Annotated in this window: 38 protein-coding genes, 2 pseudogenes and 1 CRISPR repeat array (1 of these 41 running past the window's edge); of the genes and pseudogenes, 9 read left to right on the forward strand and 31 right to left on the reverse strand. The window is 48.4% G+C overall.

Features of this window, described 5'->3' with window-relative positions:
- Nucleotides 1-60: 60 nt before the first annotated feature.
- The 3 genes from CHH75_RS04675 to CHH75_RS04685 all read right to left on the reverse strand — a co-directional run bounded on the left by CHH75_RS04675 (nucleotide 61) and on the right by CHH75_RS04685 (nucleotide 5,519).
- Nucleotides 61-3,411, reverse strand: a complete 3,351-nt coding sequence (locus CHH75_RS04675) for a HEAT repeat domain-containing protein (protein ID WP_255222956.1) — start codon at nucleotides 3,409-3,411, stop codon at nucleotides 61-63.
- A 234-nt stretch (nucleotides 3,412-3,645) separates the two neighbouring features.
- Entirely contained in the window at nucleotides 3,646-4,806 is a 1,161-nt protein-coding gene (locus CHH75_RS04680; RefSeq protein WP_095397558.1) for a cobalamin-independent methionine synthase II family protein, read from the reverse strand.
- Nucleotides 4,807-4,949: 143 nt separating this feature from the next.
- On the reverse strand, nucleotides 4,950-5,519 hold the full coding sequence (locus CHH75_RS04685; RefSeq protein ID WP_095397559.1) for an SF0329 family protein: 570 nt from the start codon (nucleotides 5,517-5,519) through the stop codon (nucleotides 4,950-4,952).
- Between the two features lie 157 nt (nucleotides 5,520-5,676).
- Between CHH75_RS04685 and CHH75_RS25130 the strand changes: the two genes are divergently transcribed.
- Complete coding sequence (locus CHH75_RS25130) at nucleotides 5,677-5,790, forward strand: putative holin-like toxin (protein WP_244908173.1); 114 nt, start codon at nucleotides 5,677-5,679, stop codon at nucleotides 5,788-5,790.
- Between the two features lie 193 nt (nucleotides 5,791-5,983).
- Here CHH75_RS25130 and CHH75_RS04690 read toward each other — a convergent pair whose 3' ends face one another.
- Both CHH75_RS04690 and CHH75_RS04695 read right to left on the reverse strand, forming a co-directional pair.
- Nucleotides 5,984-7,153, reverse strand: a complete 1,170-nt coding sequence (locus CHH75_RS04690) for a DUF4317 domain-containing protein (protein ID WP_095397560.1) — start codon at nucleotides 7,151-7,153, stop codon at nucleotides 5,984-5,986.
- 363 nt (nucleotides 7,154-7,516) lie between these two features.
- A complete protein-coding gene (locus CHH75_RS04695; RefSeq protein ID WP_095265429.1) occupies nucleotides 7,517-8,095 on the reverse strand; it encodes an NAD(P)H oxidoreductase in 579 nt (192 codons plus the stop codon).
- Between the two features lie 279 nt (nucleotides 8,096-8,374).
- Here CHH75_RS04695 and CHH75_RS04700 point away from each other — a divergent pair, with 279 nt between their 5' ends.
- Nucleotides 8,375-8,755 (forward strand): winged helix-turn-helix transcriptional regulator, encoded by a 381-nt coding sequence (locus CHH75_RS04700; protein WP_095265430.1) that lies wholly within the window; start codon nucleotides 8,375-8,377, stop codon nucleotides 8,753-8,755.
- Nucleotides 8,756-8,789: 34 nt separating this feature from the next.
- Here the strand turns inward: CHH75_RS04700 and CHH75_RS04705 are convergent, their stop codons facing one another.
- Complete coding sequence (locus CHH75_RS04705) at nucleotides 8,790-10,235, reverse strand: serine hydrolase domain-containing protein (protein WP_095397561.1); 1,446 nt, start codon at nucleotides 10,233-10,235, stop codon at nucleotides 8,790-8,792.
- A 177-nt stretch (nucleotides 10,236-10,412) separates the two neighbouring features.
- Between CHH75_RS04705 and CHH75_RS04710 the strand changes: the two genes are divergently transcribed.
- Nucleotides 10,413-11,000 carry a GNAT family N-acetyltransferase gene (locus tag CHH75_RS04710; protein WP_483310917.1) on the forward strand — a complete coding sequence of 196 codons (588 nt, stop codon included), beginning with the start codon at nucleotides 10,413-10,415 and terminating at the stop codon, nucleotides 10,998-11,000.
- Nucleotides 11,001-11,068: 68 nt separating this feature from the next.
- Here CHH75_RS04710 and CHH75_RS04715 read toward each other — a convergent pair whose 3' ends face one another.
- From CHH75_RS04715 to CHH75_RS04755, 9 genes are all read right to left on the reverse strand, one after another.
- Nucleotides 11,069-11,575, reverse strand: coding sequence for a hypothetical protein (locus CHH75_RS04715; protein WP_095265433.1), 507 nt, complete (start codon nucleotides 11,573-11,575; stop codon nucleotides 11,069-11,071).
- A 225-nt stretch (nucleotides 11,576-11,800) separates the two neighbouring features.
- Entirely contained in the window at nucleotides 11,801-13,789 is a 1,989-nt protein-coding gene (locus CHH75_RS04720; RefSeq protein WP_095265434.1) for a flavocytochrome c, read from the reverse strand.
- A gap of 869 nt (nucleotides 13,790-14,658) precedes the next feature.
- Nucleotides 14,659-14,949: a CRISPR-associated endonuclease Cas2 gene (gene cas2, locus CHH75_RS04725; protein ID WP_095265435.1), complete on the reverse strand. Its 291-nt coding sequence runs from the start codon at nucleotides 14,947-14,949 to the stop codon at nucleotides 14,659-14,661.
- Nucleotides 14,950-14,959: 10 nt separating this feature from the next.
- The gene (gene cas1c / locus CHH75_RS04730) at nucleotides 14,960-15,991 is read right to left on the reverse strand and encodes a type I-C CRISPR-associated endonuclease Cas1c (protein WP_095397563.1); all 1,032 of its coding nucleotides are present in this window, start codon (nucleotides 15,989-15,991) and stop codon (nucleotides 14,960-14,962) included.
- Nucleotides 15,988-16,647, reverse strand: coding sequence for a CRISPR-associated protein Cas4 (cas4, locus tag CHH75_RS04735; protein ID WP_095265437.1), 660 nt, complete (start codon nucleotides 16,645-16,647; stop codon nucleotides 15,988-15,990). The genes cas1c and cas4 overlap by 4 nt, the downstream gene beginning before the upstream one ends.
- On the reverse strand, nucleotides 16,637-17,488 hold the full coding sequence (cas7c, locus tag CHH75_RS04740; RefSeq protein ID WP_095265438.1) for a type I-C CRISPR-associated protein Cas7/Csd2: 852 nt from the start codon (nucleotides 17,486-17,488) through the stop codon (nucleotides 16,637-16,639). The genes cas4 and cas7c overlap by 11 nt, the downstream gene beginning before the upstream one ends.
- Nucleotides 17,485-19,368, reverse strand: a complete 1,884-nt coding sequence (cas8c, locus tag CHH75_RS04745) for a type I-C CRISPR-associated protein Cas8c/Csd1 (RefSeq protein WP_095397564.1) — start codon at nucleotides 19,366-19,368, stop codon at nucleotides 17,485-17,487. Before cas8c ends, cas7c begins: the two co-directional genes overlap by 4 nt.
- 1 nt (nucleotide 19,369) lies before the next feature.
- A complete protein-coding gene (cas5c, locus tag CHH75_RS04750) occupies nucleotides 19,370-20,083 on the reverse strand; it encodes a type I-C CRISPR-associated protein Cas5c (RefSeq protein ID WP_095397565.1) in 714 nt (237 codons plus the stop codon).
- Nucleotides 20,084-20,324: 241 nt separating this feature from the next.
- Entirely contained in the window at nucleotides 20,325-22,742 is a 2,418-nt protein-coding gene (locus CHH75_RS04755) for a CRISPR-associated helicase/endonuclease Cas3 (protein WP_095397566.1), read from the reverse strand.
- 339 nt (nucleotides 22,743-23,081) lie between these two features.
- A CRISPR array of direct repeats spans nucleotides 23,082-24,789; the repeat unit is 32 nt; unit sequence ATTTCAATCCACGCACCCGTATAGAGTGCGAC.
- A gap of 251 nt (nucleotides 24,790-25,040) precedes the next feature.
- On the opposite strand from CHH75_RS04755, the gene CHH75_RS04760 reads away from it, so the two are divergent.
- The gene (locus CHH75_RS04760) at nucleotides 25,041-27,899 is read left to right on the forward strand and encodes a DEAD/DEAH box helicase family protein (RefSeq protein ID WP_176475463.1); all 2,859 of its coding nucleotides are present in this window, start codon (nucleotides 25,041-25,043) and stop codon (nucleotides 27,897-27,899) included.
- 131 nt (nucleotides 27,900-28,030) lie between these two features.
- Here the strand turns inward: CHH75_RS04760 and CHH75_RS04765 are convergent, their stop codons facing one another.
- Together CHH75_RS04765 and CHH75_RS04770 are read right to left on the reverse strand one after the other, a co-directional pair.
- Nucleotides 28,031-28,501, reverse strand: coding sequence for a DinB family protein (locus CHH75_RS04765; RefSeq protein WP_095265443.1), 471 nt, complete (start codon nucleotides 28,499-28,501; stop codon nucleotides 28,031-28,033).
- A gap of 110 nt (nucleotides 28,502-28,611) precedes the next feature.
- Complete coding sequence (locus tag CHH75_RS04770) at nucleotides 28,612-29,160, reverse strand: delta-aminolevulinic acid dehydratase (protein WP_095265444.1); 549 nt, start codon at nucleotides 29,158-29,160, stop codon at nucleotides 28,612-28,614.
- Nucleotides 29,161-29,368: 208 nt separating this feature from the next.
- On the opposite strand from CHH75_RS04770, the gene CHH75_RS04775 reads away from it, so the two are divergent.
- Nucleotides 29,369-30,148: a hypothetical protein gene (locus tag CHH75_RS04775; protein WP_095265445.1), complete on the forward strand. Its 780-nt coding sequence runs from the start codon at nucleotides 29,369-29,371 to the stop codon at nucleotides 30,146-30,148.
- Between the two features lie 57 nt (nucleotides 30,149-30,205).
- Here CHH75_RS04775 and CHH75_RS04780 read toward each other — a convergent pair whose 3' ends face one another.
- The 3 genes from CHH75_RS04780 to CHH75_RS04790 all read right to left on the reverse strand — a co-directional run bounded on the left by CHH75_RS04780 (nucleotide 30,206) and on the right by CHH75_RS04790 (nucleotide 33,591).
- Nucleotides 30,206-30,652, reverse strand: a complete 447-nt coding sequence (locus tag CHH75_RS04780) for a WapI family immunity protein (protein WP_095397568.1) — start codon at nucleotides 30,650-30,652, stop codon at nucleotides 30,206-30,208.
- Between the two features lie 373 nt (nucleotides 30,653-31,025).
- Nucleotides 31,026-32,822: a flagellin N-terminal helical domain-containing protein gene (locus tag CHH75_RS25465; protein ID WP_095397569.1), complete on the reverse strand. Its 1,797-nt coding sequence runs from the start codon at nucleotides 32,820-32,822 to the stop codon at nucleotides 31,026-31,028.
- A gap of 199 nt (nucleotides 32,823-33,021) precedes the next feature.
- Nucleotides 33,022-33,591, reverse strand: coding sequence for a GNAT family N-acetyltransferase (locus CHH75_RS04790; protein WP_176475464.1), 570 nt, complete (start codon nucleotides 33,589-33,591; stop codon nucleotides 33,022-33,024).
- 401 nt (nucleotides 33,592-33,992) lie between these two features.
- Between CHH75_RS04790 and CHH75_RS04795 the strand changes: the two genes are divergently transcribed.
- The gene (locus CHH75_RS04795) at nucleotides 33,993-34,742 is read left to right on the forward strand and encodes a class I SAM-dependent methyltransferase (protein ID WP_095265449.1); all 750 of its coding nucleotides are present in this window, start codon (nucleotides 33,993-33,995) and stop codon (nucleotides 34,740-34,742) included.
- A gap of 255 nt (nucleotides 34,743-34,997) precedes the next feature.
- On the opposite strand, the gene CHH75_RS04800 is transcribed toward CHH75_RS04795, so the two are convergent.
- From CHH75_RS04800 to CHH75_RS04855, 11 genes and pseudogenes are all read right to left on the reverse strand, one after another.
- A complete protein-coding gene (locus CHH75_RS04800; protein ID WP_095397570.1) occupies nucleotides 34,998-36,734 on the reverse strand; it encodes a recombinase family protein in 1,737 nt (578 codons plus the stop codon).
- 1,184 nt (nucleotides 36,735-37,918) lie between these two features.
- A pseudogene (locus CHH75_RS25150) lies at nucleotides 37,919-38,158 on the reverse strand (GTP cyclohydrolase); the annotation flags it as partial.
- Nucleotides 38,159-38,312: 154 nt separating this feature from the next.
- Nucleotides 38,313-38,714: a hypothetical protein gene (locus tag CHH75_RS04815; protein ID WP_155609839.1), complete on the reverse strand. Its 402-nt coding sequence runs from the start codon at nucleotides 38,712-38,714 to the stop codon at nucleotides 38,313-38,315.
- Between the two features lie 4 nt (nucleotides 38,715-38,718).
- Nucleotides 38,719-38,898, reverse strand: a pseudogene (locus CHH75_RS25155) (group II intron reverse transcriptase/maturase); the annotation flags it as partial.
- A 634-nt stretch (nucleotides 38,899-39,532) separates the two neighbouring features.
- Nucleotides 39,533-40,825 (reverse strand): group II intron reverse transcriptase/maturase, encoded by a 1,293-nt coding sequence (gene ltrA / locus CHH75_RS04825; RefSeq protein WP_095397572.1) that lies wholly within the window; start codon nucleotides 40,823-40,825, stop codon nucleotides 39,533-39,535.
- A 567-nt stretch (nucleotides 40,826-41,392) separates the two neighbouring features.
- Nucleotides 41,393-44,695 (reverse strand): S-layer homology domain-containing protein, encoded by a 3,303-nt coding sequence (locus tag CHH75_RS04830; RefSeq protein WP_095397573.1) that lies wholly within the window; start codon nucleotides 44,693-44,695, stop codon nucleotides 41,393-41,395.
- Between the two features lie 209 nt (nucleotides 44,696-44,904).
- A complete protein-coding gene (locus tag CHH75_RS04835) occupies nucleotides 44,905-48,435 on the reverse strand; it encodes an RCC1 domain-containing protein (RefSeq protein WP_176475465.1) in 3,531 nt (1,176 codons plus the stop codon).
- A 216-nt stretch (nucleotides 48,436-48,651) separates the two neighbouring features.
- On the reverse strand, nucleotides 48,652-51,213 hold the full coding sequence (locus tag CHH75_RS04840) for a winged helix-turn-helix domain-containing protein (RefSeq protein WP_095397575.1): 2,562 nt from the start codon (nucleotides 51,211-51,213) through the stop codon (nucleotides 48,652-48,654).
- A 171-nt stretch (nucleotides 51,214-51,384) separates the two neighbouring features.
- The gene (locus CHH75_RS04845) at nucleotides 51,385-52,554 is read right to left on the reverse strand and encodes a sensor histidine kinase (protein WP_095397576.1); all 1,170 of its coding nucleotides are present in this window, start codon (nucleotides 52,552-52,554) and stop codon (nucleotides 51,385-51,387) included.
- The gene (locus CHH75_RS04850) at nucleotides 52,551-53,240 is read right to left on the reverse strand and encodes a response regulator transcription factor (RefSeq protein ID WP_010274489.1); all 690 of its coding nucleotides are present in this window, start codon (nucleotides 53,238-53,240) and stop codon (nucleotides 52,551-52,553) included. The genes CHH75_RS04845 and CHH75_RS04850 overlap by 4 nt, the downstream gene beginning before the upstream one ends.
- Before the next feature lie 48 nt (nucleotides 53,241-53,288).
- On the reverse strand, nucleotides 53,289-53,900 hold the full coding sequence (locus CHH75_RS04855) for a hypothetical protein (RefSeq protein ID WP_095397577.1): 612 nt from the start codon (nucleotides 53,898-53,900) through the stop codon (nucleotides 53,289-53,291).
- 951 nt (nucleotides 53,901-54,851) lie between these two features.
- Between CHH75_RS04855 and CHH75_RS04860 the strand changes: the two genes are divergently transcribed.
- The 3 genes in view from CHH75_RS04860 to CHH75_RS04870 are tightly spaced (at most 15 nt apart) and all read left to right on the forward strand, a layout consistent with a single transcriptional unit that may run on beyond the window.
- Nucleotides 54,852-56,318 carry a spore germination protein gene (locus tag CHH75_RS04860; RefSeq protein ID WP_095397578.1) on the forward strand — a complete coding sequence of 489 codons (1,467 nt, stop codon included), beginning with the start codon at nucleotides 54,852-54,854 and terminating at the stop codon, nucleotides 56,316-56,318.
- Between the two features lie 15 nt (nucleotides 56,319-56,333).
- Entirely contained in the window at nucleotides 56,334-57,518 is a 1,185-nt protein-coding gene (locus tag CHH75_RS04865; RefSeq protein ID WP_095397579.1) for a Ger(x)C family spore germination protein, read from the forward strand.
- Nucleotides 57,515-57,671, forward strand: partial view of a GerAB/ArcD/ProY family transporter gene (locus tag CHH75_RS04870; protein ID WP_007130945.1) — the 5' portion only. It continues 935 nt past the right edge of the window; 157 of the gene's 1,092 nt are visible here — the first part of the coding sequence; the start codon lies at nucleotides 57,515-57,517; the stop codon falls past the right edge of the window. Before CHH75_RS04865 ends, CHH75_RS04870 begins: the two co-directional genes overlap by 4 nt.

Consider the following 57,671-nt stretch of genomic DNA (forward strand, 5'->3'; position numbering starts at 1 on the left):
CCCCTTCTGAAAACATAAATTTATGCACTGCACGCAAACCATCTTGGATGCATAGATGTTCTATTCAAGCACGGTCCAAATATCCAGTGCCGCCAGACGAATCGCCTCCAACTCATGATTCCGGTATGCTCTTAATCGGTCAGTGCAAGCCTTGTTCCACAATAGCGATGTTCCGGCAATCTTAAGCAAAGAAAGCCCGATATATTGGGCCGCAAACAGCTGCCCATTTCTTAAGTAGTCCACCAGGGCCAGCATGGCCTCCGGACTCCAATACGCCTGACTGGCACTGGCTGCCTGAGCGATCAGCCTATAAGCGTAGTCAAGCAGATACGGGTGTGAATCCACCAATTGAATCACAGGCTCCAAATGCAGGGCAGCCAGATCCGCCCGGTTCCATTCAACCATCGCCAAATATAGCTTAATCACGGCTGGTTTCAGGGTTTCTTGGGATTTAAGAGCATCAATCAAGCCCGTATATAGAGGAACAAGCACCCGCCTTGCATTGGGAGGCAATGAGGTCAGCTTGTCAATCAAAGCCACGAGACGCTGTCGCTCCGGAAGGTCTCTCTCCGGAGCAGCATCCCACTCGGTCTTCGTCTTCATGTCGGCCAGCTGTGTGCAGACGCTGATGACCTGATCATTCACCTTTCCGTCATAACATGCCGCAATGAGCGTATCCATCGCGGCCCTCCATCTGCCTTTGTCCTCCATATCCAGAATCGCTCTGCTTGCGGAGGCCGCCACCTTCTCCTCACTTCCATTCACCCATTGGCTCATGACTTGGAAGGCCTCTCTTGCCACAACAGCATCAGCATGTCCTGCGATCTCGATAATCAATTGTAAATACCTTGACCTGTCCTGCACGGGAAGTCCACCAGCATATTGGTTAAGCAGGCTTCTTGCGATATCACGCTGCGGAGAAGCAGCCATGTCACGCAACATGGTCCAGCTGCGTTCATCATCGAGCCATTGTCTGGCGGCATGACCTATGGCGATCGTCACGTCTTTGTGTACATTCGGTTTCTCGTATTCGCGAATGAGCAGCGTCATGTTCTCACTGCTTTTATAAGCTCCAAGCAAGCGAACGGCCTCTTTTCTCACCGTGATTTTCAATTTCTCACGATTCAGCAGATCCGACAGCATCGATGTCAGCGTCACCGGGCTTACCCTGCGCATGCATCTAGGGATCGAGTACATGGCAACCCGGGCACGGTCTCCATCGAGATGATCCAGCAATACAGGAAGTGCCTGCTCCGGCTCTTCCCATAACGAATAGGCGTAAAGCGCTGCCTCAACGACATGCACTTCTTGGTCCTGCAGCAGGACCTTCAGTTGATCGGAGCGATAATCCGGCATGACGGCCAAGCTGCGCATCGCCGACGCACGTTCATGGAAACTCCGCTTGTCATCCAGTGCCACCCGTTCCAAGAGAGAGGCGAATGCCTTTTGCTGACGCGGGAGCCACCGATGAAATCCATTAGAGGCGGGCACGACATAAATCGTTTTTCCTGATAAATGCTTGCCTTGGATGATGTTCCCCGAGATGAACGGGGTAAGCCACTCCTGACGCTTCAGATGCAGATGCATAAACACATCGTGAAATGAGATGAAGGATGGATCTCTGTCCAGCAGTTCTCTAACCCTCGCATCCCGAGTTCTATACGGCGCCAGCCAATAATGGACCGCCTGCGTCGGTACCACCTTGGCCTTCAGCAGCTCCTCCAGCAGAAGCTGCAGCTTCGGCAATCGATCCACGGCTTTTCCGAACAAATCAGCCATATGCAGGACCACACTTACGTTTTCACGCTTGTTCGCCTCTACCCCAAAGGCATAAATCTCATCAAACAACGCTTCCAGTGCAGAGCTTGGGATGCTATCCCAATTCATCCAGAAGAGCGCAAACTGACCGTCGCGCATCGTCAATCTTCCAAACGTTCTCAGAGCGAACTTAAACAGCACGCCCTTCGGCTCCGCGGCATGTTCACGCAGCAGGGCAAAAGCCAGCTTCTCCGTCGCCGATCTTGTCCCGTACGAAGTGTCCCTGGCTTCCACCACGCTATCCACCAGCACAGTCAGATCGTTCACATGCTCTTCTTTAAAGATGGGGGCCGGACAGTTTGAGAGCTCGACCATCACTTGCCAGCGCACGGGATCCTGGTCGTTCTTGATTCGGGTCAGGAAGCGCAGCGTCTCATCCATTCCGCTTCGGGATAGCGCCGTGCACCGAATGAGATGGACATAAGCCGCAGCACGCTCATCGCTATTATTCACCTGAACGGCTTGCTCCAGCTTCTCCCTGGCATGAACGATCAGAAGACGTGCCGTCGTTTCGAGCATGTTCTCACGGTCATCACGAATGTCGCGAAGCTCCAGCATGCGGGCAGCTTCCTTGTCACGCAGCCGGTGCGGCAGTACGTCCAGCAGCGGCATGGGGAACACGCGCGTCTTCCGTTCGTCTTCCTTATAAGCGGCATGAAATATCGCTTCGCGACAAGACGGGGCAAGGGTATCCAGCACCTTGGCTAGATGCGCCGGCTGATCTGCAAGTAGTGCCGCCAGTGTGGTCCACTGCGCTATGGTGAACATTTTTCGTTTTTTCAACACGCCTGCCGGAACGCCATGATTCAGAAGATATCCCCGCGCCTCCGCTCGTGTCAGCAGCTCGAATACATCCTCAGGGCTGGCCTGAATCAGAATGCCCAATTGCTGCTTGAGTACAGGATGAATTATTTCCTTCGGCCAAAGCTGCAAGGCACATTCCAGCACGATTGCTGGTCTTGAAGCACTCAGCACTTCAATCGCGGAAGAGAGTGTCCACCATACACCGGCCTTTTCCCGTTGTGTTGCGTTCTGTAAAGCATTCTTGAAATATGCTGCAACCAGATCGGGATGGTTCTTCGTTAGGAGCCGCCAATTGTGCAAAGCATACCCCAGCTGCGGTAGCCTGGAGTGAACCGTCTCTTCTTTGCACACGGCCAATAATAAGGACGCTTCTTGTGCCCCCCACCGGTCGAGCACGAGCGGCAGCAGCCGCTCTGCCCAATCCTGACGATATGTATTCACGATGCTCCGCAGCAATTGGCGTCGGCAATGATAGGACATCATAGCGATTTCAGCTTCAATCGAATCGTCCGGATCTGTCACCACTTCTGGCAGCAGTCTAGCCGCCCGCCCTCTGACCCCTGCCTTAGGGTGCTTCAGCGCCAACATAACCGCACGGGCATCGTTCACCACAGCCGCTCCCGTCAAGGCTAAATGCGCCTCATAGGCGGTGCCGCTTTCGAGCAAGGATACGAGCAGCGCCGAATAATCCGCATCTCCTGTATGCTGGCGTCCCAGAAGCGCCATCCGCTTCATCCTGTCCGAATAACCCAGGGAATCCAGCTCCGAGAGCAACAGCTCTTTGTTCATCAGATCATGGTTATCTATCATTATTTTCTCCCCTCATGTTCCTGTAACCGCTCCCTAATTTCTCCGCATGTGGTCGACTGACCGCCGTCGTGCAGCCCGATTAGTACAAGTTTGCCTGGAAGTATATAACTTCTTCATAAGGGAAGGCACAAAAAAAAGATGCCTCGCAAGGGCCATGATAGGCCCTCTGAGTCATCCCTTTATTAGCTCAATGATGCGGATGGTTATCCGAACTTACTCGTTCCAATATTGCTTGGCAATCTTTTGACCCTGATCGATCTTCGCCCATTGCTGGGCTTCGCTTAGCTCATTACCGCCATCGCAGGATGCAAAGCCGCATTGATGCGAGAGCAGCAGTCGATCCTTATCAAGGATTTTGGAGGCTTCGTTAAGCAGACGGATGACGCGTTCCTCATCATCCAGCGTGCTTGTTTTGGAGGACAGCAGGCCCAGAACAATTTCGGTTTCCGGTCTGTCCTTGAACACCTCCAGTGCCTCAATTGAACCTGCACGATCATCATCCCACTCCAGGAAGAAGCGGTCATATTTCAATTGCTTCAGGAACAGGTTGGCAATTTTCGCATAGGATCCACCGCCCATGTTGCGGGAATCGTAGTTCCCCCGGCAGTTGTGCGTCCACATTTTCAAGCCCAGGCTATGTCCGAAGTCAATCAAAGTATTATTAATATCAATGAACTCCGTGGCCAGCCCCTGTACTTCCTCTTGGTTAACATGCTCCCCGGTAAACGGAGAGTTCGGGTTGTCGTCTGCAAACAGCTCCCACAAGCAATCATCGAATTGCAGGATCTTGCCGCCTGCCGCAGCGAATTCTGACACAAATTCCTTATAGGCCTTCACCAGGCCCGCTTTGAGCTCCTGCTTGTTCTGATACACAGCATCGGTGCCGCCAATGTTATCCGACCAGGACAGCTCACCGTAGATATGCGAAGGGGACGGCACACAAAGTTTCGTTTGGTGATCGCCTGCGAAATCCTGCAGCTTCTTGAACAGCTTGATGAAATGATGGTTCTTGCCGCTCAGCGGGCCCGTAATGCGCAGCCCAATATCCTTGCGTGTCTCATATTTCGAGGTTCCGTCCACATCCCGGAAATAGTAGCCGTGGTCGGCGATATAACGCTCAACTCCAGCAAAGCCCCATACAAAATCCAGATGCCACATCGACTTGGAGAACTCGCCGTCCGTAACCACCGACAGGTTGTGCTCGATCTCTTTCTTAACGACCTGCTTGATCGCCTCTGTCTCACACTCGGCATACCCTTCAAAATCCTCATAAAACGGGTATCGTATATCGTCACGATGTTCAATCTGTGTTTTATATTTCAGCAGTTCTTCCGGACGCAGCAAACTTCCCACGATTTGAAACTTATCCGTCATGTAAATCCCCCCATGTATTGTATATCGAGAATCATATCATGAGGAGCGGCGTTAGAAGGCATACCAATAAATCATAACTAGCTATAGGTAAAAGCTATAACAAAAAGGATACGGAGTTCTCCGTATCCAGAGAAGTATATGGCTCACAGCATACTCCGCCGCAGCTCATAAAAGTACTGCACAGCGGGATGCTTTAGCTTTATTGTTTCCGCCATGTTCAGCATTCGCTTTTTGCCAACACGCCTGTCCATCAAGGCTAGAATATTCAACAGGATGTCACGGCTCTCCAGGCTTTCCTCTATCGAAGTCGCTAAATACGCCGTCGCTGCTACGGTAAAGTTGGATTTGCTTAATGCGGCCTGGGCGGACAGAAGCTCCTTGGCAAGTTCGGTTATTTTGCGGTTTCTTGCAATCACCTGTAGACGATCCTCGGGAACGGTTCCTTTCGTATCCTTTCGGACCGCTTCGATTTCATCGGGGGTGACAGGAACCTGGATATTCGGGTCATTCTTGATTTCCTGCTCGGTCTGATACCAACGTATAGGGCCTGCTGTATCACTCATATTGAGCACATTCTTCTTATCGACGGCCAGATAACAAATGCCGGGTTTATCCGGCAAATAACGATAACTGGTTGCCCGGTACTCGACCCTTCCATTTAACGAGGGAGAGAGAAAGCTCTCCAGCTGCTGCTTTAATTTGCTCCAGGCCATGGATCCTCCTATGTAACAATATTTCCTTTGCATAAAGTTCAACCAAATTGCGAACGCGGCATCATAGGCGCTGTTCTTCCGATATGGTATAATTAACCATACAACAGAATGGCTGTTATGGGCGGTCGGCTAGTCTCCCGGAAGGGAGGTGATGCCTGTGGAGGTTAAGGATGCTTTGACATTAATGATGCAATTCGGTTCGCTGCTTGTCACGCTTATCGGATTGGTCGTCACGATTGTCTTGGCATTGAACCAAAACAAAAAGAAATAGGCCGCCCTAGGCAAAGGTGACGACCTATTTCTGAACCTTGTACAGCCTACCGCCCTTAAAAGCGGCTGTTGTCAGGAGTGGGGATGTTAGCAGCATCCTCGCTCCACTTTATTATATACATATTGTACCATAAAATTACCCCGCATTGTAACTGCAGAAAAGTCCGAGATCCATTCCGGTGCGACGAACGCCCCTATAACAGCGTCTCCGTCGTCAGCGTAAAACCTTCAATGACGGCATCCTCATCGACCTCAATCAGAATGCAGCGTTTCCCCTGGTAGTTCACCTGCTTCACATACCTTAAATCCTGCGGGCTGAGCGAGATCGTGGCGACCTTCGTATTAATCTTAATCGACTTGGACGAAAATTTAGGAATCACACTGCTCGCCTTCAGTTCATAATTCCGGTCATCCACCACCGTCTCGAACGCTCGCTCCACCTTTTCCGGTGTCACGTCCTCCACACCGCTGACGGTCAGCACGCGCTCCACATCTTTATAATCCAGCCTCGGCGGCTCTTCCGCCTCTTGGTTGCTTTCAATGACAGCGTTGATTTCCTCATATACATGGGCGAGCGTAGCGGCGTCGAGCTGTTCGCCCGCCACTTCCTTCACGATCTCCTCGAAGACGCCCCGCTCCTCCATGGCGGTCATAGACCTTTCGGCATTCAATACCTGCTCGATGAAATGCGGGTTCGGATCATTCGATTTGCCCGTGCAGTACAGAATGCGATTCACATCGGAATAATTGTCCGTCACGCTGGGGTAGAAGAACCCCTGCTCCGGTGTACTCAATTTAATAATCGGATCCACGATGACATTGTACTTGAATTCCTTCTCTACATAATCGAACAGGAGCGTCTTCCGGTGCTTCTCGGTGGAATTGACGCTGCACAGGATGAATGGATGCCCGAACACCTCATCCTTGCCGGTCTCCTCGGCTTCCTCATTCCGGGCCTTGGTCGGACGGTAGTAAGTTCCGCGAACGAACGTGACAACCGTATCCCGTTCATACTTGGCATCCTCCATCATTTTGTCCACCAACATCAGCATCAGGTCCTGCCACTCTTCCGGATCTCCTGTCGACAGCCCTTGGTGGAGCATCACCCGCGTCGGTTCCCCCGTATCCGCCTGAAACTTCAATTCGAACAGCTTATGATCCAGTTCACCGGTCAGCAGCTTTTTGAAATTGCCCATGTACAGCTCCTGCTTCTCCCGGTCCAACAATTCGAACGGCTGCCGCTCCCAGTGATAGATTTCGTTCGTTTCCTTCATAATGTATACGTTCAGAATGTCGTCGATCTTCAGCAGATCGTTATCGAGCTTAAATTGCTTGCGTATATGTGCGACTTCCTTCTTGATCATAGTGTGTCAGACAACTCCTAGAAAGTTAAATTGGCTCTACCAGTATATACGATATACACCCCCTTCGCTAGCGAAGCTGAACGACTTGCCTGCCGATTCAACAAGCCCTCTCATTTGATTACTATATTTAACCGAAGCCTGCATAGCCCTCTTGTTGCAGCCAGTTCATAGAACTGTCATAGAGCGTATGCCAAAGAATTCATTTGTGAAAAAATGACACCATTTGAGGGTAGCACAAAATTCCACCGCCTGTGTATGGCCGTGGAATGATATGATGGGGGGACTGGATACCGGGTCATAGCTCCCCCTCTTCTTCTTTCCGCCAAAGCGAACCCCGACATCCTCGCTGACCCGCCGTGTTACTTAATGATCCTTACCATAATTAAGCCCTAGGCGGTAAGCCTGATTCAGCAGCATGTCATAGTGCTCAGGCTTGGAATCCAGGGTCTCGTATAGGAGTTCCACCTTGGAATTGGACACACCGCAATAATCGGCAATGCCCACATTCAGCAGATGGGTGATCATTTCATCATAGTTGCGCTTTTGCATCTGCTCCTTCGATACGCCTGCCAGACCGATCCACAACACATGCTCATGATGAAGGTGGTTGGCCCCATATGCAAACCCATTGTTCCAGACGCGGTCAATATATCCCTTTAGCATCGCCGGCAAATGCCACCACCAGACTGGAAAAACAAACGCCAGCGCATCATGCGCCTTCATCCGGTTGATTTCCTTCTCTACTTCAGGAGAGAAGATCTGTTCCGAAGCGGTCCAATCGGGCTCATCTGCGCCTTGCAGAACCGGATCAAAACCAATCCTGTGCAAATCCAGCACCTCCGCCTCATGACCCGCCTCAGCAAGACCTTGTACGAACCGATCAGCCACCTTGAAGGTCAAGGAATCCTGCCTCGGATGTGAAACGACAGTTAACACGTTCATGATGGTATCCCCACTACCTTTCGCAATCGCTCATTTCTAGCCATGATCTCTGGCTGATGCTATTATAAACAGTAAGAAACGGGGCTGGAAGAACGCACTTTGAAGTGCTATAGGGAGATGCAGGTGCCCTAGGAACATGGAGGTGCCCTGCGTAATTCCCCTTGCAGCGACAAAGGGACGACCTTGACCTAAGGGACCTGACCTAAGGAGCGTATGGATCCCATGGATTCGGCAGGTTGTTCCGAGCCCAACTCAGCCTTTTAACGGAGGTTTAAGCGAATGCGTGAACAGATGGATGATTCCGTTCAGAAGAAGTATCAAATCGGCGTGGAAGCCGCTTTAGAAGTCATGGGTGGAAAGTGGAAGCCGCTCATTATATATCATTTGATGACAGGACGGAAACGGACGTCCGAGCTGCGCCGGTTAATTCCCGGAATTACTCAGAAAATGCTGACCACGCAGCTCAGAGGTCTGGAGAAGGATGAGATCATTACACGCCAGGTGTATAATGAAGTCCCTCCGAAAGTGGAGTATGAGTTAACGCCCTACGGCTGGGGATTGAAGCCCGCGCTGGACCATTTATGCTATTGGGGTGAAGATCATCTGGATAAAATATATGGAGATAAATCCAAGGTGCTGGAGGAGTTCCATGACTCATGAGCCGCGCGCTCATCCGGATATCTCCTCCTGTAGCCTAATTCGCCAATCGTCCCCTCACCCTGTATCCCGCGATATTCATCGATACATTGATATGAAACTCCAGATCCATCCCGCCCCCATCCAGGAACGTCATCATATACGTCACCACATAAGGTGTCTCAATATAGAACAAGGTTAACTGAAGTGTGTTCTCATTCTGCCAGACGGCGTAGGTTACAACCTCCTGCCGATGCAAGGCCAAATCTTTATGAAAGACATCCTGTGTATGCATCGGCCCTGAATAATCAAAAGGCAGCACATGATCCGGCTCATCTGCATAAGTCATGACAAGCTCCAGCTGCTGCGCTTCCTTGAGATAGAAGGAAACGGTTCGCAATCCACGCGGGTTATCGTCCATTAGGTAGCGGCTGGCATGCACAAGGGGCAAGCGGACGGGGACCGGCTGAGGCGCAGGGACCCGGCTGCGGAGATGGGCCAGCCGATGCTGCAGCTCGGCATGCGTTTGCGGGTTATAGGATACGCCGCTGTCCAAGCGATCGATAATATACGCATAGATCAGATCCAGAAGGGTCTGGAGCGGCTGCATGCTCTTGAAGCTGGAGGTGGCGGCTATGACGATATTTTCCTTAGGCGCTACAAAACATAACTGACCAAACCCGCCATCCCCCCGGTAACACCCGCGCCGGCATATATGAAACTGGTAGCCATAGCCCTGGGCGGAATCGATGCGCACTGCCCCGGCACGATTGTCGCTTTGTTCGGTGGTAGCCAGCTCCAGAAACCGCTCGGAAACTACCCTTTTACCCTCGTAGACACCTCGGTTCGCAAGCATCAGACCAAATTTGGCGATATCTTCGGTTGTCATGCTAAGTCCCATGCCGCCGGCCGTGATGCCGAGAGGGCAAGTCTCCCAGACTGGATGCTGGATTCCGAGCGGTTCGAATAGTCTGGGCATCAGATAATCCATCATATCCTGGCCGGTCGCCTGCTTAATGATCGCCGACAGCATATAGGTTGAATGCGTACTGTAGCGGTAGTGAGTCCCCGGTTCATGCTCGACATCGAGAGCCAGGTAGGCGGTTACCCAGTCCTGCTCCTTCGCCACTTGATCATAGATGTTATCATGGTGCCCTGCGTTCATGGACAACAGGTGATGCACGGTCATCTTGGCGAGATTCGGTGAGATGACATCCGGACACTGGTCGGGGAAGAAAGAGATCACAGGATCGTCCAGGTTCAGGAATCCCTCATCGGATGCGATGCCTACGGCGATGGCGGTGAAGCTTTTGCTAAGGGAAAATAATAATTGCGGGGTATCCCGCCGATACGGCGGCCGCCAGAATTGAGCGGTAGCCTTGCCATCCTGCAGCAGCACAAAGCTGTTCACCTCCAATTGCAGCTGCTCCAAGCGGTTCACAAATTCGATGAGCGCTTGCGAGGACAGTCGATGATTCTCAGGGATATCTGTGATTAGTGCCAATATGGACGCCTCCTGCCTTTTACTTCTTTATGCCATTTCAATCCTCATAGAAGGATAGTACATGAATTGACCGAAACTCCCCGTCCGGAACAACCACCCGGCCGCGCTGAAAAATTTTCATTGAAAAGTGGATAAACGGCATGGTATAGTGATTGGAAATATTTTCATGGAGTTGAGATGATGCGTACTCTTCCGATCGATCCTTTATTGCTGGACTTCCCTGAAAGTTTTGAGAGCGAACGACTGTTGATTCGTGCCCCGCTATGGGGAGATGGTGCGGCGGTCAACGAGGCGGTCCGTGAAAGTGTCGAGGAATTACGACCATGGATGCCCTGGGCGCAGACCGTTCCGACCATCGAGGAATCCGAACTTAGCATTCGGCGAGCGAGGGTGCATTTTTTGGAGCGCAAGGACATGAGGCTGCATCTCGTGCATAAGTACACAGGACAGCTCATCGGCAGCAGCGGGCTTCACCGCATGAATTGGAAGTCGCGGAGCTTTGAGATCGGGTATTGGGTGCGCACTTCTTGTCAACAACAAGGCTATATCACCGAAGCCGTACATGCCATAACCCACTTTGCCATCCGCGAACTGCAAGCGAGCCGGATCGAGATCCGGTGCGATTCGCGCAATACGCGAAGCCGCCGTGTCGCGGAGCGGGCAGGCTTCACCTTAGACGGCATTCTCCGGCAAGATATGCTGGGCGTCCAAGGCGCGCTGAGAGATACGATGGTATTCTCCAAAGTACGCGGAGTTGAATTCTAGGAGAATATGCATACCGCGCTGGGATGAAGAGGGGAGCCCTCCCCTCTTTTGCAGCGCAGGGAGTATCTTTATTTCACCCGCTTGATCGATACCGATTGATCCGGGAAATGCAGCACCACATTCCCGCCGGATGAGAACAGCACCTCGAACGATAGCATCGACTCGTTAACCGGCATAATCTCCTCGTATAACCAGTCGTCGATTTCCGGATGCATCACACACTGATCGTTATCATAGTTGAGATGCTGGTACTGAATATAGGACACCTTATCGAAGCAGAGGCACCACAATTCCTCATTCTCTTCGTTATCAATATCACTGGAGAGCGTGAAATGCACGCTCATATCATGCAGGCTCCGATGTTCAATATCCATCTTGGTCAGACGGTAATCATGAAATCCCCACGAGTTAAAATGGGCATACACATCCACGGGCAGCCGGGAAGAAAGCGTCTTCAGAATAGCACTGTAGGCTTCGCGGTTGTGCTGCCACTGCCTGTCCACTTCTTGCCGTTCTTCCTCAGGAACGTTATCCGTATTCTGCGCTATAAATAAATCATATCGAAAATATTTCATTTGTACTCTCTCCTGTCTGAATCATCTTATCAAGGCGAGTCAGGTTATATAGGTGTATATTCATCCACTATAGCTGGGTTTGGGCCGCATTTCAAATTTGCGGTTCGGTGATACGCTCTGCCTAAGCCATTTTCAGATAAACAGGAACAAGCCCCTGCTTCTCTCCACAGTAAAGGTGGCAGAAGAAGCAGAGGCTTGTATGGTTGTTATCCGTGCGTACTCGAATTAATTGCCCGCTGCACTAGCTCCGGCAATTCGCCCGAAGGTGAAAATATCCGTAATCGCGTTGCCGCCAAGCCGGTTGCCTGCATGAACACCGCCAGCTACCTCACCAGCTGCGAACAGGCCTTCAATCGGGCTGCCTTCGGTATTCAATACCTGGGCCTTTTCGTTAATCTCAAGGCCTCCCATGGTATGGTGCACCGATGGAGTCCTTGGTGTTGCAAAGAACGGAGCGGTTTCCAGCTTATTCCCAAAATTCTTCTTACCGAATTCTGGATCGAATTGGTTGTCTACATAGGTGTTATACTTCTTCATCTCGGCCACAAAGGTATCCACCGGAACCCCCATCTGCTCGGCCAATTCCTCCAGGGTATCAGCGACGAATATATTCTTGTTCTTGATCAGGTCTTGATAGTTATCGCCCCAGCCTGTCTTCCCATTCAGATCGGGGTTACCCAGCGAAGTATTATCGCTGATGATGAAGAAGGTTTGATCCGTCTGCTCCAGAGCAGCGGCAGCTAGCACGTCTCTTTCCGCGTACTCGTTCACGTATCGCTTGCCTTCCTTGTTTACGAAAATCTGGGTTTCCGCACTCCCCCACACGCCGCCGGACAAGGCCCCTGTTCCCGGCTGACCGCTCGGCATCAGCTGGATAAAGCCCATGCCCCACAGGCTCGCTCCGACTTCCTTACCCATAACAATACCGTCGCCTGTAGCATTCGTCGTGTTGGTTGTCAGAATATTGGCATCCAGTTCAGGCCAGTAGTTATTGTATTCCAGAACCATTTCCGTGTTCGCACCAAAACCGCCAGTCGCCATAACGACGCCCTTCGAAGCCATTAGGGTGACCGGAGTGCCGTCCGATTGCTCGGCAGTCACGCCCGTAACTCTGCCATTTTCGACAATCAGTCGGGTCGCTTTCGTATTCAACATGATTTCCGCGCCGAGATCTGTCGCTCTTTTTTCCATATTGTTAATGTAGCCCATTCCGAGTGGTTCGACGTTATGGTGAGTTCTAGGCCACAGGGCACCCAAAACCGTACCGATGCCGTCCTGGAACTTCACGCCATGGCTCTCCAGCCACTCAATCGTGCTATAGCTGTTGGACGTGAGGGTATCGACCAGTTCGAATTTACCGGAGATTTCTTTGCCCTCCAGATCGGTTCGTTTGCCGCCGATATAGGTATGAATCGCATGCAGCTCTGGGGAATCGAATAACTTGCTCGTATCCCCGCTCTTAAAGTATTCCTCAATCTGTCCCTTGAGTGTTCTCAGCGTATCCGCATAATCGCCGAATTCTTGCTCGTCGAAGGCAAGAATTTCCTCGAGCTCATTGGTCAGCGCTTTGGTCATCTCAACATTAGGCTGTCTGACCGGATCATAGGAGTTGAATTCGCCTCCCGAACGAAGGGTGTTCCCGCCGAGCGAAGGTGATTTTTCGATCAGAATAACCTTGGCTCCGTTCTCCGCAGCCGAGACCGCAGCAGCCAGACCCGCTCCACCTCCGCCGATCACAACAACCTCGGTGTCCTTGGAAATCGCTTCCTTAGCAGCCGATTTAATCGGTTCCCTGTTCTTTAATTCATCGATATCGGCGCCGGCCTTCGCCAAAGCATCGGCAATCGCCTCGATCAGACCTTCGCTGGACACGGAGGCGCCGGACACCACCTCAACCTTCAAACTCTGTCCTTCTACTATTTTCTGCGGAATGATATCAAAGACCGCATCGCTGACTCCCTCCGTATCCTGCTGCTCCAGCACTTTGACCGATAGAATCTTGCTGGCATCAACCGTCACCTCTACCTTAATCGTACTATGTAGGCCTTGCGCTTCCCCCGTATAAGTCCCCGGCGTGTAAATCCCCTGGGGATCCGCCGTTTCAGCGACCTCTTCCTTGTCCGAGCCGCTGCACCCGATCATACTCATAATCAAAATAAATACGAGTGCTACTAAAAAACTTTTTCTTCCGTACTTGCCCCTAAGATGTCTCATGCTACCTACTCCTTCTCGTAGTTTGTTATTTTTTTCACAATATAAGTGAAAAAAATCACGAGTTTGCCGAAAGCAAATTCGCTTACCTGATGATTATACACGCTTTGTTTTGTAAGCCATGTGCTATTTTTCACTACCTTAGTGTTAACGGTAATGGCAATACGCTGTTAGCAGGTCCATGGGCGATATACACAAGACCACGTCTCGCATGGCGTGCAACCGCTCATCCATTTTCATCAAAATAAAGAGCTCAAATCAGAGATCAGTGCTTGATTTTCAGTGAAGTATGCCGCTACGGGGAATGAGGGGACTTCCGATCGCTGCCCACCCCCAGATTTCTTGATTACTACCGCCTCAGCGGTTGAAATCCGGGGACAAAGGCGAGCGCTTTGCTTCTCCAGTCTCCCTCTTCCCCTTTGCTTCAAGCCTGTTATGATTTCAAGCACTGGTAATTAGGTTGGAGCCAAATAATCCATGGGCTCACACGGAGAGCGACAATCTCTTGGACTTTGTGAGTATAATTGGCTTTCAAATTTCAATTCACGCTCTCACATGGAGAGCGACTGTGCATGCCTGGAACGAAGGGACGCTTGATGAATTATTTCAATTCACGCTCTCACATGGAGAGCGACAGGAGGAAGAGATGTGAGTGATTTGGGATCTAGATTATTTCAATTCACGCTCTCACATGGAGAGCGACAGCGGGCCTTGCGAAGCCTTGAGCCACAAGGCTTCGCATGCCTAAAAGTGCGAACCTACTTTGCGAGCACGAATTTTTTCATTAATTTCAGCCAAAATCTCTACAAACCCTTTAATGACGCGGGGTGCGAACCTCCCAGGGATTTGATGTGCGCTTGGGGTTCGCACCACTAGAAGATAAGCGGCTCTTCTAAATCTATCGCCGGCTTGGCCCCAATGTGCTCTACTTTGGTTTTGTAGTTATTGCCTAACCGATAGAAGCGCAAGCTATCTTTTTCTTCATCAATTAACTGGGTCAACTCCAATTTCAGAGCAGTGAACTGGGCTGCATCCACAATGCACTCAAACACGGAGTTCTGCACCCGCTGCCCGTAATTCTGGCACGCCTTGGACACTTTACGCAGCCTTGCAGCACCTCCTGCCCCTGACGTTTGAACATCATAAGTAATGAGTACAAGCATTAGGGCTCACCTACTTCCATAAGAATGGCGGATACTCATCTAAATCACCGCGCAAGAAACGAGCCAATAATAAGGCCTGAACGTAGGGAACCAGCCCCCAAGAGATTTTCTCACCCAGATAGGGATGTGTAATACTTTCTTGTTTCTTGGTTTGCCATGCTTTCAGAAACGATTTACGCGCCTCGTCCGTCATCAGTACAGCTCCGTTTTCTTTTGTAACAAAATCGCTGGCTGTCACTTCTTTTCGATTGATCAGCGATAGCACAAATCGGTCTGCATAAATCCCTCGCAGCTCTTCCATTAGATCCAAAGCCAGTGAAGCGCGGCCAGGACGGTCTTGGTGCATAAAGCCGACATAAGCGTCGAGGCCCACGGTCTCCAGTGCCGCAGCTGTATCTTTAGCCAAGAGCGTGTAAGCGAAAGACAACATGGCATTCACTTTATCCTTAGGCGGCCTCCTGGATCTCCCATGAAAGAAGAAGTCTTCTTTCTGCTGCAATATCATCTGATCAAACACACGGTTGTAGTAAACCGCCGCTTGACCTTCCCAGCCTCGCAGACTTTCCAGGTTATTACTGTTACGGACTTCCCGCATAATGTCCGAGAGCTGACCCGACACGGTTTTAAATTGTTCAACATCAATTCGCAGCGGATATTCCCGCGTCATACGCTCCAGGATCCACTTATGGTTATAAACTTTCCCTGTAATGAAGTTTCGTGCGATCTTCGTTGCTTGCTCTTCATGATCAGAAATTCGGTACTGCGTCTTTCGCAAAATGACGTTTCCCCGGCTCTCACCGATCACTCTTGCCAAGAATCTGCCACTTTGTGTCAAGAAAGTGATGGAAATATTCCGCTCAGCGCAATACCCCATTAGCGCAGGACTAGCCCCCGTGTATCCAAAGCTGACGATGGCCTCCAAGTTATGAAGCGGCAACCGGCCCAGCTTCTCATCACCTTTAAGCAATAACACATTGTCACCATCAAGTGCCAAGTAGGTGTCAGGCTGAGTGACATACAACGTATTAAGCAGCTTCCTCATTCCCTCAGCCTCCCCTCGATGTAGCTTTGGACGGAGCGTTTATGCATTAGATTAGGCACACAGATATGCTGTAAGGAGCAATTTTTGCAGAATGGACCTGTCTTTACCTTCGGCGTGTGACGTTTATCGTAGTAATGATGCATTTCCGTTGCCATTTGTCTTACTTGGTCCCGCAGCATGTCACTAATCGGAACTTCGATGCGATGCTTGATCTCGTTGTAGAATATGTACCCTGTGTCCACACGGCACAGCATCATCTCTTCCAGGCACATCGCTTGGGCTGCTAGCTGAATGACGTCTTCGTCTCCTTTTTTCGGCTTCCCCCGCTTATATTCAACCGGGTAGACCTTATAAGTACCCTTCACTCCCGCCAGCTCTACGCCATCCGGGTCCTGGATAAATTCAACCACGTCACAAATTCCACTAAGCTGCAGTTCCTTGGACTGAATCGGCATTGCGCGAACAATCAACTTGTCTCTACGCTTTTCTTTGATAAAAGGTTGATCCGCTCTATGATGCAAGTGCTGACCTTCAATCGTTCTAGCATTCTCTTCCCACTGCTGCTCGATATGAATCAGGGCCCACTGACGTTTGCAGAATTGGAAATGCTGGAGCCCTGACAACATCAAATAGCGGTCCTCGTCATTAACGACCATCAATAACCTCGACATTCAAACCATCGAGTTCCTCAAGTTCAATTGTATAATCATCAAAGCTTTTGGGGTCCACAGTTTCCGAACGAACCGTTAAGGAACGATGCACCTTGGCCGACGAATATTGTCCCAGCTTGGAAGAATGATTCCACCAGTAAACCTTATGGACTTCCATACTGCCTTCTGGGCGAGCAGAAGAACTGTCATTTTCAAAAAGCGTAATCAACGCCTGCTTGATTTTCTCGGCATCTTCTTCTGTAAAACCTGTCTTCTCCGCAAGTTGGGTGTTAATACTGCCCTTGAACACGTACACGCCAAAATCCACACGATGCTTCATGCCCATCGTATCGGAGCTGCGCTTGTCCCCCGTTACGGAGTTGACGCTTTTGGTGATCTGCGTGCTGACAATATCGATCGGGTGAACGCTAGTTGCAGTATGAATGGACACAGGACCACGGACGCCTACAGACAGCTCGGAACCTTTGAAAGCAAATACTTGTCCAAAGCTGCGCACATCAATCCATTCTTGACAAGCGAGTTTGGCAAATTCATCGGTTGATGCATTTTTCCCTTTCAGCATTTTCGCCAGCTCCGGATGAGCATCCGCACGTTCACGCAAACTTTTGAATTCATCCGCTTTTCTGTCATCGGACTGGACGAAAACCTTCTCTCCCATATCCAGCAAGCGGTTGCGGATTTTACGTTTGATAGCTACATCGGAGATCTCTCCGTGGCCATCATAATTTTGACGAGGACGATTGCCGTTCAAAGGGTCCCCATTCGGATTGGCTTTTGTAACTGATAAAATAACAGCAAAATCAATTTTATGATCAAGAATGCTCATTCGTTTGTATCCTCCTCTTTTTTCTTATAAAGTTCACGGCGTTGACTGTAGAATCCCAGCAAATATTGCTCTGTTAAAGGAGCATTATTAAAGTCGCCATCCTTAAATTGATCGGCGATCTCATCAATCATCTTGGATAAATAGGTGGCTTTCGTACCCAGTTTGGCCTGATAAGGCTGCAGACTGGCCTGAATTGTTTTCCAGGTTCTACTAGGATTCTGGGCAAAAGAGTTCATATAACGAATCGCGTTGGTGGACCTCGTCTCGTCTTTGCCAAGCGCCCCTCGCTCCAGCACATCCGCCACAGCCAGCAAGCGGCCAAACAGATAACTTCGATCCTTGGACTCGGTGTTTAGCGGCACATTCCATTCCTCCTTTTGTTCCAGCAGCATTTTCCGGATCAATGCGCATGCAATACTTAGCGTCTTCTCCCATTCCCACCGTTCCATCGAAACCGGATTCGAAGCCCGATGGAAGGCACTCCTAACAATGTCTCGGGGAACTGCGCGTCCATCAACGATGCAAGGAATAACCCGTTCCATCAACCCTTTGACGATCTTTTCACTCGCTCTTGAGCCATAAGCTGCAAAAGCAATATCCTTGGTTGCTGGGGCTCCATAGAATGAAATAAACTTCTCTTCATCCCTGCGGTACCGATGCTCCCAGGCACAAGACTTGTGCCACTCTTCCAAACGGTTTAAATACAGCTCTTTATTCATATGGCGATAGTAAAGCACCGCCATTCGGCCCGTCGTTGCCGAGTCCAGAACGAGAATATTCACTTCTGCTTGGTATGTAAGGTCATTCCTGAACCCGTCAATTGCTCGTTTTACTTGTTCGGCATACGGTTTGTCCGTATCTGGTTCCCGTTCGATTTCCCGGCCTGAATGCCGCATCATGTCTACAATATCTTCGTCCGTATTCGGAACAGGACCATTATCGTTGCCCCACACCAGGAAGACGCGTTCATCGATTGTTTTCCCTTGACGGTGAATCAGCCATTTCAAGGCGTTATGCGCTTTCTGCGATACTTCATAACTGATCGCTACGGCTTCCTTACTCGATTTGAAGCGTCCGCGAAAAGTGAAGCCAGAATTGTCATTCGCAGAAATTAACTTTGCTTTGTCAGCCGCATGACGAATTTTGTTCGCATGCCGCTCCGTACTCGGACGAGTTTTTCCGGTAACGAAACAAACATCCTGTTCCCCCAGCTTCTGATTGTAAAAGGCAATGAAGGAATCATACATCGTTTTATCTTTCCAAACTTCCTCCGGTGAATCAGGGGTGAACACATTAAATCTGATAAAAGCACTGGACGTATCTGCAGCCCCGCTTGAGAAAATAGGTGGCTTTTCCCCGAGCTTCTCTTCGTATTTTTTATCCCATTTCTCTATCAATCGACCGTTCTCGTCCAGCTTGATGATTTCTTCGGCCACCAAGTCCTCGATTAATCGGCCTTTGCGTAAATACGTATATATACATTTCATTTTCTCTGTGGCATATGGCGAATTGGCCCATTCTTCCAAATTGCGGATGTACTTATCAAAAGGCAGCTCATCCGGATTTTTAATCTGACCGCCATACTTCACGAAATCACCAGCGACATAACTCAACTTGTCATGTAACGGATACGGAGCAATTTTGGAGCCTGATCGACTCGCTGACTCCTCGGTGCATGGGATTAAAGTGCTCTCTTTATCAAGCACCCGAGCCTTCAGAAAATCACCGTCTTCATCGATCGTAACCTCTATATGTGCATTCTGGGTCGTATGTGACACAGGGAGCAGCGTGTATTCCCGGTCACTACGTTTTTTCACCGTTTTACCAACTTGATCTAAATTAGCTTCATAGGTTTCATACAGGTGGAGCAGCCAACTCATCTTATTCACCTCCTAAATCACGGAGCAGTTGTTCCGCTGACTCGATGTTATCTGAATTGAACGATTTGGGCTCCATCTCTCTAACGGGACGAACAATCGTGCACTCCTCCGGCTTTGGAAACTGGATATACCCTTTGTTCATCTCAACAGGCCATAGTCTTACCGAAAGTTCATTCCTTCCCGTTTCATCCGGATAATTGAACCCATGGACCATCGTTCCTAAATACTGCGTTCTTTCATCCGTATCGTAAAAACCCTCTCCACTACCAAATTCACAAGGCTGTACATATCCCTGGCATTCTCTAGTACCGAGGAAAATATCTCTGCGTCCACCCGCTTTCAACGAACGTTGAAGGATGCTGTAATGCTTCCCTTCATTGCGGTCAAAGGCGAGATCAGGCCGGTGTTCGTTAAAGACAAAGTGGGCCTTTACTTGATAACGGACATCCTTAAGATACGTATAATTAGCCAGCGTGTTCCCGCCCCCGTAATCAATCGGGCGCACACCTTTTGACTCCATCTGGATCGGATTCATTACACGCAACTCGTCGATGATATACATGATAGTGGGTTTCCAGTAGATGGACTCTAGTATGCCTTTAATTGCCTGGTAGGTAGGCACACTGTAAGATAACTTCTCACCTCCAATTCTGGTTAGAGGATCGGTGAATAAAGCGTAGTCGCCGAAAACTTCGAACTGGACTTCGTTTCTCATGGTTTGGATCACCTCCTTTAGGATTATTTTCATAGGAAAAATATCCCACTCATAGGTTACTGCGTTTTTTCTAGGTCGTCAATACTTTTTTTATTTCAATTTTCTCTTTAAATGAACTTCACAATGTAATGATGAAATTAAAACCGACTTCTGGTATAATTTCATCATTCGCTTTAATAAAGCGCGGATTGAAATATTTATAGGGAAAATTGGAAACCTGTCTTATTATGAAGACAGGTTTTTAAACTATCAATTCATCCATTCCTCCTTCCCCCTTCAAATCCACACCGTAATTATCACTGTACCAGTTCTCTTTCACCTCATAAATCATACCGTCCAAGTGCTCTACAATTGCGTTACTCTCTCTTAATTGCTTCAGCTCATGTGAATACAGGTTCACCGTATATTGTTGGGCTTGTTTCAAAAACTTGCTAACATCTTCAAGCCATGCTCCGCTGTTCAATTGCGCAATCAGTTCTTTACCTCCTCCATAAGGCACGAGGACGGAAGTCGTTTTTTGATCAATGACCTGAAAATGCTCCGCTGCCGTTTTGTAACTCCCATTTAACAACAAAGGAAAGCTTGTCCCATGTTTCTTTTGATAGTGAGTCACATAATCGTTTTCCGGTGAAAGAGACATCAAGAGCTTGGTCATCTCTTTGTCTACTTCCGAAACGAAATAATTTAAATTAGCCTCCATTTTATGATAGTAGTATAGGAAATATTCGGTCATCGCTTTTGGTGACAGCAGGCTTCCCTCATATTTGTCAGCTTTCTTCTTAAATATTGCGAGTACGTTGCTGGACGTATCTTTCCCAACTTTAATCTCCTTCAGCTTCGAAAGTGCTTCCTCCGCATGATCAATAATGTATACATTCTGCGATTCGTCTTCTCCATGACGGTTACAGCGGCCAGCTGCCTGGGCAATAGAGTCCAGTCCAGCAAGAGAGCGAATGACACATTTAAAACTGACATCGACACCGGCTTCTATTAATTGCGTGGTTACACAGATAAACGGAACCTGATCTTCCAGCAAATCTCGAATTTCCTTGAGCTTCTCTTTCCGGTGTGCCGCGCACATCGACGTACTCAGATGATAGACAGGCAGGGGCCCTCCCTGTAGCCTTTCATATAAATCTTTAACAACGCTTTTTGTATTTAGAATGACAAGAGTGCTTCCCCACTCATGAATCTCTGCATTAATCCAATCCGCCAAATCTCCAGTGGTCATAGACTTATCCGTTTTATCCACAAGTTCGACCCGTTTAAAAGCCTTCGACACCTCAGAAAGATTCGGCACAATCTCCCCATCCCGGTTCTTTAAGAGGCTGTGTTGCACCTTCTCTAAGGTCGGTTGGGTGGCAGTACATAGTAGAATGCTGCAATGGGCATCTTGCTTCAGAAAGTTCAATGCTTCGTTAAACAGAGAAATACAGTGAATAGGAACCTTTTGCACTTCATCAAAGACAATCACCGAATGACTCAAATTATGAAGACGTCGCGTATTGCGGTTGCCTTTGGCATAAAAAACATTGAGGAATTGGACAAGGGTTGTAAAAATGATCGGACTGTCCCAATTGTCGCGAGCAAGCTTAAGTTTCTCTTTATTCGTAATAAGCCCGTCATCTGCTTCATCACTATCTCCCTTACCCTCCTGCTCTTCCTCGATAATATTGGAATGGTGTTCTAAAATATGTTCGTTATCCTTTAAAATCTTTCGGACCTCACCCGCATTTTGCTCGATGATTGTGGTGTACGGGACGACATAAATGATCCGCTGCTTATCGTACTTGAGAGCATGTCTAAGCGCATATCGAAGACTGGCAAGTGTCTTCCCTCCCCCCGTGGGGATGGATAATGTATAAATGCCGGATGGGCGTTCGACAGCAAACACATCACACTGTTCCGACATTTGGGCTCTCAATACGTTGATCGGTTCGCTTGCATTACTTTTTTCTTTGAAAGTGGCAAGATGACCCATTAAACGACGGTAGTAGGCGTCAAACAAAAGAAGATGCTGTGTGGGCTCTCCAGCCTCAACCTGTTCTTCAAAACTACGCGTGTCGGTCCGATCCGCATCAATTAAACAGCTGAAGATGTATTTTGTAACAAAAAAGCTTTGTGTCGGACTATGGTCAGTGAACAGTTTGAGTTCATCCACAGCAGCATTCATATAGTCGATGAACTCTTCTTTGGAGATGGTGTCCATAAAAAAACGGTCAATAGCCAATTCGTACTCAGGAAGCGTCTTATCTTGCACTCGTCTTAAGTAATCGGATTCGATGTCAGGTGAGAGATAGTCTTGGAGGTTGGAGTGATGCGAGATGATGGCATTGCTGACGATTTCGGCCAGTAACTTTTCATAGAAGGAACTTTCTTTATGGTGGAGTAGCTCAAACAGCAGTCTGCCTCCAGCTGTAGAATGATCGACCTCACCACGCTTCGGCTGAGGCAATTCAGGGTGAAAGGCAACGATGTCTATGTATTCTTGGAACTTATCACTATACTTTCCCAGATCATGAAGCAGCCCGGCTAACCCAGCGACATGTTTCAGGCCCAGCTTTTCCCCGAACTGTTCCGCCAGCCGTTGTACTCCAAGCAGGTGCTTGTTTATTGGTTGAATTTCTTTATCGAGTTCTCGAACGTGTGCAATATACATTAAGCACATCTCCTCGCGAAATGACATAACAATTAGTTACATTTTACCATATAATTCGCCAGATTTCACCAATAAATAGGTAAAAAGATAGATCTATCCCTCTGACTTAGCCACCTTGTAATTATTCTCTCTGAAAAACTGACGCGTTAGCACTACTATTAATGTAGTTTTACGAAAATCACAAAAAAGCAACCTTTTGGGTTGCATGGAGATAAGAATTTGCGACTTACAAAATGTTCACCAGGCACGATTTCATTCGGACAATGCGGGTAATTTTAATCCAAGCACTTACATAGAGTGCAACACTAATGCGGATGCCACTTGACCCAAATACTATCAATTTCAATCCACGCACTCACATGGAGTGCGACTGCATCAATTGCTCAATATCCTTCCTTTGCACAATATTTCAATCCACGCACCCGTATAGAGTGCGACACGATCTTCAGCTGCAGTTCGGGGTAACGATGATAATTTCAATCCACGCACCCGTATAGAGTGCGACTAGATAAGGGTTTTATTTTTTTGAAATATAATTTTAATTTCAATCCACGCACCCGTATAGAGTGCGACAAAGCACGGCAGTATAGATGCTCAACAACTCTTATTTCAATCCACGCACCCGTATAGAGTGCGACGTATACGGCATCATCAGTGGTATTGCAGACCGGTTATTTCAATCCACGCACCCGTATAGAGTGCGACCATTAACCCACGTCATGACCATAATTAGTTCGGTATTTCAATCCACGCACCCGTATAGAGTGCGACCGATGCGGCAGCAGCTGAGTTGGAAATGGCGCAATTTCAATCCACGCACCCGTATAGAGTGCGACTCTGACTTTGAAATACCGGCAGCAGGATCAGGAGTAACATTTCAATCCACGCACCCGTATAGAGTGCGACGAGGTAAGCCGACATCGTCCGTACTTGATGCGATTAAGATTTCAATCCACGCACCCGTATAGAGTGCGACAAACAAAAACCGGGTCGGGCCCGGCTCCTGTTTTATTTCAATCCACGCACCCGTATAGAGTGCGACGTAATCGTTTGTTGTTGCGTGACATATCCGCCAAATTTCAATCCACGCACCCGTATAGAGTGCGACTGGCGCAGCTTACGCGGGCTTAGCCGTAGCAATGGCATTTCAATCCACGCACCCGTATAGAGTGCGACTGAGAACAAGTATATTTATATAACTCCTTATTTAGATATTTCAATCCACGCACCCGTATAGAGTGCGACGATTACGTAATTGATGACCGAGTTTGTGTAGTTATTTCAATCCACGCACCCGTATAGAGTGCGACGACTTGGAAGTGGGGGAGCTCATATACTCAGGTGGATTTCAATCCACGCACCCGTATAGAGTGCGACATAATCCACAAATGACTGATTTAGAGGTTGAGCGTATTTCAATCCACGCACCCGTATAGAGTGCGACAATCCTACCCCCAGCTCAACTCGCGTTATAGGCTTGCTATTTCAATCCACGCACCCGTATAGAGTGCGACCATGTGGTCAGCTCTTGGGCTGCTTCGGCCTGGGAGATTTCAATCCACGCACCCGTATAGAGTGCGACGTTAAGTTGTCAGCGTCTGTTAGAGCATATCAAGGATTTCAATCCACGCACCCGTATAGAGTGCGACTTTCCAGATTCTCAATCTTCCCCACTGCACGACCCATTTCAATCCACGCACCCGTATAGAGTGCGACCGTTAGAAGACGCATGGGAACGTATCCTCGCGATATTTCAATCCACGCACCCGTATAGAGTGCGACGTCTGTGCTTACTTTTACTTAAAGCACCAGGGAATTTCAATCCACGCACCCGTATAGAGTGCGACAAGCACGACCTGGACGCGCTCCACTCCCTGACAAGCATTTCAATCCACGCACCCGTATAGAGTGCGACATGATACAAAAACCTATCTTTTTTCTTCTCTACCATTTCAATCCACGCACCCGTATAGAGTGCGACCTGTTGTGGCTTAAAGACTTGATTAAGTGGTGGTATTTCAATCCACGCACCCGTATAGAGTGCGACAGCACACCTTATAACCCATTGTTGTACAAGGCTTTATAAGTTCAAAAGTGCGAACCTCCTTTTTAGCATACTATAACCTCCCCCTATTTTCTACCAAATCGGCTGAACCCCTTGCGGGACGCGGGGTGCGAACCTCCCAGGGATTTCATGTGCGCTTGGGGTTCGCACCAGGGAAGCTGGTATTCCTCAACATGATAGGCTGCATTCTGGTAAAATGTAAACAGCATACCCACCATAGAAAGGATGCCATTATGAAATCATTCCCAGCAAATCTCGCTTTTATCTATCCCTGGAGAAGCTATCAGCAGAAGGTGCTGGACCAGCTTGACCGCTATTTGAGCAATCGTCATTTTCATCTTGTGGCACCTCCGGGATCAGGCAAAACCGTGGTTGGACTCGAAATCATAAGGCGGCTGAATAAGCCAACATTAATTCTAGCACCGACGATCACCATTAAGGAGCAATGGATTGACCGGTTAGTGAAGCTGTTTATGCAGGAGCAGGAAACGCCGGATTGGATTTCCGGTGATTTGCGCAATCCTAAATTCCTGACAGTCACCACGTATCAAGCTCTTCACAGCCTGGTTTCGCAGAACGGCTCAACTGGAGACGAGGACGGGTTCGAGTATGACGTAACCGGAGTGGACAGTGTGGAGGGAGAAATGGATGAACTCCTCGATGAGCAGCTGCCCGAGGAGGACATGTCTGAAGAAGGCGGCCATTCATCCATCGAACATGGCGGCGAAACAGCTGGAAGCGCATCAGTGGACTGGCCGAATTCTCCAGCGGAAGCTTCATCGGTATCCGGCAGGGCGGTTGATATAGAGGCTGTCTTGAGGCAGGTTGGTTATGAAACCCTTGTGCTCGATGAAGCCCACCATCTGCGTGCTGAGTGGTGGCGAAGCACCATGGCTTTCCGCGATCGGCTCACGCGCCCTAATCTGGTTGCATTGACCGCCACTCCGCCTTACGATGTGTCCCCTGCCGAGTGGCAGAAGTATATCGAATTGTGCGGCCCAATTGACCTAGAGATTAGCGTGCCCGAGCTGGTTCGTGAAGGGGATCTATGCCCCCATCAGGATTATATTTATTTCTCTTCACCTGCTGCAGAAGAGCGAAAGCGAATCCATGCTTTCCAGCGAGAAGCCCATGCGGTTCGGAGCAAGCTTCTGGAGAATTCCGCGTTCCTGCGGATGGTAGAACAGCACCCGTGGGTTCGATCGACCACCGACCATATGGAAGCCATTTTATCGCGACCTGGCTATTTTTCGAGTATCGTTATTTTTCTAAAAGAAGCGGGAAGTTCGCAGTGGAAGCCACTGCTCCACGTTCTGGGCGCTGACCCGAAATCGATCCCGAGTCTTACTCTGGAATGGCTGGAAGAGCTGCTGAACGGCGTTCTATTCCAGGACAACCTGATATCCAAGCGACAAGAAGACCAGGAAGTCATCCAAGAAATTCGGACGTGGCTGCAGCGCATGGGCGCCGTAGAGAGAAGGAAAGTATATCTGCAATCGAACCGGAAGCTGGACCGCCTGCTTGTAGGCAGTGTCTCCAAGCTGCAGAGCATTCAGAACATTGTTCAGTTTGAACGACAGAGCCTGCATGAAGAGCTGCGGATGGTGGTACTGACCGACTATATCCGGCTTCCGGATCTTCCTACAAGCGCAGATGATGAGAAGCCGCTGAATCGACTGGGCGTCATTCCGATATTTGAGAAGCTCAGGCGCGGCCAAACACCGAACCTCAAGTTAGGTGTGTTAACCGGCTCCATCGTCATTCTCCCAACAAGTGCTATGCCGGTATTGGATGTCATATGGCAAGAGAGAGGCGCTCCGGGAACATACACGCATCACCAGCTGCCGCATGACCCTAATTACGCCGTGCTCCGCTTGCAGGGGAAAACGAACCAGCTCACAGTCAGCATGATAACCGAGCTGTTCAGCCGCGGGGAGATCCATGTCTTGACCGGAACAACTGCGCTGCTGGATGAGGGCTGGGATGCCCCTTGCATTAACTCCTTGATTCTGGCCTCTTATGTCGGCAGCTTCATGCTGTCCAACCAGATGAGAGGAAGAGCGATCCGGACCCAGCCGGGGAACCCCGGCAAAACATCCACCATCTGGCACCTGGTCTGCACCGAACCCCGGCTGCATGGCCAGGAGTACGATTATGATATGAACACCCTGGCCCGCAGATTCAAGACATTTGTTGGACTGTCGAATAAAGGAAATGCCATCGAGAACGGCATAGACCGAATGGCACTGGAGCCGCCGCCTTTTCAAGAGGACAGCATCCAGCGAATGAACGACATCATGCTGACACTTGCGGGAGAACGTAAGCACCTACAAGAGCGTTGGGATCGCGCGATAGCCCGTGGTCAGAATGGAAGAATGGTTGAGGAGATCAGGATGGAAGCCGAGGTGATGCCGAAGCCTTTTGTATGGATAAACACGCTGCGAGCGCTGCTTATTCAGGCAGGATTGATCGGAGTGGTGACCTTTTCCCGGCTGTTAAGTGGAATCAACGGTGGGGTCCAGGGGTCGTCCAAAGCCTTTCTCGGTTTCATCACATTTGCAGCCATCATTGGTATATTAGCGGCGCTGCCTTATACATTCAAAGCAATCCGCCTGTTTATCCGCAACGGGACGGTCGAGGACAACATGAAGCATGTTGGAGAGGCTCTGCTCCTCACTCTGACCCAGATAAACCTGATAAAGACCCGGAAAGAAGTGACCGTACAGACAGACCGTGATTCTAACGGCTACGTATACTGCTGGCTTGAGGGCGGGACCACCTATGAGCAGACTCTGTTTCTGGATGCGGTCCGGGAGCTGTTCGATCCGATTGAGAACCCGCGTTATCTGCTGCTTCGCAAGTCCAAGCTCGGCCCGATTAACCGGGAGGATTATCATGCAGTACCGCAATGGATTGGACGCAACAAGGAGAATGCCGAATTGTTCTGCCGGCAATGGAACCTTCTCGTAGGCCAGGCCGAGGTGAGGTTCACTCGTAACCTGGAGGGCAGGCAGCTGCTGCTCAACGCCCGAATGAAGTCCATGTCCTCCTCCTTCGTTCACAGAACCGAGCGGTTGAGTGCGTGGAGATAATCTGACCTCATGAAGCATATACAATAAACAAGAGCCTTTCTCCCACTTCTGGAGGTGAAAGGCTCTATATATCGTTGTGAATAGATGTTCATCGTATGTATAACCCAGGTAAGGATACGGCCATTATGCCATTAGACTTGCCTCTCCTGCTTTAAAAAAGCTTCGACCTGCTGTCTATGATGCGCATCATGATGAATGAAGATGTCTACAAATCTCTTATATGTATACTCTTCATTGTCGATGGTTAGTTTCAAGTCATCCTCGTATCTTTCCTCTAATAATTCAAGCAGCTTCTTGCGCGTCTCCACCACGTCGTCAATGAGGTTCTCTAGACAATCGTAGGACTGCGCCACGACCTCAGCTTCCCGATTATGCTCCTCGATATCAACGAATAACAACACCGCCCCCTCGTCCATGCGGGGAACCATCACTTCCAGGCTATTCTTATCCCAGTGCATGATGTGGGTTAGAATCTCCCGAAGCGACCACTTGCCTTCGGCTATCGGCTTCCGCCATACGTCTTCAGCCGATTGCTTAAGACTCTCGACCCAAGGTACAAAGCTTGAGAACTCGTCCAATACTTCCTTCTTCTTAACAGCCATACACAACGCCTCCGCGATCCATATTCTCCCACCTATCATTAGCATACTATAATATCCCATATAAAAGCAAACAAATGTTCCTATTTAGAACTAAAATATGAGCGCCATGTTCATTGATACAATCGATACATCGACATATCCTCGTCCACCGCACGGGCCAAATGGAAGGCTTCTTTTATATCCTTCTTGTGGTGAATCATTTCATAGAAGAAGCGAATGACAAACATAAGCGCCATGCTCCCATCCGGATAATCATCCGGGCCGATATAAGCTAGGCACCCGGACTCCATAAACGCCTTGGCTGTTGCCGGGTCTCCCAGTGTGCAGCCGCTGGCGATCACAGTTTTTCCATGAAGCATGGCAAATCGCTTGATTTCACCAGGTCCAAAATCTCCGTGCGGTTCCCCGTCTTCATAGATACTTTCGTCCAATTCGGGCATGATCAATTTCCCCTCGTCACCATGAAAATTGAGGAGAATCATATCGGTATCCGGATAGAGGTCTTCACCCGTCAATACCGAAATTAAATCATGGGGCCTTCCCACCCAATATGTAAATACTCTGGCTCCAAAATACTCCAGCGAAGCACGAACCGCCTGGGTTTCCATATCACAATCCGGCCCGCACACGAGAGCCACGTTCATTTCCGGTCTGCCCATCTATGATCCTTCCCCTTTTCTATAGAATCAGAAGCCGAAAAGATATATTTGTGAATATTCAATGGTGGATTCCTTCGCCATCCCAATGCGCACGCACTGTTCAAGAACGCCGCTCACATATCATGCTAGATTATAGAGGAGAATCCGTTCGTTTGGCGAATAATTCCAAAGAACTATTTCAATCAGGACTAAGGAGCGAGAAATAGCTATGTGGGCGGATTTGGCTGCATTCATTAAAGCGAATACGACAGAGACCCTTTTAATTTCAATTATCGGTACAATTCTTGTCTGGATGTATAAACAGTTCAAATCGATGATTGACAGCAAGGAGCAGGACAAACTCAGAACTGTACAGTTGAAGCTGGGACTATTTACGAAACTTGAGACAAGCATCGCTAGCACATTGCATCTGAATAATGAACAGAGCAGACAGCACATGTTCACCTTGATCGGAGAATGCGGACCTTACCTATCTGATATGCAGCGCACCATCATCCGAGATTACTACAAGGCGTTCGACTCAGCCGTTCTCAGCTCTCTCCAAGCATTAATCGTGAACGAAGTGGACAAGCTCAAACGCCAGTTGGATATCATCATCGATGACCAAGAAGGCGCGGATATGATCAACTATATCAGAAGATTGTGCGCCCCATTTTGGCCTATAATTTTATCTATTGCACTCATAATAATGATTTGGATCATTGCTATGGTTTGGAGTCAGGGTGATAACTTATGGATAAGATTAAACTATTTAGCCTTGGGAATAACACTGTTGGTTTCAACAACGTTTATTATCAGCATGCTCTCTCTATTGAAAACTGACAATGTAAGGCAAGGGGCTAAACGTTGGTTGGTTATCATAGCGGGTATTATTTCTCCCGCATTGTTTATTTTCATTGATCTCTCTCTGATCCCACTTCTCATACAAATCGCAATGTTTGTCTATCTATCACGCAGCAAACGGCCAATCGAAATTATCAGACCGTGAGAGGCAAGGAGGAGCACTGCCCCTGCATTCCATAAGCGGGGATAGCCAAGTCCATCCCTATCCTCCCCGCTTCCCCTCCATCCCGCCATACTGCCGCACAATCTGTTCCATATCCTCCAGGGCAGATATCATATAGCTCTGGTCGCTCTCCATTTCAAACAGCAATTCATTGTCCTGATCAGGACGCTCCTTGAACTTGCCCGTGATGAGCACCTGCCCTTGGGCATTAAAGGTCAATTTCATCTCCAGGCTGACATCATAATTGGTAAACTCCACTTCACCGCCCAGGCGCTGATAGCAAGCTTTTAACTGATCATAGAAGAGGGAGATCTCTCCGGTCGTGACGTACATTTCCCCTTTCACCGAATATTTCCCGCTCTTAATCTCCACGCTGGCCTTGGCGTCATATCCACCAAAATGGCTGGTCGCTTCAGGGAAGCCATACACTTCTTCCAGCTGAATCTCAATATGCCCCTGTTTTGCTGCTATACGAAATCCGTTCATCGTCTCCACCTCTATTCATGACCGTATTTCATTCATTATACGAAAAAAGCAGCGTCCTTGAACAATGCCAGCCGGCGTTCCTGCCAACGAACCGGCGTTGTTAGGACAGCAACAACGAAGCAGATGGGCAGAGAGCGGAAAGTGACCAAAGAGGGTAGAGGAGGGTACGTGGCGGAGGATAAAAAAACGCTCTGCATGCGCAAGGATGCGCAAGCAAAGCGTGCTTCGGTGGTTCTCAGTTGGGTTCAACTTTCAATAGGTTTAGTGGCAGAGCCATCTATAAGCTCTTACAACAATAGGTGCACCAGAAGTTCTTGGTTGACCTTAAGAGTGCCCATCGCCTCTCCTTTATGTATATGGGACGAATGTAAGATTAAGATTTCAATAACTGGAGGACCGCTTGGGGATGCTGATTGGCCTGTGCCAACATCGCTTGAGCCGATTGAGTTAACAGGTTTGTTTTCGTCAGACTTGTCATTTCTTTAGCCATGTCTGCATCTCGTATGCGAGATTCGGCTGCTGTCATATTAAGAGCCACATTTCCCACATTATTCATCGTGTGTTCCAAACGATTTTGCATAGCACCATACAACCCTCTATAATTTAAAATCCTTTCAATCGCTCCATCTGCTTGAGCTAATGCTTTCTCTGGTATGGCAGGTGGAGATACGCCCAAGTCTGCAATCCCCAATTTTTGCGAACTCACATTAAATAGAGGGATTGAGATTACTTCACCTTCATTAGCCCCGGCTTGGATGTCAAGCGTTTTAGTCGTGTAGTCAATATCTGTGATGTCCGTTAAGACCGTAGTTTCAATTTGCTGCGTCACAACAGTTTCTCGCGTTCGTTCAAACACATCAACATTCAGCGAGAACGGGCCGTAATGGAATCCAAGTGTTATACTTCCACCTTGAGGGACGGACAGATCCCAATCAAAATTAATTCTAGGCTGTCCTGATGTCGGATTGTCTACGCTAATTTCTGTTGGCGGGAGCCCAAGCGCATCATTAAATATGATGTCAGCATTAGCATCCGTACCCGTCATATGAAACGTGCTTGGCGGGGTTGTAATCTGAGTTCCAGAAGCTATAGGATTTCCACCACCATCGGTAATCGTCGAATTCGAAGGAGGGTTAACCATATTCTGAAGTTTAATATTGGCATCAGACGAATCTCCATTAGTTATCACATAAGTAATCTCCATGGAATTGTCAGCTGTTACTGTCCTATACCTCGTAATCGATATATCAGTGTTGGGAAACCGCATAAAATCCCAGGCCGGAACAGTACCCGGGTTACTACGAGAAGTATATATTAATTCTCTCGAATTTCCGTTCACTTCAATATATTCGAGCAGCGAACCATAGGCATTTCCAAACCCTTTCGGTCCGAAAATAGTATCATTCCTTCCTACCGAGTAAATGATTTGGGTTTTTTCAAATTCCGGATCGTCTGTAGGGGTCAATGTTTCATACACACTGACATTGGTATCTGTCTTCGTCGTTGTTAGAATATCAACGTTGCGCTCATTATATCCTTCTCTTCCATCCGGCAAAACGATGGATGCTGTACTATTTGTATTCGAGTAAGAATGGTTAGTATCCGTTGTGTCAGTGCTTCTTACTAAATGCCTTTCTTCCGGGAGGGTGCCTTTTGGTTTGTATTCCACAATGGTCTGTACCGAGGTTGCTGGCGACGGGTTACTCACTGATACATCAATATTGCTGCTTGAACGATCAGCGAATATGACATGGTCGACCGACAACAAACCTATCGTATTAAACTGCGTTTTTTCAGAGATACTGTTAATTTCCTCCGTCAGCTGACGGAGCTCTTGATCAATCTTCTGTCGATCGTTATCGGTAAGTGTATCATTTAAGCCACGAACTATTAATTCTCGCTGTCTTTTTATAATATCCGTGATTTCTTGTAATCCGCCTTCCGCTGTTTGAATTAAGGAGATACCATCCTGAATATTTCTCTCCGCTTGATTCAATCCACGAATTTGAGACCTCATCTTTTCGGATATCGCCAAGCCTGCCGCATCATCTGCGGCTTTATTGATACGTCGTCCGGAAGATAATTTCGCTAATGAATTGGATGTCGATCTATGATTCTGGTTTAACCTATGTAAAGTATTAAGTGCAGGAAGGTTATGTGAAATTCTCATTTTCCACCGCCTGTAGTCATATAACACAATTGTACTTTTTCTTTAATTAGTAGATTATACCATCGAATAATTATTATGACGATAACACGAACGATATAAGCTGCATAAAATAGAATTTATATCGCGCTCAGCTACGCTCAATAACTTTATATCCTGCTCCAACAATTCGATTAGCATGGGCGTCACAATGGTCCCCAAGCTATTCGTTTAGCACCTTCTCCATCTTATAAAAGCCGTCCAGCCCATACTTGTGGTATTTCTTCGGGAGCTCGACTTGATCCGTCTGACGTAACCCGAACTTTTCATATATCCTCTTCGCCTCACGATTCTGAAACTCCACGGTTAATACCAGCTTATGATATCCCGCTTCTCTGGCCAGCTCCTCCGCTTTCCTTAGCAATTCTACCCCGAAGCCTCTGCCTCTGCACTCCTCGAACACAGCCAGGTTGGAGATATAATATTCGTCCTCCTTATTCATGACGGTCAAATACTTTTGCAGTCCGGAACGAAACATCATTTTGATGGCATTGGTAAAGCCAGCTGTCTGAAACAGCTCTCTCCCGTATTTCATCATGTTTTTGTCCATCTGCTCCATATCTATAGTAGGCACAGAGAGAAGTAGTCCGCATACCTTCTCATTCTCGATCTTCACAAGCATATTCTCACGGCTGAACAGGACATCCGGCTTGGTATAGAACACCTCGATGCAGTTATAAATCTCAGGCTCTCTAACGATAAAAAAATAACGGAAGATATTCTTTCCGGACATATACAAAAGCTTGATACACTCCGCATGCTCATCTGCCGTTGGTTTACGAATCATCATGATCCACTCCCTTTCCGCGGGTTCACTTAACCCATCTTGGCCAACATGATATCGATATAGATAACGTATGTTGAGGTATGCCTAAACAGCACGTAACATTGCCACATCTCTGTCCAAACTGCTTTTACTGAGTTGAGTGAGCAGCTCTCTTCGAACTATAATGGAATCAATCTTTCAAATGAGGTGTCGTGGATGACTTTCCGTATCGTTCGAGATATTTAGCTTTCGGGCTGGACAAAACGCGTACCAGCCATCAAGGGAGAAGTCTGCCCTTTTGATCTCATGAAGCTAAAGCATTGCATGATACAGTCCCTATTTTATCCTCATTGAAAGGTGGAGTAAAATTGAATCCATCGGATTACAGAACGTTTTATGATAAAGTCGGCAGGAGGAATGGCTGGGATTTCAGCCGAGTGAAATGCGTAACGGAAGATGCACCTTGGGATTTGTACCGAGAAGTCACAAATGTCTGCAAGAAATCGGACATATTGCTGGACATTGGCACTGGCGGCGGGGAAGCGATCTTATCCATTGCTGAATCCGCATGGCTGCTCATCGGGATTGACCGATCGGCTGGCATGATTGAAAAGGCAACTAGAAATGTTGCGAAATCAGGCAAATCGAACGTCCGCTTCTTCAAGATGGACGCAGAGCATCTGGAATTTCCGCATCGCTTTTTTGATATTGTCTCCTGCAGACATTCAGAATTTTCCGCGACAGAGGTCGCTAAGGTTATAGTGAACGGCGGTACATTCCTAACCCAGCAAGTAAGCGAAAACGATAAAATCAATATTAAAGAAGCGTTCGGCAGAGGCCAGGCATGGGGAACCACACCCGGCACATTAAAACAAACCTATCTGGATGCGCTAAGTAGAGCCGGGTTTAGCGACATTCAGTCGTTTGAATATAACGTGAATGAATATTACCAAACGGCTGAAGACCTGATATTTTTACTAAAGCATACACCCATCATTCCTGGCTTTGGACAGACTGAGGCTGATTTTCACATCCTCCAACAGTTTATAAAGGAGAATCAGACCGAGAAGGGGATTAAGACCAATTCGCATCGTTTCTTAATAAGAGCGAAGCTATAGCGGTTGGGAGGGGGGCCGTAAGGATGCTCGATATTATCGAGTGTCCTTTCTTGTTCTTGTAATAGTGTAGTGGACGTCCTTCTTACTGCATGGAGAACGGGAAAGCAGAACCTGACATTTCTTTACTATCAGACTCTTAATGGAACATAAAAAAGACGGCTTATAAAGCCGTCCTCCAACCTGTCTTATAAAATGCGGGACTCACCCGCTTCATTGCTGTTTGCACGTCAGTATACCTCAAACTATCTGTCATTCCTAACCAACAACACCACACACTCCACATGTGTTGAGTTGGGAATAGGAACATGAATCACTCCTTTCATTTACTGAGGGCTTTTTTCGATTTTGCCTGCCCATCTTGGCTTGAACGCTGCTCGTAAAGCCTGTTTTATAAATAAAAGTTAACTTATAAGGATTAGAGTTGCCATCATCAAGGCTCTCTCCAATTATAACTTTATCAACGACGCTCTCAAACACATTCCGGTCAAATGTAGACAGGATGGCATTCGTTTGAAGCACTTTGCGGAAATGTTCAATTCTTTTCTCGATATTGATTTCTTCTTGCGCCGCTTCCTCCAATCCCTCTCTTTCGTCGAGCAGTTCGGTCAACGTGGATTCGAGTTCCTCAAACTTACGCTCATATGTTGGGCGGTCTATTTTTTCTTCCAGATGCAAGTCGATCAGTTTACAGCGCTTATGTTCAAGCGCCTGAATTTCACTCATAATTTTGTTCAATCGCTTCTGATTGTTTTGTTCGCTAAATACGGATTCCATTCTGATAAAAAGTTCATCTAACGCATCCTTATGATTACTGCAAACTAATTTGTACGTTTCAATAAATGCGCCTTCAATAATTTTTTCTTCTATTCCTTTGCTATGCGGACAAAATCTTTTTCCCTTCTTCGTGTTAGTTGTACACTGCCAAATTGTTTTTTCATGTGAAGTACCACTATTCCAACTCCGCCGTGAGAAGTTGGAACCACAGAACGCACATTCCAACTTGCTGCTAAAAGCGAATTTCCTACTGTATTTTTCCCGTTTACTCCCTTGTTTAAGCTTAACGCGATTTTTTCCTCTACGGTGCAATATATCCTGTGCCTTGTTAAAGACTTCCTCACTGACAATAGGCTCATGATGATTTTTGATGTAGTATTGATCTTCCTCACCATGATTTTCGAGTCTGCGCTTGGAAATGGGATCAAGAGTAAACGTCTTTCCCTGAAGGAGATCACCTTTATATTTCTCATTCTTAATAATGCCTAGAACAGTTGTATCATTCCATTCGGGATTCCCTCTTTTCGTCTTATATCCAAATTCCATCAGTTCTTTTGCAATCACGTATGCACCAACACCAGAAATATAGCGCTCAAAGATGTAGCGTACAATCTTAGCTTCTTCTTCGTTTACCGATATCTGTTTGGTAACGGGATCATAGTCATATCCAAGGCAGCTTTGAAATCCAACCAGTTCCCCACGTTGCATTTTCATTTTCAAGCCCATTTTTACAATAGAAGAAATATTCTCAACCTCTTGTTGAGCAACCGAACTTAAAATGGTTAGTAACATTTCCCCATCCATAGTAAGCGTGTTGATATTCTCTTTCTCAAAAAATACAGCAACGTTTCTTTCTTTCAACATGCGAACATATTTCAAAGTGTCCACAGTATTTCTGGCAAACCTTGAAATGGACTTGGTAATAACCATATCAATTTTGCCATCCATGCAATCCTTTATCAGCCGTTGAAAATCATCACGTTTCTTCACTTGGGTTCCCGTGATGGCTTCATCCGCGTAAATGTCCACCAATATCCAATCGTTTCGTTGGCTAACCATATCTGTATAGTGAGCAACTTGCGACTTATAGCTGCTTAACTGTTCTTCCGTGTCGGTACTCACTCTGGCATAAGGAGCAACGCGCAGACGGTCTGGCCTTCCTCCAACACGATCTGATAGCTTCCGATTGGCTTTGATTACTTCAACTGCATACCCCATTGTTAAGGCTCCTTTCGTCTTATTATCACGATCAGTGTAATAAGAGTTAAGCAGACCAACAATTGTATGAATCAAGAAGTCAGGTCTGAAACAACATCGTATTCCTTCATGGTTTTGTTTTTGATAAGAGTAAACTCTTTTTCCGAAATCAATGACAGAGCAAATAATTGTTTCAACATGGCAATTTGCATGCTATATCTGATTAATTTTCGACTCATCATAACCCCCCCGTTTGGTTCATTACATCTAAAACAGAGATGCGACAAAGGACGATCACCTTATACGCATCTCTGTTCTTCCTTGTTTTGGTTGTATCGCATAAATCCAATTCCAGCGGCCGGTGGTTAACGGCCTCATAGGTATTGTCAGAATACCTCTCCCAGGATCGCTGCAAGCCGCCCCCATTGCGTGATCTGCCTAAAAGCAGAGCTGTGGCTGGACGGAAGTATCATTATCCCCCGCATGGGTCATCGCCTTAAATGGAACCACCATTTATTATTGCATGGACAAAAATCGCTCTCACCTTGTTGTCTTCTTTTCCGAAAAAAGGCAGGGTGGTCATGGCGCACCTGCAATTTGGCTTCCTAGACATGCGAGGAACGTACCGGAATGGATGGTATTTGATTTTCAAGGTACAGAAAAACAGCAGGGGACATGCCCCTCTATCATCCGTTTCATTTTGAAGCCAAAATCGGACCTTTCTGCGAAAAAAATAAATCGGAGAGGATAGAAAGCTCTTTGTACAGATTAGAAATCTTCGGCATCGTGAGCTATAATGATGGCGAGGTGATCACATTATGGAAGAAATGGTCCCAACAAGAGAGGTTCTAAGCTTTGTCAGAAAGCTCGAAAAAATGATGAATCAATTTGAGGGAAAATAATGTGAGTATTTCGAGATCATCATCCACATGCGCCGAGAGTTTAATCTCGGTTACAGAAAAGATGGGATGTATCTGTTGCCGAAAAAAATTAAAAATGGCCACTTAATGCTGTCGCGATTACATCTCGGTCAATAACCAGCTTTACATGTAAGGAAACTGAACAAAGTGAAGAAAATCCCGTTGAGGGTGGAAGCTAGTGAACTGGTGGATCCCGAAGAATAATTCAAGAGCTTAATGCGCTGCAGGTTGTTCAGATTACTCATTATATATAGGTGCTGGTCATTGTCCGCCGCTCGACCCTGCATGCAATGAATGAACAAGCTGCACTTGCTCTGCCCTCCTATTGCCAAAAACATCTCCAGTATGGCAGATGGAATGAAATCGAATTAAGGCGTGCTCTGCATTTTCGAAATCACCAAGGACTAGCACGCTCTATTGCTGAAGTTCAGCTAAATTAGCGGAAGATAGTTTCGCAATAATACGATCAAAATCTTCTGTTACCTCATTGCAATTAAGCCAGCAGTACCACTTAAACTCAGATGTTGTTTAACTGACATGTATAGACTCCATTTCGTTGGTTTTCTGGAAAAGTCTTGTCTTATCTTGTGCTTATATTGCGACAGTTATGTTGAGAGTTATCCTTAAGGGGCAAACTATATAGCCTGCGAATTAGTATCCAGGTATGGTTTCATCTGAACTAAGTACCTTTCTCAAAGACCGGAAAAGCTTCTTCTTTGGAAACTTGAATCATTTCTTGAGGGAATGTTTTCTTAAAGTACTTTTCTACTCTGTGATGGATATCTTTTTGATACCATTCCGAATGTCCATAGGCTTTGAACAACTGTGGCTTGCCGAGTCGTTCAGAGCGTTTCCCCATCAAACCATTCCCGATATTAAGTGTATCTATCCATATCCGATCTACGATACCTTCCAGTAACTTTGGGAAATCCGGAGTGAACGGCAGTACAGGTGAAATTGACGCTTGTATAGTTATCCCTACCTCATGTACTTCTCTTAATGCTTGAATTCCCAGCTTAATTCCCGGTGCAACCGGAGCAAAAAGCCGCTTTATATCTTCCCGATCGGTTTCAATTGTCATTGACAAAATGGGCTTCAAAGATAGGAGTAAGCACTTGGAGAAGAGCCTGTTGGATAAAGCGATCTACCACAGACGAAATGCCAAATAATCTGACTACGCCGTCGGGTTTCGGGATTTCGACCCTTCGGACTGGTGCCGTTTGATAGGCCCCTTCTAATAGTTGTTGTCGTATAAGCGGCCAGTGCTCATGGGGCTCGGAGTTTGCCGGACGACGCTTAACCATCACTTCAAGGCCCTCCGGGCTTCACCCATCTTTCCTTGGAAGAGTTCCGTCAGGAATTCTGCTTCAACGCGTCGTTCTCGAAAACGTCTGATCCATCCTTGAGTTGACATTTGGCCCTTCCCTTTTTCAGGCGTACCTTACTCACGCACTATGACCTTTGCTGACTCCTGCACGCTCAGCAAAACCTTACGGCCTTGGTTACCATCCTCAGATGGCGTTCCGTGCAGGCCTCCTCGGATAAGGATGCGTACTTTCATCCATGCACCTGTCCAATATACCCATACAGCCCTTGGCGGCTTAGGACTTCGCCTTGTTTCGCAGACTCGTCCGACTGTACTAGCCTCACATTGGATTCGTGTATCTCAGGTCGAGTGTTTGCCTCCAGCTTCCTTCAGATTCCACCTCACGATGGACACCCTTACTTTTGGCTAACGGTAGGTGCTCGCCAGCCCCCGCTTGGGACTTTCCCCTAAAGCACGGCACCCATGCCGGGCTAGAGTGAAAGGCTGGGCGGGGCCCAGCCCCTCCTCATCAAACCGTACGTGAGGTTTTCCCTCATACGGCTTTCCGATGTTCGTCATCATGAGCATGCAGATTACAAGAGCGTTTTAAGTCCATATTGAATAGACAAAGACTTCACTTCGCGCAGCGAACTCAACCATCGTCTGCGTTTGTGTTTCTTAGCATACCACTTCGCAAACCGCTGCCGGATATACCAATCCAACTTCGCCATCTTCCTCTGGCTGTAAGCTGTGTAGTAGTAATTGCGCCAGCCTTGAATCTTTGGATTCAGGTACTCCACGTGCTCTTCGAAACTCAGGCGTCGCATACCTGGCGGAGCTAATCGCTCTTTTACCCCTTCCCGTATTCGCTCTTCCGCCTTCCGGCACAACCACTGCTGGGTTGTGTAGTACACTTGGCCTTTGGATGTTTCGGCCTTCGTCTTTCGATGATGCATGCCCAGAAAATCGAAGCCTTCTTCCCCAGTCCAAAGTCCAACGATGCGCGTTTTCGTGGGGTGCAGGGTTAATTCCAGGCGTTCCATAATCGCTCGTATGAGTTCATAGGCCCGCTGTGCGTCCTTCTTCGTCTTGCAGATGATCACCAGATCATCTGCATAACGCGTCAGTTCCCCAAGCTTACCGCCATGTCGTTCCCACAGAAGATCAAAGTAATTCAGGTAGATGTTCGCCAGCAGTGGTGAGATCACTCCCCCTTGCGGTGTACCCAAGTCTGAGCGTCGGATGTTTCCTTCTTCCATCACTCCCGCACCTAACCACTTCCTCACCAACTTCAAGATTCGCCTGTCACTGATCCGCATTTCGATCAGCTTCATCAGTTTCTCCTGATTGATGTTGTCGAAGTAGCCTTGGATGTCGACGTCGACCACCCAATTTCCTTTGCGGTTGCATGCTTTCCGGATTCGCTCCAACGCCTGTTTCGCGCTCCGCTTAGGCCGAAAACCGAAAGACGTGTCCTGAAAATCCGCCTCGAAAATGGGTTCCATGACGAGTTTGGTCGCCATCTGGATGACGCGGTCTCTCACCGTCGGGATCCCCAGCGGTCGCAGTTTGCCATCTTTCTTCGAGATGTAGTGGCGTCTAACGGGTTGTGGATGGTACTTCCCTTCTTTCAGTAGCCGTTGACATTCAAGCACAAAACGCATTTCTCCCTGTTTCTCGATGTCTGCCAACGTCTCTCCATCCACTCCTGCCGAGCCCTCGTTGGCTCGTACCCTTCGCCACGCTTCCCATAAGATGTCTACCCGATAGACCTTGTCGTACAGCGCGCGAAATCTTCGCTTCTTGTTCTCCTTGGCCGCATGACCGAGTTTCCCTTGGAGTTGTTGAACGTTTTCCTCTGGTGTTGTTAGCCGTTTGGCATTCACTGACTCGTACCTCCTCAAGAAACTTGAACAAAGCAGGGCTCCTTCCCTCCCGCAGGTTGTGTTGTCCTGCGTTCCACGGTACTATGAGCCCCTCGGACTCCCTTCCTGCAGACCGTTCACTTCACCTCTGGGGCTTATAGAAGGCCTCTTTACGGTTTCTGCAACCGTGCAGGGGAGGGCCTCCCCAGTTCACTGCATCCTCTTTCATACCATGCCGTTCCCTCTACGCCGGAGGATTCTTCACTGCCGCTCCAAGTTCTAGGCAGCTTCCATGGCCTTCGTCCATGTACGCGGGACTCGGCTTCCTCTTTTCCCTCTTGCGAGGCCTTTTTGACGACGCGGCAGGATTCACTTTCATGTTACGGCCTGGTATGTTGCTCGCCCTGCCTCTGACAGGTACTTTCGTCGATACGCTTCTACGTACAGATTTCGCCATACGTAGGTATCCTAGCTACGCGGGGGCTTGGCCCTTCCCGCGACCGGACTTTCACCGGCTAGAAGATGCGTGCTTAGCTGGGCACGCCGCAAAAAAAAGGTGCAGAAGCAAAAGCGCTTCTGCACCAAACCTTATTGTGACAACAGCTCCAACAATCTCAGGATACTGGTGACCGCTTCCGCGCGGGTCAGCGTCTCATTCGGCGCGAAGAGATTGCGATCGCGACCGTGAATGATGCCCATGATACGAACCTCTTCCACGTAACTTTTCGCCCATGCCGGAATACGGGCATCGTCTGCAAATCGGGTGTGCGTATGGTCGGTCAACTCCGCTCCTGTTGCTCTTGCGATCATCACCGCCATTTCCACACGAGTGACCGGGCGACCAGGTCGAAGTGTTCCATCTTCATATCCTGAAACAATGCCTGCCCTTGCCGCCAAATCAATCGCTTGCTTTGCCCATTCGCCAATTTGCTCCCCGTCCGCAAAAGCAGGCGCATCGCCTCCCGCTTCTCCTTCCAGCCGCAAGGCACGAACGAGCATCAACGTAAATTCAGCGCGGGTGACGGCATGATCCGGTCTAAACGTACCGTCAGGGTATCCGGCAATGATGCCTTTTGCATAGGCTTCCTGAATGAACGGCTCCGCCCAATGACCCGCAATATCCGCAAATAACGGCTCCGGGGAAGGCGGGTCCGGCATCTCCTCTTGCATACGTTCCACGGTGATGGAATACGTTCTGCGCGTTCCGTCTTCTGCAGTGACCACGATGTCAATGATATCCGTATCCGTGTGCAAGGGGATGCGAATGCTTCCCTGATCACTCCGGACTTGCCGACCATTCACGCTGATTCCAGCCTGATGATGTGCAGCACGGATCGTGAGCTGGATGCTGTCAGCATCATGCGGGATCAAAGCCTTGTACGTCGTAATGTCCCCCGAAAATTCCGGTATCAACGCGCCTTCTGACAAGATGAGCTCCCTCAGTGTTGCATTGCCGGAGCGGATATAGACAGGCGGACTCGGCGGTTCTGAAGAAACCGGCTCCCGCTCTAAACGAAAGCGCCGGGATATTCGGTAACTCTCTTGACCAACCTGATCTTTGGCGTAAATGTGCAAATACCAGTCGCCGCCGTTTTTGTCTGCATGACTCAACGTGCTTTGGTTAATGAAAGGTTGCCAATATGCATGTTCATCCAACGGGTCTGAACTCGTTGACCAAACATAACGGAGGGAAGCGGCATCGATCCCGCTGCCGTCGTCCTTCACGTTGACTTGACTGGATATGGTCCGCGAAAGGGTTTCATCGCCGTCGGGTTTCAATTCGATCTCCGGATTCGTGTGATCGATACGGATGAGTACATGCTCGCTCATTTCATTGCCTAATACATCTTCCACTCTGAACCAAAGCGAGTACTGCCCCTCTGTTGTGAAGTCGAGCGGATCATGATAAATCTCCCAAGCCGCTCCTTCATCCAACGAATATGCAATGGGCCGCAGCGCGATCCCGTGGTCATGAGAAGCATAAACCGCTGCGGTCACACTTTGGTTCGTCCACGTTCCGCTGGGATATGCTTTACTGTCATTATCGGTAAAATACAAATCCACATCCAGCTTCAGGCCGCTTCTGCTGATCTTCACGGTCCGCTCAACGATCGTACTCTTATTGCCGATGTCATCCATCGCTTGCGCCTGGATCTTCGTTTGCCCTTCTTCCGTCACCTCTAAGCGGATAGGTGTACCGTTAAATGCACGATCCTCCCACTCCTTGTCACCGACTTTCACACGAATCGTGTGAACATCTGTCTGCCTTGGGTTAGCGGCGCTGTGGTCGATCGCCACTTCCACTTTGGCAGCATTGGTCCAGCCGTCGGGATGAAGGGTGATCGTCGGCGGTTCCGGATTTCCGCTGTCCACGACGATGTCGAGAGTCTCGGACTTGTCGAATAAGGAGACGGTGATCGTCGCTTTGCCGCCTTTGACGGTGCTGACCTCCCCGTTAGGATCAACACGCACAATTTCGGGGTCATCCGGATCAACGCTATACCTGGCGGTTGTTGTCGCATTGTAGCGATCCCCGTTTTGATGTTCCGTATTCACGGTAATGTGGGTCTTGTCGTCAAGGTTCAACTGATCGTTTGCAATGGACGCAGCCCAGGAGATGAGCGGGTTTTGCCATTGGAGAAATGGCCGATGTCCGTCGTACTGGTACCAGCCCTCTGTGAGATCCCAATCCTTAAATGTTTCCGGATCGCGGAGATCCGCCTCTTCCACAGGTATTCCGATTCCATTGTCAGGGAGTTCACCATCCGTATAGCTATCGGTCAACCAGTAGCTGCCGGCGACCTCAATGATATTTCCTCTTTCTTCATATTCATTATTCGCCCCGACCAGCCCGCCAGTCTCAGAATGACCTGTTACCTTGCCTGTCGCGTAACAATGCTCAACTTCTATCACTGAACTTATTGGCGAATCGTAACCATTTGTAACATTAAATCCGATCAAACCACCCACGTATTGCTTACCGTTGACATTCCCTGTCGCATAGGAGTTCTTAATTCTGACCACACCAGATGGAAGGGCTTCAGCTTTACCAACAAATCCACCTACAAGCTGGTCTCCATTAACCTCCCCAGTCGCATATGAATTCGTGATTTCATTGACACTTCCTATATTTCCCGATGAAATTATGCCAACTAAACCACCTACAAGATTATTTATGCCCGCAACGTCACCAGTTGCAAATGAATCGCGAATCGTAATCTTTTTACCAGTCGAACCCCTAAATAGACCTGCCAGACCCCCGACTTCACGCTCTCCGACAACTTCGATATGGGCGGATGACCCGATCACGTCATTTCTAACAATACCGGCTAACCCGCCAACCTTCATTTCTCCTCGAATAAGGGTTCCCGTTACCGTACTGTTTTCAATTATCCCGTAGCTATACCCTACTAACCCGCCGATGTAATCATACCCCTTGATCTCCACGACCTCGAGATGGACATTCCGGATGACAGCCGTTTCTGACGTTACTCCAAACAAAGATTGGTAGTTCTCATCTTCACGGTTGATCTTTAAACCTGTAATTTGATAGCCGTTGCCATCAAATGTTCCGGTAAAAGGAGAAGAGTATTCCGTTGCGATTGGCAACCATCCTTCTCCGGAACTGTAAGTTGAAAGATTAATATCGGCTCCCAATTTGAAATGGGCATCCAGATAATCTCTCACTTTGTTCAGCTGTTCAGCGGTTTCGATAATATACGGGGCTTCTTCCGTGCCTGAGCCGCCGGCAAAATCACTGCTTAACGGCGCGAATGCACCGTCATCGGCGGCCTGAACCAATATGCCGACATTCCCAAACAGTTGTGTCCAGGTCCATCCGAAAAAAAGAACTAACGCCGCCAACAGAACGGATGATTTAAACGGTCTCATTTTCCTTTCACTTCCTTTCTAATGTGCGGAGACCGCAAGTTCCACATCATTGTCCGTCATAAAGTCCACTCCTCGCCTTCTCCAAGGCTTCCAGATCAATTCTTTCCATCGCAAGCATGGCCTTGTTCACGCACTGCTGTTGTTCCCCGGATTCGTCGGAACTGATCGCTTCCCAATCGGAGGGAAATACTTGTCAGCACGATGCTCTATCATCTATCCAACAATCTTAGCAGCATCACCGTCGCTTCTGCACGGGTAGCCGTTTCGTTCGGCACAAAACGGTTTCCGCCGCGGCCATCGACAATGCCAAGTTTGCGGATGGCTTCGACCGCACCTTTCGCCCACTGCGGAATCGTTTCATCATCGGCAAAGCCGGTTGACGCATTCGCGTTAAGCTGTAGTTGTAACGCCCGAGCGATCATCACCGCCATTTCTACGCGGGTGATCTGTGCGTTTGGCCGGAAGCTGCCATCGTTGTATCCATCCACGATGCCCGCTTGTACGGCCTGCGCAACGGCTTGCTTCGCCCATCCGCCGATCCGGTCATGATCCGTGAAAGTTAGCGCGGAGCCGTCACCTTCCAGTTTCAATGCACCTGCCAGCATCACAGTAAACTCGGCGCGTGTGACTGGATGATTCGGTTTAAATGTGCCATCTGGATAACCGCTGACAAAGCCTTTCTCTACAGCACGCATGATATAGTCCTCCGCCCAGTGTCCAGCGATGTCGGTAAATGCAATAACCGGTTCATTTGGCTTTGGCATTTCACGATAAATGGTCAGCGTATAGGTTTTCTTCGTGCCGTTTTCCGCTTGTACCGTTAGCTCAATCGTATTGTCGCCTTCCTCCAAATCGACTTGAATACTGTCCGTAATTACCTTGTCCTTCCATATCACTTTCGCCGCGGAGTGAGCTTCTTTGACCACAATCTCAATTCGTTCGGCTTCTGTACGTGCCGTATATTCTGTTGTTCCAGAAGCAAATGAAGGGCTTAGATTTAATTGTTTGCCCCCCGCCCATACTTGCAGATCCGCAAGATCCGCATTGTTGGACAACACACGACCGCCTCCGCCACCACCGGAACCGCCGTTCCCCCCTAGTGCTCTTGGGGTCGCTGTCGCTACATTGGAGAAATCGCTGGCCCCCTCCACAGTGATAGCCTTCACTACAAATGCATACGTTGTTCCATTCGTCAATCCCGTGACGATGTAGGAGTTCGCTGTAACATTCGATTGAATGAGCTTCCAGTTCGCCGGATCGACAGGAGCTGATGTGCCTTCCGCTTGGTAAACTGCGTAAGTCACGCTGCCTGTTCCCGTGACAGCATCCCACTTTAATGTAACGGAGCGATCAGCCGCAGAAGCTGTTAAATTCGCCGGTGCAGGTATCGTTGCAATCGTATACTGCTCCTCCAGCACTTCGCTGTCCAGCATGCCGTCCTTTACCGCAATTGCCTTAAGCGTCATCTCTGTTGTCACTTCGATGGGCGCGGTATATTCGATGCTGCTGCTAGTAGGCGTATTGCCGTCCATCGTGTAGTAAATCGTTGCATCGTTCGTATACGTGCTCAACGTCACCGTTGTACCAGCCGGGACTGCACCGCCTGATGGTTCTGCAACAGGTTTCGATACTTGCTCTGGCTCCGCTTCTAGTGAGAGCGTTATCGTATACGTTTTACTTTTTTGCAAATAAGGGACGACTTCCACGTTAACGACCGTTTGCTCATCGGTTACTGGTATATTGACTCCTATAGCGGGATCGGATTGTCGCTTACCATTCACATACACAGCTGCAAATTCCGCATTTTCCAGTGTCGCGAGCACGTTCACCAACGTAACATGATTGTCAATTAATACCGTGTATTCCCGCTTCGATGGATCAAACAAGAGTTCCAATTCCCGACCGCTTTGATCGGTTAGCTCAATCGTTTCGAGATCGCTTGTTGGAATGATGAGTTGATCATCGACATTACGGCCCCAACCGACAATCGCTCCGTCAGCTTGCAAGGCTAACGTGAGATGTGTACCTGCCGAAATCGCTACAACTTCACGCAAATTAGAAGGAACTTCGAGTTGGTTATATGTGTTATCTCCCCAGGCAACTACCGTGCCGTCCGATCTTAAAGCAACGGAATGATGGCGACCTGCACTGATGGCCACAACATCCTGCAGGTTTTCGGGCACTTCTAACTGTTTATACGCATTATCTCCCCAAGCGATCACCGTACCATCCGTTTTAAGCGCCAAGGAATGGTAATGTCCTGCGCTAATCGCTTTTACATCATGCAGACCACTTGGCATATCCAGCTGGTTCCATTGATTCGCTCCCCAAATCACTACTGTACCGTCAACCTTCAGAGCAAGGGAGTGAAACAATCCTGCACTAACGGCAATCACCTGATCCAAATCATCAGGCACATCGAGCCGCTTATCATACTCTCCCCCTTCAATTCTACCCCAGGCAACGACTGTGCCATCGGCTTGCAACGCCAAAGCGTGATGGCTGCCTACGCTGATTGCCACTGTCTGTCCTTGCACTTCAGGCGGAATCGCCGCATAATGAGAACCGTCTCCCCAGATCACAATCGTGCCATCGGCTTTTAATGCCAGGGAAAACGCCTCCCCCACCTCAATGGCGCGCACATCTTGCAAATCGGCAGGAATCGCAAGGCGATTGTACAGATCGCTTCCCCAGCCGAGTACTTGGCCATCGGAGGTTAACGCAAGCGAATGGTTTCTCTCGGCAGCCAATTGTTTGGCTTTCACACGTTCATGGACATGTTCCGGCACGTCAGTCTGACCTTGACCATTATCCCCCCAGGCAATGATCGTCCCATCCGCTTTCAAGGCAAGCGAATGTCGGTATCCCGCTGCAATCGCGATCACACCGCTTTTCGCAGTTTCGGGTACAACCGTTTGTCCGTTGTCTTCCCACGAACCGTCTGAAATGCCCCAGGCAATGACAGAGCCGTCAGATTTCAAGGCCAGAGAATGTTTTTCCCCTGCCGCAATGGCGATAACGCCGCTTTCCGCTTCTTCCGGCACAGAAGATTGTCCGTAATCGTCGCGCCCCCAAGCAACCACCTTGCCCGAAGCCGTTAACGCCAAAGAATGTTCAAATCCTGCACTAATGGCTACTACCTGGCCCTGCACCTCGTCAGGCACATCGAGTTTTCCTTCGCTCCCATCTCCCCATGCAATCACTTCTCCGGCAGCCGTTAACGCTAAAGAATGCCAATACCCTGCCGCAATGGCGATAACGCCGCTTTCCGCTTCTTTCGGCACATCCGATTGACCGTAAGAATTGGAACCCCAGGCAATGACTTTCCCTGAGGACGTGAGGGCTAACGAATGGAAGGCAGCAGGACCCGCTGCAATCGCTATAATATCGCTTTTCGCTTCTGCCGGTACATTGGCTTCGCCGAATCTTCCCCCACCCCAGGCGATGACCTCGCCGCCGGATGTGAGAGCCAGGGAGTGATCCTGTCCTGCGCTCACCGAAATAATATTGGACTGTGCTTCAAGCGGCACCGTTGTTTTGCCATACTCATTCGATCCCCAAGCCAGCACTTCCCCGTCCGCTGTTAAAGCGAGGGAATGGTAACGCCCTCCTGCAATCTGCTGGACCCCGCCCCAACGATCACTCAAGGCTGGATGAAAACTCCCTTGAGCTGACACGTTGTCATAGGGTACCGTGATCAGAAACGACTGGATGAGCAGCAAAGCGATGCACAGCTTCACCAAGCCGCTCCTCCTGTTGCATATGTATGATTGTTCCAAGCTTTTTCCCCATGGATTCATCTCTTACAAATCCTCCTTCAAGTTAATCTCTGCATAGCTTCACCCCATCTATTGTATATTCTTCCAATCCCATTGTGATCAACCCTGCCCGGCACAAAAGATCAAAAAGGTTGAGCAGGGTGGTTGAGATAATTTGTACAAAATAAAAAGAACGGGTCAGAACAATTGTAGTGTTCTGGCACGTTCCAACGCTTGTAAGCGATTTTTGGATTGCAATTTGCAGTAGATATTGTTAATATGTGTTTTTACGGTTGCCAGGGAAACATTCAATTTAAGCGCGATTTCTTTATTAGACATTCCCGTTTCCATCAACCGAAGCACGCTTTGTTCTCTGGCTGTAAGAGCAGCCAACGTTCTATCATGGGGAGTACCGGCTTCCCTTTCGGCTAGCGGAATCAGTCTCCGCAGCCGTTTCACATAGGATAAAGGCACCTTATGGCTGGGGCGGCGAAGCTGATTTTGGCGCAATCGGATATATTGATCCAACAATTGCCCAAGTGATGCTCCTTCGTCGACAAAGGTCCGGATATACCCTTCCGGCCGCGCCAATGCCAGCGCTTCTTCCAGTACGTCCATGGAGTCCGAAATCTTTCCTTGTAAGGATAGGATCATACTCTTGTGAACGAGCAGACGAATTCGGTCGCTTTGCCGTCCTTCTTCTATTGACAGCTGGAGTAGACGCTCCGTCAATGCTGCGGCTTCTTCCATTTTTCCTTGCTCCGCCAATATAGAGGCCAGTAAATCGTATTCCTTGATCATGGATACCGGAATTTCATCACGGAATCGCAAGCGGCTCTTTCTCAGCCATTGTCTCACCGGTTTCTCTTCTCTATGCATCCTGCCCAGCATGGCGCGAAACGAGGCGATTTTCCCGGACAAACGCGAATTCGCCGTCTTGGACGTGAGTTGGGTTAGCTCGCGTAATATGTGCTTTGACGTCGCCTCGTCTCCTTGTACGGCGGCAATGCGGGCAAGCCAGAGCGCTGCGATGGTCGCCAAGCTTCGATGATCATGCAATCTTCCAATATCATAGGCTTGGCGCATCAGCTTTTCCGCTTCGACCAAGCGATTTCGTTCGTACTGCATTTTGCCTAAGTCGATATAAAGATGAGCAACAAAATAGACATTTCGGGTTTCAGACCAAATCGACAGCAAGGACGTTAACACCTGCTCCGCCAATCGAAGGCTGTCATCCGACACGTAGATATCCCACACCGGATGATAGCCATCCTCGTCGCTCCCAAACTCAATGAAGAAATCGCCTTCCGGATGCTTCTCGACATATTCATGTGAAAATTGAACGGCATATTCAAAATCACGATCCAAAAACGTGCGAAATGCAGCCAGAAAAGCGAGTCCGGCTTGCAATGTTTCGGCTTCTTCAGGAGGAAGGGGATCTGTGTCCTCTTCTAGCCTGCGAACCGCTTGCCAATACCCGTCAGTGGCCGCTTCGACATGCCCGGACAAGTACTGGGAAGCGAGTTTTGTCAACAGCATCATCGGTCTGGCAAATAACAGCGTGTCGGGAATTGCGTTTAACCACTTGCAAAGCGTCGTCCATTCATTGGTCATCAGCTCCGGTGTCATCTCCTCTATCAATGATAGCGCATGTTCATAATCGGCAGCCGCAAGGTAATGATCTACCGCTTCATGCGGATAACCGTTCTCTTCCAACCATTTTCCCGCTGTCATGTGAAGTGTTTGCCATTGCCGCGGCTCGCGCATTTTCAACTGCGCCGTCAAAAATTGCCGGAATAAATGATGATACCTGTACCACTCCCGCCACTCGTCCAAAGCTACAAGAAACAAGCTTTCCTTGTCTAATTGTTGCAAATACGCATGACTTTCGGCTATACCGGTTACCGCTTGACAAAGTTCGCCCTTCATCCGGTCCAAAATGGAAGTATAGAGTAAAAATTGCTGCATCGTTGCGGATTGTCGGGCTAACACCTCATCAAAGAAGTAATCCGATATATCACGTTCCGTCCCCGCCATCTTCCGGATTAGAGATACGGGATCGGTATGTTCGTGCATTGACAAGACCGCCAGTCGCATCGCCACTGCCCAACCCTCTGTCTTTTTTTGTACGGTCGCCACATCTTCATTGGATAATTGTATACCACCGCACTTCGCAAAAAATTCAGTCGTTTCGTCCGGCACAAACCGGAGATCGCTCGCCTCCAACGAGATCAGCCTATTTTCTGCTCGTAGTCTGGAAAGAGGAAGCGCTGGAGAATTTCGGCTTGCAAGATAGAGATGGACATGTAGTGGTAAACGTTCCAGCAGATAAGTGACGCCCTGCAAGATGGACGTTTCTTCGATATGATGAAAGTCATCCCATACGAGCACCATCGTGTGTGAAATGCGATGTAGCCCGTTGATGAGCGCAGCAATCAGTGACACACCCGATGGATCTTCTGCGGCATGACGAAGGACGTCCTGTTGGTCAAAAGACGGATAAGCTTGTTTTAACGCTGCAATGGTATGTGCCCAGAAGCGCGTGCGATCATTATCCCCTTGATCAAGCGAGACCCAGGCGACGGGATTTTCCAGCGTCATCACCCATTCGCCGAGCAATGTCGTTTTGCCATACCCGGCTGGAGCTGAGATCAAAGTAAGCGTGCGATCTAACCCTTCATGCAAACGCCGGGTGAGACGGGAACGCACAACAAGCGAGCTTCGCGATCGAGGAATATGCAGTTTCGTGGCTATGATCATGGCTTGCCCCCCTCCCTTATTTGGCAACCGTCATGAGATATGAACATTTTTTCTATTATTTTACCAAAAAACTTTTATTTAGGTAGGGCCTTATCGGAGCATGTCAAATCACTTCGATCGACAATGCTGGGGGTACTATTAACTTGAAATAGAATGGAGTACATCTTTCCGCTAGTCGATGACAGGAAGGCGGACGATAAAGCCTTTCATCGTTTGCTCACGACTGTATTCAATCGTTCCCTCATGCTTTTTAATAATGGATAACGCTATGGATAGACCTAGCCCTGTGCCTGCCTTGTTCTTCGTTCTACCTTCCGAAGTTCTGTAAAACGGTTCAAAGATAAACGGAATGTGTTTTTCATCTATGCCATCTCCGGTGTCCATGATAGAAATGAAACACTCTCCTTCTTGACTTGCACACGTGATGATCACTTTTCCTTGTGGCTTGTTGTACATAATAGCGTTCTCGACCAGATTGCTGATGGCTCTCTGGATTAAAATATCGTTCCCATATATCTCAACATCAGGATGGATGTGGATTTCAATAGAAATTGTCTGTGTTGAAGCTAAATCGTTTAATTCACTCACGACTTTACGGATCATTGAACCCACTTCAATCACATCCTTATCCGGGTCATTATTTTTAGCCAGAACGAGCAGTTCATTGACCATATGATTCATTCGTTTTAACGTCTTTTCAAAAATGTCCGAGAGCTGCCGATAATCTGCCAAAGTTGCGGATGGATCACTCCTCAAGACTTCCAGATTCGTCTTCAAAATCGTCAAGGGAGTTCTAAATTCATGAGCGGCATTGGCCATAAAACGTTCTTGCTGCTGGAAGGCATGTTCTAATTTTTTCAGCATGGTATTGAACGATTCCGTTAATTCTTTCAATTCATCATTGGGCAGTTCCTTAACAGGAAGCTGCACGGACAAATCATTGGCATTGATTTTCATAAGTCGTTCACTCAATAAACGCACCGGCCACAGACTTCTTTTGGAGAGATAAAACGCCCCGACCCCACCTAATATAATCATGATGAGCAGGCAGATCAGCGAAAAAAGGAGAACTTGTCCTTTAAATGCAATCAATTCAGATGAAAAGCTTACATCCGATCTGAGCATCCCCTCTTCGTTTACCTGATTCACTTCAATGGTGGGTACGATCACTTCATGATCTTGTTGAAGTAGCATATCATTGGGCTTCACATGAACAGCAGGAAGCATAATTTGAACAAAAACATTGAGCGAAACCAACAGAAACACGCCTGTCAATATGATTAAACCCAGGTTCCACAACACGATTCTTCCCGCCAATGTGAGCCGCTTGCTTTTCATCATTTTGATAACCTCTCAATTTGTTTGTTCAGTCGATAGCCGTACCCTGGCACCGTATTCAAAAAGTTTGCATGGATAACGGATCTTATCTTACTACGCAAAGTCGTAATATGTACCCTGACGGAATTGGAAAAAGGGTCCGCATGCTGATCCCACACATGTTCAACCAATTCTTCGGACGAGACAACTCGATCAGGATGAGATAAAAAATACTGTAATAAGGCAAACTCCTTACGAGTAAGGGTCAGCTGTTGCCCAGCACAAGTTGCTGTCATCGTGATCGGATTCAACTCGATAGGGCCATAGGTGAGCAGCGGGCTTTCTCGTAAAAGATCACGTCTCAATAAGGCGCGTATTCTTGCTTTCAGTTCTTCAAAATCAAATGGTTTACCAAGATAATCGTCCGCTCCCAAATTCAATCCTTTCACACGAGAAGATGTATCAGAAAGCGCTGTTAGAATCAGCACTCTGATTTGTTTGGACAGATGTCGTATGTGTTGCAGCACGTCTAACCCATTCCTATCTGGCAAGTTTAAATCCAAGATGATGATATCGTAGGCATGGATTTCCGCCAGGTGACAGCCTTCTTCTCCATCTAATGCAATATCTACCGCAAATCCTTCCATTTCCAATCCTTTTTTAATCGCATTGGCCAAATCTTGCTCATCTTCAATTACCAGCATCCGCATCTTTTGCTCACCTCTCATAAAACAATGTAGTCGGGGAATGGTTTTTGTTTAGATCGTGATATTTCCGGCGACTGTCACTTGATGGGTATCGGTATTGTAAATCCCCACTCGATAGTTGTCAGCGACATTCACTACAAAGGTTCGACTATCGGCACCGCCTGTAAAGTTCACATAAAAAAATGTATTGTCCGAGTCGATTAAACCAACTCGAAGTGTAGCGTCCCGAGGCAGCCATGTCAATGATATGGTTACCTCTTCGTTCCGAGTCAAATACCACGGGTTTCCAGACCCATCACTTATTGTGGCAAGTGATGATCCCGGCAAGTTGAAGTTAACCGGATAAGTAGCCTGTACACCAACATCGTCAGAATCCCCAAGATTCAATTCAATGATGTTTTCCTCTGATAGTTGAATTTTGTGTACCGGCTGCCCGTCCACAGTGACATCACTTGAAGTTGGGTTTGTGTCATTCACTTGAGAAATTGCTTGTTGATTTACTGTAACAGCTCCAGAAGACTGACCCGAAATATCCTCTGACTTCGAAACAACATCACTCGTTTGAATCGTTACTGGCAGCGCATCATTTGCCAAGGCAAATGCGGTCATGGGCAACACGGTTATCAACAAAACAGCCGTAATTAAAAAACGTTTCATTCTCATTTTTTTCACCTCATTTTTTCTTTTCCCCGACTACTTAACCACAGTGTATTTGATCTGTTGTTAAATTTTTGTTAAGACAGCTGTATTTCAGAAAAAGAGGAAGTCAGCTGAGGAACTTCTGGGGCGAGAACGATGCTTACGGTTATCGAGGCAGTCACGAGCCCCATCAAACATGATACTGTCCACCCAAACCTGCCAGTAAAACCGGTAGCTTTTCCGATGACAACCGGCAGTCGATCCGTTAAATCCACGACGATCTGACAGAGTCACCGCCGTAGATGGCGGGGAAGCAGATAGAGAAGAGTCAGTACATGATCGCAAGGCCCAAATAAAATTCGCGCGAGTGTGCGCCCATGTTGAGGGATACGATCAAATTCGCCTTGCCGATCCGATTGTTAACGCCGGAGCGCCCGCGGGCGTTAGACCGACGGAAACAGCCGCCTCGGGTTGTCCACGCGCACACCTTCCTGTCTTCAGATCGGCCCCGTACCACCACCCCATTTTCGTTCTCGACGGACTAGGGGAGTTCGTTTACAAACAGAATAGTCACGCGATCCGCAAAGCCGAATTGTTCTGCCTGATTTTGCAGACGGTGCACAAATATGAGGTCAACGGGCTACCCTCTTTTTTTTCTAATCGATAATCTATAAATCATGAATAAGAGAGTCGTATTTACGTTAGATCATCCAACTTTGGCGAATGCTGCGAGCGAATCTATAATAGCCTGCTTCTTCCTTCATGCCAGCAAGTACGGGAAGTATGTTCAAGAATACTGCAGCAGTTGCGGTCATGTACTAGATATCCTCATTGATCGAATAACTTAGTAATGTCGTAACCGAATCTTGATTTCACCTCACGATAATTTGCAACAGCATAACTGCCAATGGAATAAGAATCCACCCAATAGGAAATAATGATAATGATGAGATGTGAGAATCTGGAGGTTCGTCGATGGCAAGAAAAAAACAAAATCAATCGATCAAGAATGATTTTTTCGGAGACATTCAATCAGCCCTCGGGTTACCCCCGGACTTGGTCTGCCGATCCTTGTTTGTCCAAGGGGAACAAACCGTGCAGTGCGTATATCTGGAATCGATGGTCAATAAAAAAACGATTGACGAATATATTTTGAAATCGTTCACGGAAAATACGTTTTCCGAAGGGGAAGCGCCTCTTTCCGCCGAAAGCGGTTTTTTGCGCGAATTTTCCTTTTCCGATCCATATGAACAGTTGCGGGAACATGCCGTAAAAGCTCTCCTGGCAGGCCATTGCGCACTAACCGATTTTTCAAGGGAGCGCGTTTGTCTCATCAATGTGACCGAATCCAAACAACGCTCCATTGAAGAACCGAAGTCGGAATCGACCATTCGCGGGCCGCACGAAGGCTTTACGGAAAGCATTCTGACCAATGTGGGGCTTGTCCGCAAAAGAATCCGCAACCCATTCCTCCGGTTTGATAAAATGAACATCGGCAATCAAACCGGGACGACTTTGCTTATGGTGTACATGGAGAACCTCGCCCCGGAATCGCTGGTCCGGGAAGTGCGCGGCAGATTGTCAGCCATCCGGACGGACAGTGTGCTGGAAAGCGCTTATGTGGAGGAATTCATCCAGGACCGGATTTGGTCTCCTTTTCCGACGCTTACCAACACCGAGCGCCCAGATATGGTAGCTGCCCAGTTGCTGGATGGTAAAGTGGCCGTAATGGTGGACGGAACGCCCAACGTCCTGCTTGCCCCCATGACGTTTTTCGAGTTTTTCAGTTCTCCTGAAGATTATTATCAGCGGGCGGACATCGCCACGTTTATTCGCTGGATTCGGTTGATTTCCTTTTTTACGGCCGTGTTCGTCCCTTCCTTGTATGTCGCGGCCACGACGTTCCACCAGGAACTGATCCCGACCCAACTTCTGATCAGTTTGTCCGCCCAGCGGGAAGGGGTTCCCTTCCCCGCCATCTTCGAAGTGTTGTTAATGGAAGTCGTGTTTGAAATTATCCGGGAAGCGGGGCTGCGTATGCCGCGAGCGGTCGGACAGGCGCTTTCGATCGTGGGGGCGATTGTACTGGGGCAGGCGGCGGTGGAAGCCGGTCTTATTTCCGCCGCGATTGTCATTGTCGTAGCCATAACCGGCATCACCAATTTTGTCGTTCCGGTTTACAGCTTCGGCATGTCACAACGCCTGCTTCGCTTTTCGTTCGTGCTGTTGGCCGGCTTTATGGGCCTTTTTGGCATTTTATGCGGTGCCCTGTTTCTGGTTGCCCATCTGGTGTCGCTTAATTCATTTGGCGTTCCTTACTTCACTCCCGCTTCCCCGTCCATAGGAACCGATTGGAAAGATGTGTTGGTGCGGCTGCCCCGGCCCTGGCTGGATCCGAACGGTCTGCCCGGATATATTCGGAATATGAAGAGAAAAAGGTAATCTGGAGGAACAAACATGACCAACCGGTATGCAACGGGTCTGTTCACTCTGATGATGTTTACCGCCCTGCTTACGGCTTGCTGGGACAGGACGGAGATGAACGAACTGGCGCTGGTCAGTATGATGGGGGTGGACAGCGATCCGGAGAGCGACAAAATAACCGTGTATTATCAGATCAAAAACCCGCTTAGCGGCACTTCCGCCAAAGGTACGCCGGGAGGCGAACAAGCCCCTGTGTACACTTACGAAATCAGTGGATCGTCTTTTGGAGAAATCAAATCTACGATTTACAAAATGTTGCCGCGCAAGTTATTTATGGCCCACTGCAAGGTGCTGCTCGTTTCCCAGCGGGCCGCCAAACAAAACATGCGCGATATTGTCAACTTTATCGAAATGCAACCCAACGGCCGCTCGTCGGTCCCGATGCTGATTGTCGACGGATCGATATCTCAGGTCATGAGAACATTAACTCCCCTGGAGCGGGTGCCGTCTGACACGATCGATTCCAGGCTCGACCTGCTGATCCGGAATTCGCTCCTAGTGGGAAAACAGATCAAGGTCAGTGATGTCATTGAACGGATGGAAAAGTCAGATACGATCGTATTACCGTTGATCACCGGAATGACAGAGGCACCTTCTTCCAACAGCGGGGAAAGGTCGGCGGATATCGACGCCAATCAAAACAACTTTATCATCCGAGGCGGGGCGGTTTTCCGTGATTATCGCATGGCGGGCAAACTGAATGATACGCAGCTGGTCTGGTACCATTTGCTAAATGGCGATCGAGGTCGCCACGTGCGACAGTTTCAGGTGGAAGGAAAACAGGTATCCGTGGAATTGAGACTGGTTCGCATAAAACGTGAGGTCTTCTGGAAATCCGACCAACCTGTCGTTCGGATCCGCATGGACCTCGAACTTTCCACTGCCTATACAATCGAGTCCGTCCCGAAGTCTCGGAACGAGGTGGAGAGACTTGAAAACAGACTGAATCAGATCATAGCAGACGAGTCGCTTGCTTTCTATCAAATGATAAGGGAGCGTGGCTGGGATCTGTTAAGCATCAACGACTTGTTGCGCAAACAAACGCCAAATCATCCGGATATCGACCAAGCGGCGAAAAATGCACAAATTGAGATTCGTGCAAATACCCGGCTGCTCCGAACGGGAAGCATGAGTCAACCTTATGGAGGAACAGGATGAAGCCAATGATTTCCCGATTCCAGTTTTATCTGCTGACAATCAATTATATCCTCGGAACCACCCTTTTCGTGCTGATCGGGCGGCTGGTCGTACAGGCGGGACAGGATGCCTGGCTCATGCCCTTGTGGGCAGGAAGTTTTGGCATACTCGTCG

The sequence above is a fragment of the Paenibacillus sp. 7541 genome, assembly GCF_002276395.1.
GTDB classification, from domain to species: Bacteria; Bacillota; Bacilli; order Paenibacillales; family Paenibacillaceae; genus Paenibacillus_AQ; species Paenibacillus_AQ campinasensis.

Excerpts from the sequence above, each read along its gene's own strand:
- CHH75_RS04675 (WP_255222956.1), bottom strand. The coding sequence starts at position 3,411 with ATGAACAAAGAGCTGTTGCTCTCGGAGCTGGATTCCCTGGGTTATTCG.
- CHH75_RS04680 (WP_095397558.1), bottom strand. The coding sequence starts at position 4,806 with ATGACGGATAAGTTTCAAATCGTGGGAAGTTTGCTGCGTCCGGAAGAA.
- CHH75_RS04685 (WP_095397559.1), bottom strand. The coding sequence starts at position 5,519 with ATGGCCTGGAGCAAATTAAAGCAGCAGCTGGAGAGCTTTCTCTCTCCC.
- CHH75_RS04690 (WP_095397560.1), bottom strand. The coding sequence starts at position 7,153 with ATGATCAAGAAGGAAGTCGCACATATACGCAAGCAATTTAAGCTCGAT.
- CHH75_RS04695 (WP_095265429.1), bottom strand. The coding sequence starts at position 8,095 with ATGAACGTGTTAACTGTCGTTTCACATCCGAGGCAGGATTCCTTGACC.
- CHH75_RS04700 (WP_095265430.1), top strand. The coding sequence starts at position 8,375 with ATGCGTGAACAGATGGATGATTCCGTTCAGAAGAAGTATCAAATCGGC.
- CHH75_RS04710 (WP_483310917.1), top strand. The coding sequence starts at position 10,413 with ATGATGCGTACTCTTCCGATCGATCCTTTATTGCTGGACTTCCCTGAA.
- CHH75_RS04715 (WP_095265433.1), bottom strand. The coding sequence starts at position 11,575 with ATGAAATATTTTCGATATGATTTATTTATAGCGCAGAATACGGATAAC.
- CHH75_RS04720 (WP_095265434.1), bottom strand. The coding sequence starts at position 13,789 with ATGAGACATCTTAGGGGCAAGTACGGAAGAAAAAGTTTTTTAGTAGCA.
- cas2 (WP_095265435.1), bottom strand. The coding sequence starts at position 14,949 with ATGCTTGTACTCATTACTTATGATGTTCAAACGTCAGGGGCAGGAGGT.
- cas1c (WP_095397563.1), bottom strand. The coding sequence starts at position 15,991 with ATGAGGAAGCTGCTTAATACGTTGTATGTCACTCAGCCTGACACCTAC.
- cas4 (WP_095265437.1), bottom strand. The coding sequence starts at position 16,647 with ATGGTCGTTAATGACGAGGACCGCTATTTGATGTTGTCAGGGCTCCAG.
- cas7c (WP_095265438.1), bottom strand. The coding sequence starts at position 17,488 with ATGAGCATTCTTGATCATAAAATTGATTTTGCTGTTATTTTATCAGTT.
- cas8c (WP_095397564.1), bottom strand. The coding sequence starts at position 19,368 with ATGAGTTGGCTGCTCCACCTGTATGAAACCTATGAAGCTAATTTAGAT.
- cas5c (WP_095397565.1), bottom strand. The coding sequence starts at position 20,083 with ATGAGAAACGAAGTCCAGTTCGAAGTTTTCGGCGACTACGCTTTATTC.
- CHH75_RS04755 (WP_095397566.1), bottom strand. The coding sequence starts at position 22,742 with ATGTATATTGCACACGTTCGAGAACTCGATAAAGAAATTCAACCAATA.
- CHH75_RS04760 (WP_176475463.1), top strand. The coding sequence starts at position 25,041 with ATGAAATCATTCCCAGCAAATCTCGCTTTTATCTATCCCTGGAGAAGC.
- CHH75_RS04765 (WP_095265443.1), bottom strand. The coding sequence starts at position 28,501 with ATGGCTGTTAAGAAGAAGGAAGTATTGGACGAGTTCTCAAGCTTTGTA.
- CHH75_RS04770 (WP_095265444.1), bottom strand. The coding sequence starts at position 29,160 with ATGGGCAGACCGGAAATGAACGTGGCTCTCGTGTGCGGGCCGGATTGT.
- CHH75_RS04775 (WP_095265445.1), top strand. The coding sequence starts at position 29,369 with ATGTGGGCGGATTTGGCTGCATTCATTAAAGCGAATACGACAGAGACC.
- CHH75_RS04780 (WP_095397568.1), bottom strand. The coding sequence starts at position 30,652 with ATGAACGGATTTCGTATAGCAGCAAAACAGGGGCATATTGAGATTCAG.
- CHH75_RS25465 (WP_095397569.1), bottom strand. The coding sequence starts at position 32,822 with ATGAGAATTTCACATAACCTTCCTGCACTTAATACTTTACATAGGTTA.
- CHH75_RS04790 (WP_176475464.1), bottom strand. The coding sequence starts at position 33,591 with ATGTCCGGAAAGAATATCTTCCGTTATTTTTTTATCGTTAGAGAGCCT.
- CHH75_RS04800 (WP_095397570.1), bottom strand. The coding sequence starts at position 36,734 with ATGGGGTATGCAGTTGAAGTAATCAAAGCCAATCGGAAGCTATCAGAT.
- CHH75_RS04815 (WP_155609839.1), bottom strand. The coding sequence starts at position 38,714 with ATGACAATTGAAACCGATCGGGAAGATATAAAGCGGCTTTTTGCTCCG.
- CHH75_RS04830 (WP_095397573.1), bottom strand. The coding sequence starts at position 44,695 with ATGAGACCGTTTAAATCATCCGTTCTGTTGGCGGCGTTAGTTCTTTTT.
- CHH75_RS04840 (WP_095397575.1), bottom strand. The coding sequence starts at position 51,213 with ATGATCATAGCCACGAAACTGCATATTCCTCGATCGCGAAGCTCGCTT.
- CHH75_RS04845 (WP_095397576.1), bottom strand. The coding sequence starts at position 52,554 with ATGATGAAAAGCAAGCGGCTCACATTGGCGGGAAGAATCGTGTTGTGG.
- CHH75_RS04850 (WP_010274489.1), bottom strand. The coding sequence starts at position 53,240 with ATGCGGATGCTGGTAATTGAAGATGAGCAAGATTTGGCCAATGCGATT.
- CHH75_RS04855 (WP_095397577.1), bottom strand. The coding sequence starts at position 53,900 with ATGAGAATGAAACGTTTTTTAATTACGGCTGTTTTGTTGATAACCGTG.
- CHH75_RS04860 (WP_095397578.1), top strand. The coding sequence starts at position 54,852 with ATGGCAAGAAAAAAACAAAATCAATCGATCAAGAATGATTTTTTCGGA.
- CHH75_RS04865 (WP_095397579.1), top strand. The coding sequence starts at position 56,334 with ATGACCAACCGGTATGCAACGGGTCTGTTCACTCTGATGATGTTTACC.